Source organism: Pseudonocardia sp. 2-7, assembly GCF_056341085.1.
In genome coordinates this window covers 3924454-3982124 of the sequence record NZ_CP094507.1, presented here as the reverse complement: position 1 = coordinate 3982124, position 57671 = coordinate 3924454, and the positions used below count along the sequence as shown (strand labels likewise).

Here is a 57671-nt window from a genome sequence, read left to right as displayed (position 1 = left end):
GCCCAGTCGTCGAGGGTGCGGCCGCCCCGGACTTCGAGCTCCCCGACCAGAACCGACAGCCGGTCTCGCTGGCGTCGGTCCTCGGGTCGGGGCGCTCGGCGCTGATGGTCTTCTACCCGTTCGCGTTCTCCGGGATCTGCGGCGGGGAGCTGGCGGCGGTCCAGGCGTCGCTCCCGGAGTTCCAGAACGACGGCACCCAGGTGCTGGCGATCTCCTGCGACCCGACGTTCTCGCTCGGGGCCTGGGCCTCGTCCGCGGGGTTCGGGTTCCCGCTGCTGTCGGACTTCTGGCCGCACGGGGCCGTGGCGTCGGCCTACGGGGTGTTCGACACCGCGAAGGGGATGGCGCTGCGGGGGACATTCCTGGTCCGCCCGGACGGCACCGTCTCGTTCGCCGAAGTGAACGGGCCGGGGGAGCCGCGGGACCAGGACGGGTGGCGTCGGGCCCTGGGGGCCGTGTGAAGATGTCCGTCCCGGGCGCGTAGCTCAGCGGGAGAGCACTCGGTTTACACCCGAGCGGTCGCAGGTTCGAACCCTGTCGCGCCCACGCATCTGACCAGGGAATCCGTCCCCGGCAAGATCACTCACCAGTCCGCGTGACACGTTTCGTGACACGAAGGGCTCGTATCCTCGGCCCATGACACGGGCGAAGGCCGGTCGCCGGAGGCAGCGCGGGACGATCGACAGGCTCCCGAGCGGCGCCCTGCGCGTCCGTGTGTACGGCGGCCAGGACCCGGTGTCGGGGAAGCGGAACACCCTCGTCGAGGTGATCGAGCCCGGTCCGCGCCAGGAGGCCCGCGCCGAGGCCGCGCGGACGCGGCTTCTCAACGCCGTCGACGAGCAGCGCAGCCCCCGGACGAGCGCGACGCTGGACCAGCTGCTCGACCGGTACCTGGAGACCCTCGACGTCGGCGCGACCACACACCGCGCCTACACCCGTTACCTGGAGCTGCACGTCCGCCCGTTTCTCGGTCGGACGACGGCCGGCGCCGTCGGTGCCGAGGCCCTCGACTCGCTCTACGCCGAGCTGCGTCGGTGTCGCGACCACTGCTCGGGGTCGGCGAAGCGCGTCGACCACCGGACGTCCCGCGATCACGAGTGCGACGACCGGTGCCGTCCACACCGCTGCCGGCCGCTGGCGCCGGCCACGATCCGGCACATCCACTTCGTGCTGAACGGGGCGTACTCGCGCGGGGTGCGGTGGCGCTGGGTGTCTGTCAACCCGGTCGAGTTCGTCTCGCCTCCCGCGAAGCCGCCGCCGGACCCGCAGCCGCCGTCCGCGGCGGAGGCCGCGCGGCTGCTGAACGAGGCGTGGCGGGATCTGGACTTGGGGTGCGCTGGTCTGGCTGTTCATGACCACCGGCGCCCGTCGTGGCGAGCTGTGCGCGCTGCGCTGGTCGAACGTCGACCTGGAATCCGGCACGTTGACGATCCGTCGGGCGATCGCTCAGGACGGGCGGGCGTTGCAGGAGAAGGACACCAAGACCCACCAGCAGCGTCGGCTCGCGCTGGACGCGGAGACCGTCGAGGTGCTGCGCGACCACCGGGAGCGGTGTGAAGAGCGGGCCCGGGCGCTCGGGGTCGAGCTGCGGCCGGAGGCGTTCGTGTTCTCCCTGGCGCCGGACGGGTCGGCGAGCCTGGTGCCGGGGTCGGTGACGCAGCGGTACTCGCGGATGGCGGCGCGGCTGGGGTTGAGCACGCACCTGCACAACCTGCGGCGCTACTCGGCGACGGAGCTGATCGCGGCCGGGGTGGACGTGCGGACGGTTGCGGGGCGGCTCGGGCACTCCGGGGGTGGGGTGACGACGCTGCGGGTCTACGCAGCGTGGGTGTCGGAGGCGGACCAGCGGGCGGCAACCGGGCTCGGGTCGCGGATGCCGGAGCGGCCGGCGGGTCCTGGGTCGGAGATGGAGCGGGTTCGGCGGGATCCGCGGTCGGCTCGGGAGCGGCTGGCGGTCGAGCTGTTGGAGCGGATTCAGTCCGGGGTCGTGCCGGAGGGTGGGCACCTGCCGGGGGTCAAGGTGCTGGCAGCCGAGCAGGGGCTCGCGCCGAGCACTGTGCACCGTGCGTTCGAGCTTCTGCGGGAGTGGGGTGTTCTCGTCGGGGCGGCGGGGGAGCGGCCGACGGTCGTCGCGCCGTCGGTCGTTGTGGATCGCCCGGTCGAGACGGCTTTGTTGGAGCCCGCGGAGCGGGAGCCTGCACGTCCGGCGCCCGCGGCCGAGCAGGCCGCGAGCTACTTCACCGTCGTCGTCCGGGGGCCGGGCGGACGTCGGTACCCAGCCCGGGTCGTGACGGGCAGTCTCATCGACCCAGGGACCTTCCGGGCCCATCTGCTCGGTATCGCGCGGATGGAGGACCCGGAGGTCACGGGTGGCGGAGACGCGTGGATCGGGGACTACGAGATCGAGGTCGTTCCACTCGCGTACCCGAACCAGCCTCCAATGGTCTTCCGCTGGTAGACCACCTTGCCCTGAACCTCTGATCGGAACAGCCGCCCGGGGCCCGGATCAAGTCCGCTGGCGCGGTGTCTTCCACGGCTCTGGGGCCCGCGGCCGATACCCTCGGCGGAATTGTCGCCGAGCTGTGGAGAGTCGTCGTCGTGGCCCCTCGTGGGACCTCCCACCGCATCGCGGAGGATCTCCGCCATCGCATTCGCGACGGCGCCTTGGTGCCCGGCTCGCTCCTGCCCTCCGAGGCGCAGCTCTGCGAGCAGTACGACGTAGCTCGCGGGACAGCGCGCGCCGCCCTCGCGGTTCTCGTGGATGAAGGCGTGGTCGAGGTCGTCCCGGGCGTTGGCCGCCGGGTCGCCGGAGGCGACGGAGCGGACCGGACCACGGCTTACGGCCGCATCGCCGCAGACCTCGCCGAGCAGATCCGCGCCGGAACGCTGGCGCCTGACGCGCCGCTGCCGAGCGAGGCGACGGTGATGGAGCAGTACGGCGTCTCCCGGAACACGGCGCGGCGGGCGTTCAAGGTGCTCGCGGACTCCGGGGTCGTCGTCGTGCGCCACGGAGTCGGTGCCTTCGTGCGATCGGCCGAGTCCTGAGTCGTAGCGCTACGGTCGCTCTATGACGAGCCCGGAGGGCGTCTCGCCGGACGTCTGGCATGTGCACGGCGAGCGCGTGATCTACGACAACGAGTGGGTCACTGTCGGCTTAGCTGACATCTCCCAGCCATCGGGCGAGCGCTTCGAGCACCACACTGTCACGCTTCCCGCGGCTGCTATGACGGTCGTTCTGGACGACGACAGCTGCAATGTGCTGCTGTCCTGGCGTCACCGTTTCGTGCCGGACCTGTGGAGTTGGGAACTTCCCGGCGGTTTGCTCGACGATGGCGAGTCGCCCGCCGAGACGGCGGCCCGGGAGGTCGAGGAGGAGACTGGTTACCGGCCTCGGACGGTCGAACACTTGGTGACGTTCGAGCCAATGGCAGGGACCGTGCGCAGTGCACACCACGTCTTCCTTGCGCGCGGCGCCGCGCGGGTCGCCGACCCGACGGAGCTCAACGAGGGCACGTTCCGGTGGGTACCGCTCGCTGACGTCCCGGACCTGATCGCGACTGGGAAGGTCGGAAACTCGGGGGCTCTGGTCGGCCTGCTGCATATTCTTGCGATCTCGAGGATGCCGCCGTCGCTGCCGGCAGGTTGAGTCTTCGATCGGACGTTGCTGATGACGGCTTGTTCATCTCGCCGTGAACAGGGGGAACGCGGCGGTAACGACGGCAACGATCGCGCTGACCTCGGCCGCCTAGTGAAGAGCACCTTCTCGGGCGACTACGCGTCTTCTGTAGATTCTGGGGGTCAGGGATCAGAGAGTGAGCCTTTGCCAACCTGATCACGCGCTGGCGATCATGAGGGTCTGAACTGCGGCGATGAGCCTGTCGGCGGTGTTCGGGCTGGACCGGATCTTGCGCAGGACTCGCCAGTTCTTCAGCTCGGCGTTGACCCGCTCGCCCGGTCCGCGACGGTGGGCGTGGGCGGTGTTCACGTCCTTCTGGTGTCGCGACAGCTTCCGGAATCGGCCGGTGTCGGGGTCCTTACGTCGACGCCGCTGCGGCACGGCGACCGTAGGACCGGCGCCTTGGTAGGCGGTGTCGGCCGCGGCGGGGATCTCATGCTCGGCCAGGGCGTCGATGATCCCGTGCTCGCGGGCTGCGCCCATGTCGTGCCGCGCGCCCGGCATCGGCGGGGAGATCCACACCAGGCGGCCGACCGGGTCCGCGATGACCTGCACGTTCAGTCCGTGGGCTTTGTGCTTTCCAGAGTAGAACGCCCGGTCGTAGCCCGATGCCATCCCGACCCGGTCGATGCGCAACAGGGTGCCGTCGAGGGGTCAAGTCCGCTGGCGTGGTGTGTGACGGCTGCCTCGTGATCTTCTGTTCTGTCAGGCGCTGAGCGCCGGGATCGTGTGGGTGGGGGTCACCTCCTCGGTGCCGGTCGGGGTGTCGGGGACGGGTGTGACGCGGGCGCGGGCCAGGACGTCGAGGCCGAGGTAGCGGCGTCCTTCGGCCCATTCGTCGTGCTGTTCGGCCAGAACGGCGCCGACCAGGCGGATCAGGGAGTCGCGGTCGGGGAAGATCCCGATGACGTCGGTGCGGCGACGGATCTCGCGGTTGAGTCGCTCGCTGGGGTTGTTCGACCAGATCTGGCGCCAGACCTCCTTCGGGAAGCTGGTGAAGGCCAGGACGTCGGCACGCGCGGTGTCGAGGTGCTCGGAGACCTTCGGCAGCTTCTCGCAGAGTGCGTCGAGGACCCGGTCGAACTGTGCGTGGACGCTCGCGGCGTCGGGCTGGTCGTAGACCGAGTGCAGCAGCGCCCGCACCCACGGCCAGGAGGACTTCGGGGTCGCGGCCATCAGGTTCGCCGCGTAGTGGGTCCTGCAGCGTTGCCAGGCCGCGCCGGGCAACGTCGCCCCGATCGCGGCGACAAGGCCCTGGTGGGCGTCGCTGGTGACGAGCTTGACCCCGGACATACCGCGGGCGGTCAGGTCGCGGAAGAACCCCAGCCAGCCGGCGCCGTCCTCGGCGGAGGTGACCTGCAGGCCGAGGATCTCCCGGTGCCCGTCACCGTTGACCCCGGTGGCGAGCAGGGCGTGGAGGTTGACCACCCGCCCGTCCTCGCGCACCTTCACGACCAGGGCGTCAGCGGCGACGAAGGTGTAGGGGCCCTGGTCGAGCGGGCGGGTCCGGAACTGCTCGACCTGGTCGTCGAGGTCGGCGGCCATGATCGAGACCTGGGACTTCGACAGCCGGGTGATGCCCAGGGACTCGACGAGCTTCTCCATGCGCCGGGTCGAGACCCCGAGCAGGTAGCAGGTCGCGACCACCGTCGTGAGCGCTCGCTCGGCGCGGCGGCGGCGTTCCAGTAACCAGTCGGGGAAGTAGGAGCCGTTGCGCAGCTTCGGGATTGCCACGTCGATGGTGCCGGCGCGGGTGTCGAAGTCGCGGTGGCGGTAGCCGTTGCGGGTGTTCGTCCGCTGCTCGGAGCGCTGGCCCCAGGCGGCTCCGCACACCGAGTCGGCATCGGCGGACATGAGGGTGTTGATGAACGTGGTCACCATCTGGCGCAGCAGGTCGGGACTCGCCTGGGACAGCTGCTCGTGCAGGAACTCGGTGGGGTCGATACTGGAGGGCGCGGTCATCGCGTGATCCATCTCCTGTTGGCTGTGAGAGGCGTTCAGAAGATCACGCGGTGGCCGCCCTACACGATGCCTCGCCCGTCACCGAGCCGGTCGCACACCACCTTGGTGGACGCCACTCGTCGAGGATCACGAACGCCTTCCGTTTCGCGACCTCGATGGCTTGTTCCAGGGTGGGGGCCTTCGCGGCGAGCAGCTCGATCCCCTCCTGGATGTAGCGGTAGACCGTGGAGGTGCCGACCCCGAACCCGCAGGCCAACTCGGCGTAGGTGTCGTTCTTGCGCAGGTGCGCGACCACCAGCAGCGCCTGGCGGCCGGCGGCGAGCTTGCGCCACCGGGTTCCACGGGCGGCGCGGTGTCCGCGCAGGAGATCGGCGAGCAGGTTGAGCGCGCGGCTGGACACGGTCATCCCAGACGGGTAGGACAACACCTTGAAGCTCCTGGTGGGACGTGTTGATCTAGTCAATCGCCCGTCTACCAGGAGCTTCACCCATTCGAGGCCACGACACGCCGCAGTCCGCTGACCAGCACGTCCACCGAGGTTGGCAAAGGCTCAATGTGGGCCAGATCCATCGAGTTGGCCTTGCGTGCTGACGAGCAGCGGGTGCCTCCCTCGCAGGGTCAACGCAGGGTGCGGCGCAGTTTGACCCGGTAGCTGTACTGGGACGGCAGGAAGTGGCTCGTGGCGAGCTCGACGGGGATGTGCTCGGTGGTGCGGTAGAGCCGGTCGATCCGCAGGAGTGGATCACCGGGTGTGCAGCCCAGGTGCCCGGCGGTGCCCGCGGTGGCCGCTGCGGCGGTGATGGACTGCTCGGCCTCGGCGATCGGCAGCCGCAGGTGCTTGTCGAGCAGCCCGATCGCGGTGGCGTTGCTGGTTGACGCGGGATCGCACAGCTCGGGCACGCCGTCCAGCCGGACGCCGACCTCCGGCGTCAGGTGCACCGCAGTCACGCAGAGCGGCGCACCGCGGTGCCGGCGCAGGACCTCGAAGGTGAACACGGCGTCGCCGTCGATTTCGAGCCGTGCAGCGACGTCGATGTCGATGCGCCGGTGCAGCGGCTGCAGTATCTCCCGGGTGGTGCCCGCTGCCATGCCCATCAGGTCCTCGATGGACCCGAACTGCTGGAGGTACGCCCCGTCCCGCCGCGCGGCGAACGTGCCCCGGCCCCGGACCCTGGTGACCATGCCTTCGGCGACAAGATCGTGGAACGCGCGGCGCACGGTCTGCCGGCTGACCCCGTACTGCCGCGCGAGCACCGCCTCGGTGGGCAGCGCCGTCCCGTCGGGATAGCGCCCGTCGAAGATCGCTGTGCGCAGGTCGCGGGCCAGCACCCGGTACGCAACGCCGGTGGTTGCCATGACCCGGTGATCGTGCCATCTCCAGTGGCCCGGGATGCCCGCGGTATCGGCCGGGGTTGACGGTTGTGGGCTGCGCGCTGGACCATGTGCGAACTTTGGCCGTACAAATAGGCGCGTCGACCGAGGGAGCGCAGCGTGGCGCAGATCCAGACGGGCGCGACGGCGAGCCGTGCGCCTGACCGCGTCGCGTCGTACCGCACGTCGGAAATCGACGAGGCCCGGGGGGCGGTGGGCCTGGAGTTCTTCACCCACCGGCTCTCCCCCCTGGGCCCGGCGCGCGACTTCACGATGTCGCTGCGCTCGGCGGAGTGCGGGACGCTGACCGTCGGAGTGCTCGAGTACGCGGGAGCCGACGTCAGCCTGGACTTCGGTGAGCTCGCCGACAGCTACCACTTCAGTATCCCGGTGCGCGGATGGGTCGACGCGGCCTGCGGCACCTGCTCCGTCAGGTCGACGCCGGAGCAGGGCGCGATCTATACTCCGACCGGCAGGACTGTGATCCACCGGTGGCGCGCGGGCTGCGCCCAGTACGGGGTGAAGTTCGACCGTCGGGTGCTGGAGGGCGAGCTGGAGGCCATGCTCGGACGGCCGGTGCGCTCGCCGATCTGGTTCCGCCCGGCGCTGTCGATGACCTCGGCGGCCGGTCGGAGCTGGATGCGGCTGGTACGCACGCTCGTCGACGAACTCGACGCCGGGCCAGGTTTGCTCCTCGAGCCCGCCGTCGCCGCGCAGTTCAGCCGGGCGGTCAGCACCGGCCTGCTCATGCTAGCGGAGCACGAACACTCCGACGAGGTGCACCGCCCGCGCCCGCCGGCCCGGCCGCGGACCATCCGGCGTGCGGTGGAGGCGATCCACGCCGCGCCGGGCGATCCGCACACGCTGGCAGGACTCGCCGAGCTCGCGGGCGTGAGCGTGCGGAGCCTGCAGGACGGGTTCGCCGTGCACGTCGGGCTGCCGCCGATGGCGTACCTCCGCGACGTGCGATTGGTCAACGCGCACCGGGACCTCGTCGACGGCCACGGTCCGGTGGCCAACGTCGCCCACCGCTGGGGCTTCCTGCACCTGGGCCGCTTCGCCGCCGACTACCGGCGCAAGTACGGGCAGACCCCCTCACAGACGCTCGCCCTCGGCGCAGTCTGAGAGGGCATTTTGATTCTCGGGTTACCAGTCGCCGGTGCGAGCGAGTCGCCGGGACATGGTCATGATCATCGATAGATGGACCATCGCCTCGTGATGTTCGGGCAGGGTCTCGTAGTCGCGTACGCAGCGGCGACGTTTGCTGATCCAGGCGAAGGTCCGCTCGACGACCCACCGGCGGGGCAGGACCTGGAACCCGGCCAGGTCGTCGGTGCGTTTGACGACTTCGACACCGAAGGCGAGCACGGCGTGGGCCCAGCGCACCAGGCGACCGGCGTAGCCGCCGTCGGCCCAGATGTGGCCGACCGTGGAGAAGCGGGTCCGCAACGCGGTGAGCAGCCGGTGCGCGCCGTCGCGGTCCTGGATACCGGCGACAGTGATCACGACCGCTAGCAGCAGCCCGCCGGTGTCCACGGCGATGTGGCGTTTGCGGCCGTTGACCTTCTTACCGGCGTCGTAACCGCGCGAGCGAGTGGGTACGGTGTCGGCGCCACGAACCGAGGCGGAGTCGATGATCGCCGCAGTCGGCGCCGGATCACGGCCCTCGTAGACGCGGACCAGATCGCGCAGCGCGTCGTGAATCTGGGCCCACGACCCGGCCCGGACCCAGCGCCGGAACAGCCCGTACACGGTCTGGTGCGGCGGGAAGTCGTGCGGCAGTGCCGCCCAGGCAATACCCCCGGTGACCAGGTAGAAGATCGCGTCGAGGACCAGCCGGCGCGGGTGCTTCTCGGGTCGCCCGCCCCGGCCTGCGGTGTTGCCCGCCGGGGGCAACAGGGCTCGATCAACGCCCACTGCGCATCGGTCATCGACGAGGTTGGGTAGAACACGCAGGCCGACGACCGGACTGCCTCGTTCGAGTGGGCAGGGCATGACACACACGAACAGGTCGGCGAGGATGACACGCGGGCTCCTGGTGGACGGCTTGGTGTAGGAACCGCCCGACTACCAGGAGCCCGCTACATGATCGCCGCGGACGCGCCGCCGCTACTCCAAACCGTGATCACCACGGCCACCACTCCGAGTTGCAAAATGCGTTCTGAGATTGCTGCGCGACGCGGACAACGGCCGCGTCGAGCGGATCGACCACCGCCGTGAGCCCTCCTAGCTTCGTTCGTGATGCGGGTCATACGGACTTGCACCGGACCGTGGAGGTCGACCGACATGCCCATCGACAGCCGCGCCCTCCGCACCGCGCTCGGGCACTTCGCGACCGGCGTCACGGTCGTCACCTACGGAGTCGACGGCGATCGCTACGGGGTGACGGTCAACGCCTTCACCGCCGTGTCCCTGGATCCGCCGCTGATCCTGGTCTCACTCGACCGGCGCAGCCGGGCGAGCGAGGCGCTGCCCGGGCGACCGTTCGTGGTGAACGTCCTGGCGGCGACCCAGTGCGACCTGGCGCTCAACTTCGCCGGCAAGCCAGACGGGGAGCTGATCGTCCCCTGGGACGCCGATGCCGACCCGGCCGCCCCGCGGCTGACGGGCTCCTCGGCCTGGTTCGCGTGCACCCCGTGGCAGGCGCACGACGGCGGCGATCACGTCCTCCTCCTGGGTGAGGTCGAGGATCTCGACCTGCCCGGCGAGGAACCCCTGCTGTTCTACGGCGGTCGTTTCCGGGCCGTCGGTGGCTTCCCCGATGCCGTTCTCGAACCCACCTTCGTGCCGGACCCGGGCTGGTTCGGCGAGACCCACCAATTGACGTTCTCCCGCGACTTCGCGGACCGGTCGCGCACGCACCGGCCCTGCACCTGAGGAAGAAAGGCGACCGACATGTCCGCAGAGACGATGACGCCCCACCCGGCGGGTGGGACGACGACGCGCCCCCTCACCGGCAGCGAGTACCTGGAGTCCATTCGCGACGGCCGGGAGGTGTGGATCTACGGCGAGCGGGTGAAGGACGTGACCACGCACCCGGGCTTCCGCAACAGCGCCCGGATGGTGGCCCGGTTCTACGACGCCCTGCACGACCCGGAGAAGAACGAGGGCCTGATCGCGCCCACCGACACCGGCAGCGGCGGGTTCACCCACCCGTTCTTCAAGGCGCCGTACACCGTCGAGGACCTGAAGGCCTCCGCCGACGCCATCGCCGGGATGGCCAGGGAGAACTGGGGGTGGATGGGCCGCAGCCCCGACTACAAGGCGAGCTTCCTGTCCACGCTGGGGTCGAACACCGAGTTCTACGCACCGTTCGAGGACAACGCGCGCAAGTGGTACGCGACCGCGCAGGAGCAGTGCCTCTACTTCAACCACGCGATCGTCAACCCGCCGATCGACCGGAACAAGGCTGCCGACGAGGTCAAGGACGTCTACGTCCACGTCACCAAGGAGACCGACGCCGGCATCTACGTCAGCGGCGCCAAGGTAGTTGCCACCGGATCGGCGTTCACGCACTACAACTTCATCGGCAGCTATCAGCCGGTGCGCACCAAAAACATGAGCGCGATCTTCATCGTGCCGATGAACGCCCCCGGTCTGAAGCTGTACTGCCGCCCGTCCTACGAGTTCACCGCGGCCGCCGTCGGGAGCCCGTTCGACTACCCGCTCACCAGCCGGTTGGACGAGAACGACGCGATCATCATGTTCGACGACGTGTTCGTCCCGTGGGAGAACGTCTTCTGCTACGAAGTGGAGAAGGCGAACAACTTCTTCGCAGGCTCCGGGTTCGTGTTCCGGGCGATGCTGCATGGCTGCGTGCGGCTCGCGGTGAAGTTCGACTTCCTGTGCGGGCTGCTGCTCAAGGGCCTGGAGATGACCGGCGCCGGGGACTTCCGCGGCGTACAGACCCGGGTCGGTGAGCTGCTGAACTACCGCAACCTGTTCTGGGCCTGCGTGGACTCTATGGTGCACAACCCGACACCGTGGTCGGACGGGACGATGCTGCCCAACATCGACTCGGCGGGGGCCTATCGGCAGATGTCGACGATCGCCTACCCGCGGGCGAAGGAGATCTTCGAGCAGGACCTCGGGAGCGCGCTGATCTACCAGAACTCCAACGCCGTGGACTGGCTGAACCCCGAGATGCGGCCCTTCCTGGACAAGTACGTCCGCGGCTCGAACGGGCGCACCGGCGAGGACCGGATCAAGGTCATGAAGCTGATCTGGGACGCGATGGGCACCGAGTTCGGCGGGCGCCACGAGCTCTACGAGCGCAACTACTCGGGCAACCACGAGAACGTCCGGCTCGAGACGCTGTGGGGCCAGACCGCAAGTGGGCAGGTCGACGGCTACAAGGCGATGGTCGACCGCTGCATGTCCGAGTACGACCTCAGCGGCTGGACCGTGCCCGACCTGATCAATCCCGATGACGTGTCGTACTTCCGCGGTCGGGGGGTCTGAGCCCATGTTGTTCCTCGCGCAGATGGAGGTCTCGGTCCCGCACGACGTCGACCCCGCAGACCTGGCGAAGGTCAAGGACGCCGAACGCGAACGGGCACAGGAGATCCAGCGCTCCGGTCGCTGGCCACATCTCTGGCGGGTCGCCGGACGCTACGCGAACGTCAGCGTCTTCGACGTCGAGTCGGTCGACGAGGTGCACGAGCTGATCTCGTCGCTGCCGATGTTCGCGTTCATGGACATCACCATCACCCCGCTGGCCACGCACCCGTCGTCGCTGGCCTGATCCGGACCCGAAGGACGAACCATGACCACCACCAGCCAGGAACGCGTCGCGACGGTCGTCGCGGCGCTCATGGATGCCATCCGCGCGACGATCGTGGATCAGCGCGTCACCTACGACGAGTATAACGCGGCCAAGCAGTACGCCATCGACCTCGGCGAGGCCGGTGAGTGGCCGCTGTTCGCCGACGTTTTCTTCGAGGCCACCGTGGAGCAGGTGGAGGCGGCGACCAGCGACGCCAGTGACGGCGCGATCGAGGGCCCGTACTTCATCCCCGGAGCCACGCAGCTCGAAAAGCCGTACGTGATGCCGATGCGGGAAGACGAGCCGGGCGAGACCCTGCTGTTCTCCGGCACGGTCGCCTCCGCTGACGGCACCCCGCTGGCCGGCGCACAGATCGACATGTGGCACAGCGACCACTACGGGACCTACTCCGACATCCCGTACCCGGACGACCGCGAGCTCCCCCCGTCGGGCAACCTGCGCGGGCGGTTCACAGTCGACGAGAACGGCCACTTCGAGGTCCGCACGATCATTCCGGTGCCCTACGAGATCCCGAAGACGGGCCCGACCGGGGCAATGCTCGCGGCTGCGGGCTGGCACGCCTACCGGCCGGCGCACCTGCACGCCATCGTCACCGCACCGGGCCACAAGTCCTTGACCTGCCAGCTCTACCTGTCCGAGGACCCCTACCTCGACTCCGATGTCGCCGGCGCGGTCAAGCCCGGGCTGGTGCTGACGCTGGAGAAGCACAGCGACCCCGGTGACCTGGCGGCCCGGAACCTCGACGGCCCGTATTTCTCGGCATCGCACGCGTTCCGGCTCGCGAAGTCCTGAAAGGATCGTCCGTGAAGATCGCTTCGATTGAAGCCGTCCCGTTCAGCATCCCACTCCGCAACCCCACCGGGTTCGCACACGCCAGCATCTCCGCCGCCGACCACGTCCTGGTGCGGGTGCGCACCGATGACGGCCTGGTCGGGCAGGCGGAGGCGCCGGCCCGCCCGTTCACCTACGGGGAGTCGCAGCAGTCGATCGTCACTGCGATCGACGAATGGTTCTCCCCGGCGATGGTCGGGCTCGACCCGCTGGCCCGGGAAGTCGCGCGGGACCGGATGAGCTGGCTGGTGCACAACCACACAGCCCGCGGTGCCGTGGACATGGCCGTATGGGACGTGATCGGGCAAGCACTCGGGCAGCCGGTGCACCGGCTCCTCGGAGGTTACGCCGACGCGATGTCGGTGGTGCACATCCTGTTTGCCAGCTCGCCGGAGGGGATGGTCGACGAGGCGAACGAGATGCGGGAGCGCTACGGGTTCGGCACGTTCAAGATCAAGACCGGGAAGGACCCGAAGGTCGACGCCGCCGCCGTCCGAACCCTGCGGGCGGCGCTCGGCGACGACGTCGAGCTCTACATCGACTCCAACAAGGGCTGGAGCGCCGATCAGGCGATCGCGCTGCTACCGGTGATGGAGGAGGCAGGTATCTCGATGCTCGAGGAACCAACCCCGGCACTGGAGCCGCTCGGGCGGCGCCGGCTGGCCGCGCGCACCTCGATCCCGATCCTCGGCGACGAGAGCGTGACGCGGATGGGCGACATCGCCACCCAGATCCTCGACGACCACTCCCAGATGATCAGCATCAAGACCGCGCGGACCGGATTCTCGGAGTCGGAGCGCATCGTGGGGATGTGCGAGGGGCTCGGCGTGGGCCTGGCTATGGGCAGCCAGATGGACGGCATGGTCGGCACGCTGGGCACGTTGGCCTTCGGCGCGGCGTTCAAGAGCACGTCCGAGCGCGCCGGGGAGCTGGACTACTTCCTGCAGCTCACCGATGACATCCTCGCCGAACCGCTGGTCATCGCCGACGGCAAGATGGCCGTACTCGACCGGCCCGGCGTCGGGATCGAGATCGACGAGGACAAGCTCGCGCACTACCGGGTGGACAAATGAGCACCGCGCGACTGCACCACGACCTGCACGGACCTGAGGACGCGCCGGCCCTCGTGTTCGGCCCCTCGCTGGGCACCGACCTCGGGCTGTTCGACGCGCAGGTGGCGGCACTGTCCGGCGAGTACCGGGTGATCCGGTTCGACCTGCGCGGCCACGGCGGCTCGGAGGTACCGCCCGGCCCGTACACGATCGGCGCCCTGGCTGAGGACGTCATCGCCCTGCTCGACTCGCTCGCGGTGCACCGCTTCAGCTACTGCGGGGTCTCGATCGGCGGGGCGATCGGGCAGTGGCTGGGGATCCACCACGGCGACAGGATGGACGGCCTGATCATCTGCGCGTCCGCGGCCCGCTTTGCCGACCCCGAGGGGTGGCCGGTGCGCGCGGCGAAGGTGCGTGCGGAGGGCACCGAGTTCCTCGTGCCGTCGCGGACCGGCGCGTGGTTCACAGCCGAGTTCGCCGAACGGGAGCCGGCCGAGGCGCAGCGGCTGCTTGCGATGCTGCGTAGCACTCCGGCCGAGGGCTACGCCGGGTGCTGCGAGGCGATCGGCGCCTACGACGTGCGGGACCGCCTGCGCGACATCGCGGTGCCCACGCTCGTGATCGCAGGGGAGGAGGACCCGGCCACCCCGCCGGACATGTGCCGCGAGATCGCCGACGGCATCCCGGGGGCGCGGTTTCGGATCGTGCCAGGGGCGTCGCATCTGCTCAACGCGGAGAAGCCGGAGATTGCAAACCCCGCGATCGCCGAACACCTCGCCGCGGCCCGGTCCGGCACCCGGTCGGGCTGAACGATGCTCCGCACGATCCCGGCCTTGCTCGCACGGGCCGCCGATGCGTACGGCGACCGACCGTGGCTGATCACCGATGACGGGACGCGCTCGTTCGTCGCGGCCGCCGAGATGGTCGGCGCGGTCGGCCGTCGGCTGCGGAACCTGGGTGTCGGCCGCGGCGACATCGTGGCGCTCACGCCCCGTAACGAGCCGGATCACCTGCTCGCGATCCTGGGGGTCACCGCGATCGGCGGGATCGCCGTGCCGCTCAACCCCCGCAGCGCCGAGACCGAACTGCACGGCCTGCTCGGGCAGCTCGCCGCGGGTGGACGGCTGCGGGCGGTCGTCACCGACGCCGGCCTGCGCGACTCCGTGTCGCGTGCACTCGGCGAGCAGGGGCCACCACCGTGGCTGGTTCACGTGGACGAGCTGGTCGCGGGCCCGTACCCCCCGGAGGCGCCCGCGGTGCCAGTGGGCGAAGACGACGTCGCCCTCATGATCCCGACGTCGGGCACGACAGGCCGGTCCAAGCTCGTGATGCAGACCCACCGCGCGCACGTGATGTCCGGAGAGGGCTTCCCGGCGTGGATGGAGCTCGGCGACGACGAGCGGCTCATGACGGCGCTGCCGCTGTTTCACACCAACGCGCTCGCCTACTCCACGATGGGCTCGCTGGCCTGCGGCGCCGGGCTGATCCTGCTCCCACGGTTCTCCGCCTCCGGGTTCCTCGACGCGGCCCGTCGGCACGGTGCGACCTCGTTCAACGCCGTCGGCGCCATGCTGGAAATGCTCGACGAGCAGCCCGAGAACGCGGGAGACGCGGAAACCCCGCTGCGCACCGCCTACACCGCGCCCTCGCCGCCGGCGGAGCGGCATCGCGCGTTCGAGCGGCGTTTCGGGCTCCGGCTGGTGTGCGGCTACGGCATGTCCGAGAGCGTGTACGGGCTGATCTGGCTGCCCGGGACGCGGCCGTTCGGGACGCTCGGCGGGCTGCGCCAGCACCCGGACCTCGGGGTCGTCAACCAGGCTCGCGTGGTCGACGACGATGGCGACGACGTGCCGCCGGGGACGCCCGGGGAGCTGCTGCTGCGCAACCCCACCGTGACGCCGGGCTACTACGACATGCCGGCGGAGACCGCCGCCGCGCTCCGCGACGGCTGGCTGCACACCGGGGACCTCGTCACCGCGGGTACCGACGGCACCTACACCTTCGTCGCCCGCAAGAAGGACGTGATCCGCCGCCGCGGCGAGAACCTCGCCCCGGCCGAGGTGGAGGACGCGGTGCGCGCGCACCCGGACGTCGCCGAGTGCGTCGTCGTCGGAGTGCCCGCGGGGCTGGCCGAGGAAGAGGTCAAGGCCTACGTCGTGCTCGGCCCCGGCGCGACGGCCAGCGCCGAAGCCTTGCGCGACACCGTCGCCACCCGCCTCGCCTCGTTCAAGGTGCCGCGGTTCTGGCACTTCCTCGAGGAATTGCCTCGGACCCCGACGGGACGGGTGGTGATCCGTGAACTCCCCGGCCCGGGCGGTCCCGGTGAACTGGACCTCGCCCCACTCCGCCGATCAGGAGCCAGCACATGACCTCGTACCGCACCAGCATCGGCACATCCGACCGGGATCGCATCCGGTTGCTCGGGCACGACCTCACCGAGGACCTGATGGGGTCCGTGGCCTTCAGCGACCTTGCGTTCTGGCTGGTCACCCTGCGCCGCCCGACCCCCGGTGAGGGACGGCTGTTCAACGCGGTGCTGGTGGCACTGGCCGACCACGGCTTCACTCCGACGGTGCTGGCGGCCCGGCTGACCCTGCACAGCGCACCGGAGTCCGTGCAGGGGGCGATGGCCGCGGGCCTGCTCGGCGGCGGGTCGCGGTTCCTCGGTGTCACCGAGGACGTGGCTGCGTTCCTCGGCGGCGGCCTCGCCGCCGCCGGGCCCGGCGCCGACCTCGACGCCGTCGCCCGCACCTTGGTCGGTGACCGGGCAGCAGCCGGCCTGCCCGTCCCCGGGCTCGGGCACCCGGTGCACAAGGAGAACGACCCGCGTACCCCGGTGCTGCACCGGATCGCGGAGGAGGAAGGGGTGAGCGGGTCGCACCTGGCGCTGCTCGCCGCGATCGAGCGGCTGCATCCCCAGATCCTGGGCAAGCAGCTGCCGACCAACGGGGCCGGTGTCTGCGGTGCCGCGCTCGCGGATCTCGGCATCCCGGCGAACCTGGTCCGCGGCGTCGCCCTCGTCGCCCGGTCGGCCGGTCTGCTGGGTCACATCGCGGAGGAGATGCGCGATCCCCTCGGCCGCCGTCTCTACGACGCGGTGGACCGCGACGCCGAGTACATCGAGCCCACCGCACGACTTCAGGAGGACGCATGACGACCACGGCATCCACGCCCACCGGGACGAGCGTGCGGGTCCCGTTCACCGGTGAGGAGTACCTCGAGAGCCTGCGGGACGGGCGCGAGGTCTACATCTACGGCCGGCGCGTCGACGACGTCACGACGCACCCGGCGTTCCGCAACACGGCCCAGTCGATCGCCCAGATGTACGACGCGCTGCACGCCGACGCCGCACCCGGCGGACCGGGGGTGATCACCGGGCCCACCGATACTGGCAACGGCGGCTTCACCCACAAGTTCTTCACTGTGCCGCACTCCGCGGACGACCTGGTCGCAGGCCGCGACGCGATCGCGGCCTGGCAGCGCCTGTCCTACGGGTGGATGGGACGGAGCCCGGACTACAAGGCCTCGTTCCTCGGCTGCCTCGGCGGCAATACCGAGTTCTTCGACCCCTACCAGGAGAATGCCCGGCGCTGGTACCGCGACAGCCAGGAGCGGGTGCTGTTCCTCAACCACGCCCTGGCCAACCCGCCGGTGGACCGCCACCTCGGGCCGGACGCGCTGCGGGACGTGTTCGTGCACGTCGAGGAGGAGAACGACAACGGCCTCGTGGTGTCCGGCGCGAAGTGCGTGGCCACCGGGTCGGCGCTGACGCACTACAACTTCATCGGCCACTACGGGATGCCGTTGAACAAGAAGGAGTTCGCGGTCATCTTCATGCTCCCGATGGATGCTCCCGGGGTGAAGCTGGTGTCCCGGGCTTCCTACGAGTACCAGGCCACGGTGGCCGGCAGCCCCTTCGACTACCCGCTCTCCAGTCGTTTCGACGAGAACGACGGGATCATGATCCTCGACCGGGTACAGATCCCATGGGAGAACGTCTTCGCCTACGGGGACGCCGACAAGGTCAACGGCTTCACACCGCGCTCTGGCTGGCTCCCGCGGTTGACCTTCCACGGGCTGACCCGGTTGTGCGTCAAGCTCGACTTCATCGCGGGCTGCGTGCTCAAGGCCGTCGAGATCGCCGGCACGAACCAGTACCGCGGCGTGCAGGCCCACGTCGGCGAGATCCTCGCCTGGCGCAACGTCTTCTGGGGCCTGACCGAGGCGATGGCGCGGAACCCGATCCCGTGGGTCGGTGACGCAGTGCTGCCCAACAATGACCAGGGCGCCGCGTACCGGGTGCTCGCGCCGGTGGCCTACCCGCGGATCAAGGACATCATCGAGAACCACGTGGCCAGCGGGCTCATCTACGTGAACTCGCACGCCGAGGACTGGAAGAGCGACCAGGTCCGCCCCCTTCTCGACCGCTTCCTGCGCGGGTCGAACGGGGTGGAGGCGCTCGACCGCGTGAAGCTGATGAAGCTGCTGTGGGACGCAATGGGCACCGAGTTCGGTGGACGGCACGAGCTCTACGAGCGCAACTACGCCGGCAACCAGGATGACACCCGCATCCACCTTTTGCGCGGCGCGGAGGCACAGGGCACCACCGACGAGCTCATGAGCTTCGTCGACACGTGCCTGGGGGAGTACGACCTCGACGGATGGACCGGCGACCACCTGTTCAATCCCGGGCCGTTGAGCACGATCACCCCACATTGACACGATCGGCGCGGGGACCGGACATCCCGCGGAGCCCTACCGGAGGAGCGCTGTGGCGTTGCTGCCGACGGGCTCCGCGGGCTCGGTGTCCCTGACCAACTGGCCGCGGAGCGCGATGTCGGCGAGCTGATCGGCGATGTCGTCGGAGTTCAGGAGGCCGTCTGGTTTCAGCCACACCCAGGAGTAGTTGAAGATGCGGCCGCGACCGCGAACTACGCCTCGATGGGCGCGCACAGCCTGGACTACGAGTTCCCCTACGGCGCGCACATCCCCGCGTTCTACGCCCTGCTCGCGCAGCGCTACCACTGGTCATGCAGTCCGATGTGGACGGGGAACCATGCTCGACGGGCACGATCGCGGGCCCGCCGTCCTACGTCGCCGACCTGCTGCACCGCTACCACGAGGCAGGCTTCCACCACCTCACGCTCACCTACGGCGGCAGCCCGCGGAAGCGGATCGCGGTGATCGAGGAGATCTTCGCGGGGACTGTAAGAACATCGGTGTAACTCCGATCAAGGAGTGTGGACCCGATGACAGACCTGGCAGACGAGCCGGTGGTTGACCTCGACGCGGTAACCGACGGCCCGGCCGAGGGTGCAGGCCCAGCCGGGCTGGACCCTGTCGATGAGCAGCTGATCGCCCAGCTCGCCGGCCGGGCACGGGCGAACGGGCTGGAGCTGACCGGGGAGAATGGTCTGCTCGCGCAGCTGACCAAGCGGGTCCTGGAATCCGCTCTGGAAGGTGAGATCACCGATCACCTCGGCTACGAGTCCCACGACCCGGCCGGCCGTGACGGCGGGAACTCTCGCAACGGTCACCGGTCGAAGACCGTGCTGACCGAGGCCGGGCCGGTCGAGCTCGATGTGCCCCGGGACCGGGACGGCTCGTTCACCCCGAAGATCGTCGCCAAGCGGCAGCGCCGCATGTCCGGGGTCGACGAGCTCGTGCTGTCGCTGTCGGCGAAGGGCCTGACCACCGGGGAGGTCCAGGCTCACCTGGCCGAGGTCTACGGCGCCCAGGTGTCCCGGCAGACGATCTCGACGATCACCGACAAGGTCATCGAGGCGATGGTCGAGTGGCAGAACCGGCCACTCGACCCGGCCCGGTCTACCCGGTGATCTTCATCGACGCGATCCACGTCAAGATCCGCGACGGGAAGGTCGCGAACCGGCCCATCCATGTCGCGCTCGCGGTGACCTGTGAGGGCCGCCGGGAGATCCTCGGGCTCTGGGCCGGGGACCCCAGCAGCGGCGGCGAGGGCGCGAAGTACTGGCTGCACGTACTCACCGAGATCCGTAACCGCGGCGTCGGTGACGTGCTCATGGTTGTCTGTGACGGCCTGGCGGGGCTGCCGGATGCGATCGGCGCGGTCTGGCCCGCCACTATCACCCAGACCTGCGTGGTGCACCTGCTGCGCAACAGCTTCCGCTACGCCGGCCGCCAGCACTACGACGCGATCGCCAAGGCCCTGCGACCGGTCTACACCGCACCCACCGAGGCTGCGGCGACCGAGCGGTTCCTGGAGTTCTGCGAGGCCTGGGGTGAGCGGTATCCGGCGATCGTGCGGCTCTGGGAGAACGCCTGGGCCGAGTTCGTGCCGTTCCTGGGGTTCGACGTCGAGATCCGCAAGATCATCTGCACGACGAACGCGATCGAGAGCGTGAACGCCCGGATCCGGCGGGCGGTCAAGGCCCGCGGGCACTTCCCGAACGAGGCCGCCGCGCTCAAGTGCGTCTACATGGCGATCATGAGTCTCGACCCCACCGGCACCGGGCAGCACCGGTGGTCGATCCGCTGGAAGCCCGCCCTGAACGCCTTCGACATCGCCTTCGACGGACGCCTGTCCGCCGGACGCACGTAACCCGACCAACCTCAGTTACACCGGAAACTTGACAGTCCCCTCCCCGGCGGCGCATCGATGCCCTGGCGCTCGATGTGCGCGTCGATGGTGTCCTTGATGGACTCGCTGACCTGGTCGGCGTGGTCGAGCGCGTCCGCCAGGCCATGGCGGAAACGCAGGGTGCCGCCTGCGTGGTCGGCGAGCGGACCGTAGAGCCGCATCCCCTCGGTGGCGAACCGGCGCAGGTCGATGTCGCGGCCGCCGTCGCGGCCGGTGACGTAGTGGTTCGCCTGGGCGCGGACAGCCTCGCGGCGCGGGTGCTCGGTGACCGGCATCCGGTAGTAACCCATCTCGTCGGGCCAGTCGGTGACGTCCCGGCCCCGATGGAAGCGCGCCACCCGCGGCGCGCTGCCGGCCGCCAGGTGCTCAGGGAGAGCCGGTCGCGGTTGACAGCCGCGGGTACCGAGCGTAACTTTTGCTCAGTCGAACTGACAAAAGAAGCACAAAACGTCAGAACGTCTGACAACACGCCGAAGTAGGGGAGAAGCTCGGATGGCCAAGATCTTGTTCGTGATGACCGGTGCGACGTACTGGACGCTCAACGACGGAACCAGGCACCCGACCGGCTACTGGGCCGAGGAGTTCGTGGCTCCCTACTCGGCGTTCAGGGATGCCGGACACGAGATCGTTGTCGCCACTCCGGGTGCGATCGCGCCGACCGTCGACGCGGTCAGTCTGACTCCGGACATGGCCGGTGGTGAGGACGCCGCGAAGGAGCAGGCCGCGGTGATCGACGGAGCTGAGGAGCTCCGGAGGACGATCGACCTGGGGGAGGTGCAGCTCTCAGACTACGCCGCCGTGTACTACCCTGGTGGACACGGCCCGCTGGAGGACCTGGCCTTCGACAGGGACTCAGGAAAGCTGCTGATCGACGCGCTGGGATCCGGCAAGCCGCTCGGTATCGTCTGCCACGCACCGGCGGCCCTGCGCGCGACCGTCGCCGACGACGGGACGACACCGTTCGCGGGCTACCGCGTGTCCGCGTTCTCCAACGAGGAGGAGCGGCAGGTCGGTTTGGCGGAGAAGGCGCCGTGGCTGGTCCAGGACGAGGTTGTGAGCCTCGGTGCGAAGTACGACGAAGGCGAGCCGTGGGCTCCGCACATCGTCGTCGACCGTAACCTGTACACGGGCCAGAACCCTGCTTCGTCCGCCCCGTTGGCAGAGGAGCTCCTCAAGGCGCTGCCCTGATGACGGTGCTCCGCTGAGGTGTCGACCCACCGATGCACCGACAGGAGAGGGCTGGACCGGGCTGACATGACGAGCGCACCCCGCCTCGACCACGTCCTGGACGCCACCTACGCGTGTCTCACGCGGCATGGTGTGCGGCGCACGACGATGGATGACATCGCCCGAGAAGCGGGGATGTCGCGGTCAGCGGTCTACCAATATGTCCGCAACAAGGACGACGCCGTGCGGCGGCTCGCCGCGCGCCTGCACCTGCAGGCGACGGAGCGAGCCTCCGCCGCGGCGGAGTCCGACGCACCATGGCAGGAGCGAGTGCGGTCAGTGCTGCAGGTCAAGCTCGACCTGGTGCTCGAGCTGGCAGGCGACTCTCCGCACACCGCCGAACTGCTGGATGCGAAAGCACGGCTCTACGGCGACATCTGCATCAATTTCACCGGCCGCGTCGGTGAGCTCCTGACGAGTCTGTTCGCTGAGGCGAGTCCTTCCGGAACGGCGCCCGAGGACGCCGCCGCGATCTGCACTGCGCTGGTGACCGGCCTGGAGTCGACCCCGGACAGCGTCCGACTGCTGCCGACCGCTGTCGATCTACTCACGGCTGGACTGACCACCTCCGATGAGCCGGCCTGAGGCTCGCGTCGCCGCTCGTCGGCACGACCGGTGGGGGTGGCGCAGACGGTCGGCGCACTGACCGTCGGTCAGTGGTGTCCACCAAAGTGGTGTGCGACCCGGTCCTGTTGAGGGCTGTGGTGTCGACGTGTAGGGCGGCCACCGCGTGATCTTCTGGAGACCTTCCACACCGAGCAACGAGTTGTACGCCGAGCGGCGATCCTGCCCGGCCAGCTCCGTCCACGCTGCACCAGCCGGAGTCATGGTGAACGTGGATTCGCTGTGCGCGTAGGCCGAGGCCGGCCCTGAGGGCAGGATGTGGCGCTCCACCCAGCCGAGTCGCATCAGTTCCTTGAGCACGTCGACCGTGTTGTGCACGTACTTGGTGGGGTCCGCGCGCACCGCCGACCATCGCTGCTCGTCGAACGATCCGTCGGTGTCGCTATCGCGGGCGAGTTCCGCGCCGCGGGCGACCAAGGACCGCCGCAGCTGCTCGAACGTCGCGCCGGCGGCGACCCCGCCGGCCGCGACATCGATGTAGGACAGATCCTGAAGCCGGGGGATCCCGGCGCCACCGACACTCATGCCGCCTCCTCGAGGGGGCCGCCGACCGCCGGCCGCCGATAGGGATGCCGGCGCGCCGGAGCGGGCGGCCGCTGCCGCGGCCGAGCAACCCGCCACGCCTGGCACTGGCTCCGCTGGTACACGGTCAAGATCGCGCCGTCGCGCACCAGAAGACAGACACCGGGCAGCGACGCCGGGTACAGGAACAGCAGGCCCGCCGCGGGCTTGACAGGCGTCCACCACCGCGGGGTGGCGCGGACGCGGGCGGTCGACGCGGCGGACTGCAGCTGGCGAAACGCCTCCGCGGTGCTGACCGCGGCAACGCGCTGCTGGAAACTGAACCGCCCCGGCGTGTCGGGAGACTTGATCTTCTGAGGAGATGGAGTCATGACACGTCGTTCCCAGCCGCCGTATCCGCCGGAGTTGCGTGAGCGGGCGGTGCGCATGGTCGCCGAGGTCGAGTCGGACTACGACTCGCCGTGGGCGGCGATGAACGCCGTCGCCACCAAGCTCGGGGTCGGCACCGGGGAGACGGTGCGCAAGTGGGTCCGTCAAGCCGAGATCGACGGTGGTGTCCGGCCGGGCACCACCACTGAGGAGTCCGAGGAGGTCAAGCGGCTGCGCCGGGAGGTCGCGGAGCTCAAGCGGGCCAACGAGATCCTCAAGGCTGCTTCGGCTTTCTTCGCGGCCGAGATCGACCGGCCACACAAGCGTTGGTGAGGTTCATCGACCAGCACGCCGCCCGCTCCACGGTGGGACGGCGGTGGGGTGTCGCGTCGATCTGCGCCCAGCTCGCCGAGCTGGGCGTGGCGATCGCCCCGTCGACCTACTACGCCGCCCGCGCCGCGGCGTTGAGGGCCCCGAGCAGACAGCAGGTGCGTGACGAGGAACTGACCGCTCAGATCAGCAGGGTGTATGCCGAGAACTATGGCGTCTACGGCGCTCGGAAGGTCTGGATCCAGCTGGGCCGCGAGGGCATCGACGTCGCCCGATGCACGGTCGAGCGGCTGATGCGCGCGGCGGGGCTGGCCGGGGTCCGCCGCGGACGCCGGGTCCGCACCACGATCGACGGTGGTGGGCCGCGGGCCGGTGACCTGGTCGAGCGCCGGTTCGACCGGCCGGCCCCGGACCAGCTCTGGGTTACTGACTTCACCTACGTGCCGACGTGGTCGGGGATGGTCTACGTCGCCTTCGTCATCGATGCCTGTTCGCGGCGGATCCTGGGCTGGCGCGCGGCCACGTCGATGCGTACCGAGCTGGTGCTCGATGCCCTCGAACACGCGGTATGGACTCGCGCCCGACAGGGCCATAAGGACCTGTCCGGGCTGGTCGCACACTCGGATGCGGGGTCGCAATATCGGTCCATCGCCTACACCGAACGACTCGCCGCGGCCGGCGCGGCGCCCTCGGTCGGGTCGGTGGGCGACGCGTATGACAACGCGTTGGCGGAGTCGACGATCGGGCTGTTCAAGACCGAGCTGATCAAGCCGAGAGGTCCGTGGCGCACGGTCGAGCAGGTCGAGATCGCCACCCTCGAGTACGTCGACTGGTTCAACCACCGACGGCTGCACTCCGCTGCCGCGGACCTGCCCCCGGCCGAGCTGGAGGCCGCGCACTACCGTCAACACATCGGCCAGCCCGAGTCAGAGCACTCAACCCGATAGCTCTCCGGACACGCCGGGGCGGTTCACTCGACGGCGTGACGGGTAGGGAACATCTCGATCTCCTCGAGTAGGGGCTGTCGCTGACCCCAGAAGAGTCCCAAGCCCGCCCGTCCACTTCTAGACGTATATCCATCTGATCGCTCTCATGGGGCATGAGAGCACGGGTCCTGACCCCGTTCCGTGGACACGTTGATCCCCGCACGGTCGGGGAAAGCGAGATGATGTCTGACCATGGCCCGCAAGAACTACTCCGACGAGTTCCGTCGGCAGGCCGTCGAGTTGTACGAGTCCACGCCCGGGGCGACGGTGAAGGGCATCGCCGCTGACCTGGGGATTGAGCGCACGACGCTGCGCTTGTGGCTCGACCGGCACGGCAGCGGCACCCGCACCACCGCGGACGGCACCACGACCCGAGACCCGCGATCGGGCCGTGACCGGACACCGAACCGCGCGGCGGCCCCGGGCCGCGATGAGACACCCGAGCAGCGCCTGGCCCGTCTCGAGGCCGAGAACAAGGCGTTGCGGGCGGAGAAGACCAAGCTCGAGACCGAGCGGGAGATCCTCCGCCAGGCGGCCAAGTATTTCGCCGGGGAGACGCGCTGGTGACCCGCTTCCAGTTCGTCGCCGACCACCGTGAGACCACCTCCAGGCCCCGTGCGGGCTGGACGGTGAAGCGGCTGTGCGCCCTGCTCGATGTGCGGCGCTCCTCGTTCTACGCCTGGCTCGCGGCTGCGCCCGCGCGGGCGCAACGCGAAGCGGCCGACATCGCCCTGGCCGAGCGGATCCGTGTCGTGCACGAGGGCGACCGCACCTGCGGACGGCCACGGATCACCGCTGAGCTCAACGACGGGGTCGCACCCGAGCAGCGGGTGAACCACAAGCGCGTCGCCCGCGTCATGCGCGAGTACGGCATCACCGGCTACCGCCGACGCCGCCGGGTGCGCACCACCATCCCCGAGCCCGCCCAGAGCCCGGTGCCCGACCTGCTCGGACGTGACTTCACCGCCGCCGCCCCGAACACCGTCTACGTCGGTGACATCACCTACCTGCCGCTGGCCGACGGGCGCAATCTCTACCTGGCCACCGTGATCGACTGCTACTCCCGGCGGCTGGCCGGGTGGGCCTTGGCCGACCACATGCGCACCGAGCTCGTCGCCGACGCTCTGCGCGCAGCGTCCGCGGACCGCGCAAGCCTTGCCGGGGCGATCTTCCACTCCGACCACGGCTCGACCTACACCAGCCGCGCCTACGCCGAGCTCTGTGACCGGCTCGGCGTCCGCCAGTCCATGGGCGCGGTCGGGTCCAGCGCCGACAACGCCCTGGCCGAGTCGTTCAACGCCACCCTGAAAAGGGAAGTGTTGCAGGACAACCCGTTCTGGCCCGACGAAATGACCTGCCGCCGAGAACTGTTCCGATGGATGACCCGCTACAACACCCGACGGCGACACTCCTACTGCCGCTACCAGACCCCGAACAACTACGAGGCGAGCTACGCAACTACCGTCCCAGCAGCCGCGTAATCCACCCCGTGTCCACTATCCGGGGTCAAGGCCCGCGGACCGGGTCGGGATGTTCACCTCACCGGTGCTCCTACCCGGCTGGCTGCTCGGGACCCTCACGGTCGCCGGTGTCGTCGCCGCCGTGGAGCGAGCACTCACCTGGCGGCACCACCGCGTCGTCGACGCCGAGACCCTCTGGACCTCGCTCTAACCCGGCCCCTCCATCCACAACCCCATCGGCCTCGGACCGGAGCCGCACCGACGTCCGACTCGTCGACGTTCACCGTCGACCTGATGTTCGTGCGTGCTTCTGCTCGATCCATGCCGGCCATGGTCCGGATGTCACTCGGGAGGGGTCCCGACCGGTCGAGGTGCAGGCGCGTCGACCCGGCCGAGCTCCGACGGCCCGGGGCACGGAAGCCGGTGGCGGACACCGCCCGGGCGCGTGTCCCGTCGCGGTGTTTAGCCGTGCCTACGACGGGTCACCCCGGCGGGTGGACCTGACGAGGCCAGAGCTGATCGGAACGCCGGACGAGTCGGAGCGCAGCGCCGACGGCGCGTCCCCCACCCGGCACGCCGCCACGGTCGACGACGCCGACGTCGTCGACCAGTTCCGGCGTCTCGCACCGGCACTCCTGGACTGCGCGACGGTCGCCGAGGTGCTGGACCGGGTGCTCGACGCCGTGACACGCGTCGTGCCCGTGGCGGCGATGGCGAGCGTGACGATGCGCGACGACGAAGGCCACTACTACACACCGGCGTCCACCGGCGGGCCGGCCGAGGAGATCGACGTCGTGCAGTACCGCAGTGGTCGCGGTCCCTGCGTCGACGCCGCCCGGGAGGACGGCCCCGCGTCCGCGGTGTCGGACGACCTGCGGCGCGAGGAGCGGTGGCCCGAGCTGGCCGGGACCGCAGTGGGTCACGGGTTCCTCTCGGTGGCCGCGGTCGAGCTGCTCCCCGACGCCCGGCCGCCCCGGCTGCCGGGGGCGCTCAACGTGTACGCCTCCGAGCCGCAGGCCTTCGGCCGCGCCGACCTCGACCACCTGACCATCCTGGCCGGCTACGCCTCGCTCGCGCTGGCGACCACCGACGCGATCTCGGCTGCGGAGCTCAAGCAGGCACATCTGCAGACGGCGATCGAGACCCGTGATGTCATCGGCCAGGCCAAGGGCATCCTGATGGCCCGCCGCGGGCTGGACGCCGACCAGGCCTTCGACCTGCTGCGCCGGACCTCGCAGGACATCAACGTGAAGCTGGCCCGCCTGGCCCGCACCGTCGCCGAGCGTCCCCAGGACATCGACTCCCTCTAGCGGCCCCGGGCGGGCGTTTGGGCACCCGTGCAGCGGGCAGACGCGTCGCATCCCGAGCATCGACCCCGGGGCGGTGCGAGGGCCAGGCCGGGGCGGTTGAGTTCCGACAGCCGCCCCGGCTGAAAAGCGAGTACTCCTGCGCCGGCATCCCGGGGCGGTCCGATCCGGGCCCGGTCGGCTGATCCGGTGAGACCGTTGCCGAGCCGAGATGACTCCTGGTCACACCCACCGCGCATGGTCCGGCGACGCTCTGCGCAGCCCTCGACAGGTGGACATCGAGGGCTATATCGGACATCTTTGCGCCACTGTGCCGTCGCCGTCCGCTCTGCCTCCGACGACCCGAGGCGAACACCACCATCGGGCGGACCGGTCGACGACCGGAGGAGGAGCGCGACGTGCAGGAGCTCGCGCGCAGGTTCGGCCTGCGCACCCACCCGTAGATCTTCTTCTGGTCTGCAGGTCTGATCATCGCCTTCCTCGTGGTGCTGCTGCTCGCGCCGGGCCCCATCGGCGCGGCGTTCGACGCGGGTCGTGGGTGGATCACGACGAACTTCGGCTGGTACTTCGTCATGGGGGTGACGACCTGGCTCGTGTTCCTGATCTGGGTGGCCCTGAGTCGCTACGGCACCCTGCGCCTGGGCGGTGACGACGCACGTCCCGCCTACTCGAACGTGTCCTGGTTCACGATGCTGTTCGCCGGAGGGATCGGGACCATCCTGATGTTCTGGGGGGTCGCGGAGCCGATCTCGCACTTCACGACGCCCCCGGTCGACGGTGTCGAGCCCTACAGCGCCCAGGCCGCGCAGGATGCGATGTCCTTCGCGCTGTACCACCTGAGCCTGCACACCTGGGCCATCTTCACGCTGCCGGGGCTGGCCTTCGGCTACTTCATCTACCGCTACGACCTGCCGATGCGAGTCTCGTCGGTGTTCTATCCGTTCCTCAAGGAGCGGATCCACGGCCCGATCGGGCGGGCGATCGACATCTTCGCGGTGCTCGGCACGGTGTTCGGCGTCGCGGTGTCGCTGGGCCTCGGCACCTCGCAGATCAGTGCCGGGCTGAGTGCGCTGCTGGGGGTGCCGGACTCCGTCGGTGTGCGGGTGGCGGTCATCACCGTCCTCACCCTCGTGGCGACGGGGTCGATCGCGGTCGGGCTGGACAAGGGCATCCGTCGGCTGTCGAACCTCAACATCGGACTCGCGGTGGGTCTGATGTTGTTCGTACTCATGGCCGGTGAGACCGTCTTCCTCCTCCGACAGATGATCGAGACGACCGGGCTCTACCTGTCGAGCCTGCCGAGGCTGTCCTTCTGGAACGACTCCCTGGCCCCCTACACCGACGAGGACGGCTGGGGCTGGCAGGCCGGGTGGACCGTCTTCTACTGGGCGTGGACAGTGACCTGGGCCCCGTTCATGGGGGTCTTCCTCGCCCGCATCTCGAAGGGGCGCACCATCCGCCAGTTCGTCGGCGGGGTGCTCGTGGCCCCGGCGACCTTCACGGTCGTCTGGTTCGTGATCTTCGGCTGGTCGGCGATGGCGATCGACGGCATCGGCGGGACCGGGGGGCCGATCTCGGCCGCCGTCGCCGACAGCGTGCCGCTCGCGATGTTCGCCTTCTTCGAGAACTTCCCGGCGGCGACACTCGTCTCCGGTATCGCGGTCGTCGTGGTCGCGTTGTTCTTCGCGACGTCCGCGGACTCGGCCGCCCTCGTCGTCGACATGCTCTGCACCGGTGACGACCGGCCCAGCCCGATCCGGCAGCGGGTGTTCTGGGGGCTCACCATCGGTGCACTGGCCGCCTCGCTCATCGTCCTGGGCGGTGATGCCGCGCTGGATGCGCTGGAGCAGGTGATCACCGTGGTGGGGCTGCCGATCTTCACCATGGTCTTCGCGATGGTCTTCGCCCTCGTCGCCGGGCTCCGTTCCGAGGTCCCGCCCCGGATGGTGACGGTGCGGGGGCATCTCTCCGAGCAGCCGGTGGACGGGACCGGGACGGATGGCACGGCCGCCACGCGTGACGTCGCCGGACGGCCTGCGTCATCGACCGACTGACGTGCGACATCCGGCCGGCCCCGGACTCCGTGTCCGGTCGGACGTCGTCCGGGACTCACCAGGGCCCCGGACGACGCGGCGGTAGACCAGGTGGTCACGGACCCACGGATCGGAGCGAGCGAACGACCCCCGACAGGGCCGGTGCTCAGTCGCGCGGGTCGCGCTCGGCCCGCTCGCGACGGAGCCGGTCGAGTTCGTCGTTCGCCAGCGCGCTCCAGAACCGCAGGGCCGCGTGCTCCATCTCCAGGCCCAGCTCGATCGTGATCATGCGCGGCTCGGCCCACTCCTCGCGACCGTGCCGGGCGACCATGTCCTCGTAGTCGGCGATCCGGCTCTCGTGCTGGCGTATCTGCTCGCGGGCTAGTTTCTCGACGTCGTCGGGGGATCCCGCCTCGTTGAAGAACAGCTTGAGCTCGGCGATGTCGCGCATCTGGAAGTGCTCGGCGGTGGGCGCCGCCAGCCACTCACGCAGGGCCGCCCGGCCCTCGTCGGTCAGGGAGTAGGTCTTGCGCCGCCGTCCGTGCTCCTCGGTGTCGAGGGCGAGCAGGCCTGCGTCGGCGAGCCGGTCCGGCTCGGAGTACAGCTGCGCGTGCGGGAAGTGCCAGAAGTAGCCGACGGAGCGGCTGACCGCCCGCTTCAGGTCGTACGGCGTCGAGGGCCCGCGCAACGCGATCATGCCCAGGACCAGATACGACGTCGTGGACAGTCGCATCCGCGCTCCTCTCGTGCCGGCCGGTGCTCCGCGGACTCTAGACGAGGCGAATCGTCGATCCGCGGATGCGGCTCGACCCTCGCACGTGCGTCCCGCCACCGATGACCGACCCTCCTCCCCGGCGGATGCCGCCGGACGGGGTCGTTCCCGAGGCCGGTGGAATCCGGGGCTTCCCCTCTGACAGTCTGAACCGTATGGTCTGAAACAGACTAATGACGAGGGGGTCGGATGGACCTGGTGACGACGCTGCGATGGGCGGTCGAGCGCAACCCCGACCGGCCGGCGGTACGAGGAACCGGCAGGTGGCTCTCCTACCGGGAGTGGGACGCGCGGACCGACCGGCTGGCCGGGGCCCTGCGGAGCCTCGGCGTGGAGCGGGGGGCCCGGGTGGGCCTGGTGATGCACGGCGGCGAGCAGCTCGCGAGCCTGCACCTGGCCGTGCAGAAGCTCGGCGCGGTCTCGGTGCCGCTCTCGACCCGGTTCGGGGTCGAGGAGCTCGGCTACTGCCTGGGCGACGCCGACGTCCGCCTGGTGGTCGCCGACGCCGCGCACGCCGAGCGGGTCGCCGCCGCCGGCCTCGGGGACCTGCTGCGGGACGTGGCAGCCGTCGACGAGCTCGCCGAGCGGCTCGACAGCCCCGTCTGCGTCGCCCCGGACGAATCGGACCTCAGCGTCATGCTCTACACGTCGGGGACCACCGGGAAGCCGAAGGGTGTCCCGCGTACCCACCGGGCCGAGCACCTGGCAGCGGTCGCGCACGTGATGCAGACCCGGCAGCGGCAGGGGGTCGCGACCCTCGGGGTGATGCCGCTGTTCCACACGATGGGCCTGCGCACGCTGCTGGCCTCCGTCGTGGTCGGGGGCACGTGGGTGGGCCAGCCCGCCTTCGACGCCGACGAGTCGATGCAGCTGATCCTCGAGGAGAACGTCGGTTCCCTGTACCTGGTGCCGACGATCTACTGGTCGCTGCTGCGCACCGGACGGCTCGGTGACGCCCGTGCGCTCGACAACCTCGCCTACGCCGGTGCCGCCATGACCCCGTCGCTCGCCGAGAAGCTGGTCGACCAGGTCGCGCCCACCTCGTTCGTCAACCACTTCGGCTCGACCGAGATCTACACGTTCACCATCGGGCCCGACGTCGCCGCCAAGCCCGGCTGCGCCGGCCGGGCGGGGCTGTTCTCCCGGGTCCGGCTGATCGCGCCCGACGCGGGCGCCCCCGTCGACGAGGAGGTCCCGCGCGGGACGCAGGGGCAGGTGATCGTCTCGATGGCCTCGCCCGAGGCCTTCGGTGGCTACCGGAACCGGCCGGACGCGAACGCCAAGGCCATCCGGGACGGGTGGTACCACACCGGTGACCTCGCCGTCGCCGACTCCGACGGCGACCTCTGGGTCTCCGGCCGCACCGACGACATGATCAACTCCGGTGGCGAGAACATCTACCCGGACGAGATCGAGTCGGTCCTGACCCGCTGTCCCGCCATCGACGACGTCTGCGTGGTCGGACTGCCCGACGAGCGATGGGGACACGCGGTGACCGCGTTCGTGGTCCCCGCCCGCGGGACCGACCCGCTGGCCGCGGCCGAGCAGGCCCTGGCCTGGGCCCGGGAGCAACTGCCGTCGCTGAAGCGGCCGAAGCGGGTGATCGCCGTCGACTCGATCCCGCGGTCCGGGGTCGGCAAGACGCTGCGCCGCACGCTCGTCGCGGGCGAGTACGACCTGAGGGGAGAAGCACGTGTCTGATGTGTCCGATGTGTCTGTGGCCGCCCGCACCTGGGTCCCCAGCCGGGACGAGGACGCCGCGCTGGTCACCGGCCGGGGCGCGTTCCTCGACGACCTGGACCCGCTGCCCGGCACGCTGGTCGCCACCGTCGTGCGCTCCACCCGTCCGCACGCCCGGTTGCGTTCGGTCGACCTGAGCCGGGCCCGTGCCCATCCGGGGGTGGCGGCGGTGATCGGCCCCGACGAGGTGCGCGCCGCGCTGCGGCCCTTCCCCCTGTCGACCGGCGCGGTGATGCCCTACCTGCCCACCGGTGTGGACAAGGTGCGCTTCGTCGGCGAGCCGATCGCCGTCGTCGTCGCCTCGGACCGCTACGTCGCCGAGGACGCCGCCGAGCTCGTCGCCGTCGAGTACGACGACCTGGGTGCGGTCACCGCGGCCCGCGCCGCGCTGGAGCCGGACGCGCCGCTGCTGCACGAGGGCGCCGGGTCCAACGTCGCCACCGACCGGACCTTCTCCTTCGGTCCCGTCGAGGAGCGGTTCCGCGACGCCGCGCACGTGGTGACCGGCCGCTACGACTTCCCGCGCTACTCCTCGGTGCCGATGGAGTGCTACTCGGTCATCGCGCAGTGGAACGAGGGCGACGCCGGCCCCTCGGTCGAGGCCTGGGCGAACTTCCACGGACCGTTCTCGATGGTCCCGGTCATGGCCGGCGCGCTCGGGATCCCGACGTCGCGGGTGCGGCTGCACGTCCCCGCCGACATCGGCGGCAGCTTCGGGATCAAGGCCGGCATCTACCCCTACGTGGTGCTGATGGCGCTGGCCTCGAAGCACTCCGGCACGCCGGTGCGGTGGGCCGAGGACCGCGTCGAGCACCTGATGGCGAGCTCCACCGGTGCGGACCGGGCGATGACCTTCTCCGCCGCGGTCGACGCCGACGGCACCGTGACGGCCCTGCGCACCGACCTGATCGACAACGTCGGCGCCTACCTGCGCCCGCCGGAGCCCTCCACGCTCTACCGCTGCTATGGCAACATCACCGGGCCCTACCGCATCGACGCCGTCGAGATCCGGGCCCGCGCCGTGGTCACGAACACCATGCCGACCGGGCTGAACCGGGGCTTCGGCGGCCAGCAGCTCTACTTCGGGCTGGAACGGCTGATGGACGCGGTCGCCGCGGCGACCGGGCGCGACGTCGTCGAGGTGCGGCGGCGCAACCTGGTGTCGACGTTCCCGCACGAGACGGCGACCGGGGGCGTCTACGACTCCGGCGACTACGCCGCGGCGCTGGATCTGGCCGTGAAGAACGCCGACCTCGCCGAGCTGGAGCGCCGGCGCGAGGCGGCCCGGGCCGAGGGCGCCTTCTACGGCATCGGCACCGCACTGGTCGTCGACCCGTCCGGCACCAACATCGGCTACGTCGGCCTGGCCACCCCCGCCGAGGACCGCAAGCCGGGCCGGGACAAGTCCGGCTCCACCGAGCACGTCCGGATGTCGGTGGACCTGCAGGGGATCGTCACCGTGCTGCTCGGGTCGGTCCCGCAGGGTCAGGGCCACGCCACCGTGGCGCGGAAGGTCGCGGCGCAGCGGCTCGGGCTGCCGATCGCGCAGGTACGGGCGGTCGTCGACATGGACACCGCGACGACCCCGTGGACGGTCACGTCCGGGTCGTACTCGTCGCGGTTCGCGCCGCTCGTCACGAGCGCGGTCGTCGCCGCCGCGGACACCATCGCCGCCACGGTGAAGGCGGCCGGGGCCACGCTGCTGGAGGGAGCCGACCCGGGCGAGCTCACCCTGCTCGACGGGAAGGTCGTCCACCCGGACGGTCGTTCGGTCGCCTTCCGGCACGCCGCCGGCGTCGTGCACTGGGACCCGGCGTCGCTGCCCGACGGCGTCCCCGCCCGGCTCTACGCCGAGGCCGAGTTCTCCCCGCGGGAGACCCGCGCGGCCACGGCGGACGACCGGATCAACTCCTCGCTCTGCTACGGCTTCGTCGCCGAGATCGTCGCGGTGCGGATCGACCCGGACACCCTGGAGATCGAGGTCGACCGGGTGTCCTCGGTGCACGACGCCGGGACCGTCCTCGACCAGACCCTGCTCGACGGCCAGGTCTACGGCGCGCTCGTGCACGGCCTCGGCGGTGCCGCCTACGAGGAGTTCACCCACGCCGACTCCGGGCAGCCGACGGCGGCGACGTTCCTCGACTACCTGTGCCCGACCAGCGCCGAGGCCGGGTTCGACCTGCGAACCGACCACGTGGTGACCCCGTCACCGCTGACCCCGCTCGGCGCCAAGGGCTGCGGCGAGGGGTCGTCCATGAGCTTCCCGGTGGCCTACGCCAACGCCGTCGCCGACGCGCTGGCCCCCCACGGGATCGAGATCACCCGCCTGCCGCTGCACGGCGAGGTACTGCACCGACTGCTCACCGAGAAGGAGAACTCCTGACATGGCACTCACCGGCGGCGACGTCGTCCTGGAGCGCGCACACGACGGGCGGGTCGCGTACCTGACCCTGTCCCACGGCAAGTACACGGTCGTCACGATGGAGATGCGCCGGCTGGTCGCCGAGCGCTTCGCCGAGATCGACCGGGACCCGCAGGTCCGCGTCGTGGTGGTCCGCTCCGACGGCCAGCACTTCACCTCCGGCGGCGACATCGCCGGGTTCATGGAGGTCGACCCGATCGACCTCACCGACCTCGGCCAGGACGTCACCGCCCCGGCCCGCAGCACGAAGCCGGTCATCGCCGCGATCGACGGCTACTGCTTCGGCGTCGGGCTGGAGATGGCGCTGTCCTGCGACATCCGGCTCGGCACCGGCCGTACCCAGCTCGCGCTGCCCGAGATGAACCTCGGCATGATCCCCGGCTCCGGCGGCACCCAGCGCCTGGCCCGGCTGATCGGCCTGTCCCGGGCGAAGTTCCACATCATGACCGCGACCCGGATCCAGGCCCAGCAGGCGCTCGACTGGGGCATCCTGGCCGGCCTGTACGACGACCGCGACGCGCTCTACGCCGAGGTCGACGCGCTGGCGCTGAAGATGGCCGGGTTCTCCCCGGCCGCGCTGCGCACCGCCAAGGAGGTCCTCGACCGCGGCGTCGACGGCCCGCTCTACACCGGCATCGAGCTGGAGCGGAAGGCCTACTCGATGCTGCGGGCGACCGAGGACTTCGCCGAGGGCGTGAAGGCCTTCGGGGAGAAGCGCACCCCGAACTTCACGGGCCGCTGATGAAGGCCGCACCGTTCGCCTACGTCCGCCCCGGCCGGCTCGACGACGTGCTCGGCGAGCTCGCCGGCGGCGACGGCAAGGTGCTGGCCGGCGGCCAGTCCCTGGTGCCGGTCCTCGCGATGCGCCTGGGCCGCCCCGGCACCCTGGTCGACATCACCGCCGTGCCCGAGCTGACGGCAGCGGGACCGGAGCAGGACGGGTACCGGATCGGCGCGGCGGTGCGGCAGCGCGCGGTCGAGCACGACCGGTCCGCCCGCGCGGTCCCGCTGATCGGGATGGCCATGCCCTTCGTCGGGCACCGGGAGCTGCGCAGCCGGGGCACCGTCTGCGGCAGCCTCGCCCACGCCGACCCGGCCGCCGAGCTGCCCGCCGTCGCCTGCTGCGCGCAGGCGACGGTCGAGCTGGCCGGCCCGGCCGGGCGGCGGAGCATGCCCGCCGAGGAGTTCGTGACCGGCGCGATGACCACCGCGGCCGGGCCGGAGGACGTCGTCGTCGCGGTGACGTTCCCGCACGCCCGGCCGGGGGAGGGCTTCGGGTTCGCCGAGATCGCCCGCCGGCACGGCGACTTCGCGCTCGCCGGGGTGGTCACCCGGGTGCGGGTCGGCGACGACGGCGCGGTGACCGAGGCCCGGCTGACCGGGTTCGGGATCTCCGACCGCGCCGTGACCCGCGACGTGACACCGCTGCTCACCGAGCACGAGGACGACCTGCGCCCGGCCACCGCCGCACTGGCCGACGAGGTCGTCGACACCGGCGGGGACACCCACGGATCCACCGGCTACCGGCGCCGGTTGTTCGGGGTGCTCGCCGCCCGCGAGCTGTCCCGTGCGCTGCACCGCGCCCGGGACCGGAAGGAGCGTTCATGACCACGGTGGAGCCGAGGCGAACAGGTACTGCGGAGCCGCGGGACCGCGTCGCCGCCGACGAGACCGTCGGGATCACGATGACGGTGAACGGCACCGAGACGACCGTCACCGTGCCGCCCCGCGCCCACCTCGGTGACGTGCTGCGCGAGCAGCTCGGCCTCACCGGCACCCACCTGGGCTGCGAGCACGGCGTCTGCGGCATGTGCACCGTGCTCGTCGACGGCGAGGCCGCCCGCGCCTGCCTGCTGTTCGCGGTGCAGTGCGAGGGCGCCGAGATCGTGACCGTGGAGGGCCTGGGCACCCCCGAGGACCAGCACCCGCTGCAGCAGGCGTTCTCCGCCCACCACGCGCTGCAGTGCGGGTTCTGCACCCCCGGGATGCTCATGAGCAGCTACGACCTGCTCAGCAACACCCCGGAGGTGGAGAGCGAGGAGCTGCCCGAGCAGATGTCCGGCGTGCTCTGCCGGTGTACCGGCTACCGCGGGATCCTCGCGGCCGTCGAGGACGTGCGGCAGAGTCACCCGGACGGCGTCCCCGGGCCCCGGGCGTGCGGCGCGCGGACCCTGGTCGGGCGGGGGACCGGTGGCGGCAGCGGCGCCGGAGCCCCCGCCGAGGAGGTGCCGGCGGCGGCGCTCGCGCAGGAGGTGCGGCTGCCCTCCGGGCCGCCGTCCGCGGTCGTCGAGGTCACCAGCGCGCTCCGGCAGCCGGTCGAGCGGGTCTGGGCGGTGCTCGACGACTTCGACCTGCTCGCCCGCTGCCTGCCCGGCGCCCGGCTGACCGAGGTGCTCGACGGCGACCGCTACCGCGGCCGGGCCGTCGTCGCGCTCGGCCCGGTGAAGCTGTCCTTCGACGGTCTGGCCCAGGTCGTCGAGCGGGACCCGGCCGCGCACCGGCTGCGGTTCCACGCCCAGGGCGCCGACGCCGGCGGCAGCGCCACCCAGGCCGACGTCGTGCTGGCCGCCGAGGCCGGACCGGACGGCGGCACGGTCCTGACCGCGCACGCCGACGTCCACCTCACCGGCCGCGTCGCCCAGTTCGGCCGGGCGCTGGCCGGTGACGTCTCGCGGCGGCTGTTCGAGCAGTTCGCGACGAGCGTCGACGAGGCCGCCGAGACCGGGTCGGTCACCGAGCCCGGCCGCGGTGCGCAGCTCCGCCTGGTGCTGGGGACCGTCCGGGACACCGTCGGCGCGCTCGTCCGCCGGGGCCTCACCCGCGTCCGCACACTGCGGCGCCGGTAGCCGCCCGCTCCCTGCTCGGTGAGTGATCGCAAGGAGGCGACACCATGACCGCATCGACCGACGAGCCCGCCGAGGGCCCGGCCGCCGCACCGCCCACCCCGCCGGCCGAGCCGCGGCCGACCCGCCGCATCGAACCCGGCCCGGGGATCCGGTCCGGGCTGCGCGGCCTGCCCCGGCGGCTGAACCCCGCAACGGTCGGCGCCGGGGTGGTCGCGGCCGTGTTCGGCTGCACCGGGCCGGCGCTGATCGTGATCGACGGTGCCGCCGCGAACGGCCTGGACAGCCGGGTGATCGCGTCGTGGATCTTCGGGATCTACGTGTTCGGCGGCCTGATCTCGCTGTTCCTCGCCCTGCGCTACCGGATGCCGGTCGTCGGCGCCTTCTCCATCCCGGGGGCCGTCCTGGTGGTGGGGGCGCTGGGGACGTTCCCGTTCTCCGCCGTCGTCGGCGCGTTCCTCGTCGCGGGACTGCTCGTGCTCGTGCTCGGGCTGTCCGGCCTGATCGGCACCGTGTCCCGGTGGCTGCCGCAGCAGATCGTGATGGCGATGATCGCCGGGGCGCTGATCCGCTTCGGCACCGGCGTGGTGACCGCGGCCGAGTCCGCGCCGTGGATCGTCGCGGCCGCGGTCGCCGGGTTCCTGCTGCTGTCCCGGTTCGTACCGGCGGTGCCCGGCGCGCTCGGTGCGCTGGTCGCCGGGCTGGCCGCGGCCGCGGCCACGGGCGGCTTCACCACGCAGGCCACCGCCGTCGAGGGCTGGACGGCACCGGTGCTCGTGGCGCCGACGTTCGACCTCGCCGCGATCCTGGCCGTCGGGATCCCGCTGGCGGTCCTGGTGATCGCCGCGGAGAACGCCCAGGCCTACGGCGTGCTGCTCAGTCAGGGCTACCGGCCCCCGATCAACGCGATGACGGTCGCGAGCGGCGTGGGCGGGCTGCTGGCCCCGCTGACCGGCGGCCACAACGCCAACGTCGCGGGCCCCATGACCGCGATCTGCTCGGGTCCGCAGGCCGGGCCGGACCCCGACGCCCGCTACGCCGCGAGCGTGGTCAACGGCGTGCTGTTCATCGCGTTCGGCGCCCTCGCCGGGATCGCGGTCACCGCGGTCACGGCGCTGCCGACCGAGCTGGTGGCGGTGGTCGCGGGGCTCGCCATGATCGGGGTGCTGGTGTCGTCGTTCCGCGGCGCGTTCGGCGACGGCCGGTTCCGGACCGGTGCGCTGACGGCCCTGGTGGTCGCGATGAGCGGGGTCGCGCCGCTGGGGATCTCCAGCCCGTTCTGGGCGCTCGTCGCGGGGGTCGCGATCTCCGCGGTGGTCGAGCCGGGTGACTTCCGGGTGCGGGCCGCGACCGGGTGAGCCCCGGGACGCGGTCCGGTCAGGCGGTGACGGCCGGAGTGGGCCAGGTGAAGCGGTCGTCCTCGGCGTAGTCCTCGCACCGCGCCCGCAGCGCCGCGGTGACCTGGTCGGGGGCGTCCGCCCCGACCAGGAGCCGGAACGGGCCGTCGGGCGCGTGGACGTGCCGGCGCAGGGCGTCGACCGCCTCCGCGACGGGCGCCCCGAGCGGCCCCTCGGCCCGCCACGGCACCTCGGCCGTCCCGAACAGCTCGCGCCGCAGGTCGTCGTAGACGGCGGACGGGGTCGCGAAGTGCATCCCCGAGCCGGCCCAGTCCGTGTCGAACCCGCCGAGCTGGGCCACGGTGACGCGGACGCCGAACCGGGCCACCTCACCGGCGAGCGCCTGGGAGAAGCCCTCCAGCCCCCACTTGCCCGCGTTGTACAGACCCAGGGTCGGCATGGCACCGACCGCGCCGGTCGTGGAGATCTGGACGATGTGCCCCGCCCCCTGGGCGCGCAGGTGGGGGAGCACCGCCTGGGCGACCCACAGCGGTCCCAGCAGGTTCGTGTCCACGATGTCGCGCGCCTCCGCCTCCCCGGCCTCCTCGACCGCTCCGACGAGGCCGTAGCCGGCGTTGTTGACGACGACGTCGAGACGCCCGAACCGCGCGACACCGGCCGAGACCGCGGCCCGGACCGCGTCCCGGTCGCGGACGTCCGCCGTCGCGACGTGCAACGCCGACGGGAACTCCGTACGCAGGTCGGCGAGCGCGTCGGCCTGCCGGACGGTCGCCACCACCTGCTCGCCGGCGTCCAGCGCGGCCCGGGTCAGTGCCCGGCCCAGCCCCCGGCCGGCGCCGGTCACGAACCAGACGGGTTCTGGGGTGGCCGTCATAGGAACTCCTCGTCGTCGTGAACGTGCCGGAGAAACGATACGGAACGTTCCGTATCATATGCCATGCTGTTCCGGCGGGGTGGCCCCGCTCGGCCGCACCGGGATGTTCACGCCCGTTCGTGCCTACTCGACCGGACTCGGGCGATGTCGTGTTCGCGAACGTCCGCGGCATTGCGTCGGCTGTGGTTGTCCCTCGACCGGAGACTCGAACGGACCACGATCGGACGGTCTGAGTCGCGCCGAGCCGGTATCGACCCAGCTCCCGGGCGACCGTTTCGCTCGGAACGGTGACATGCGGGCACTGCCCGCAAACGCTGCGTGTCGGGCCACTAGGGTCGTTCGGGTCGATGGGACGATGAATCGGCGGCACGACGAGCGGAACGGCGGCCACATGATCCTGGATCTCCTCCCAGCCCTCGGGCCGCGCTGATGGCCCGCCTGCACGTTCTGGGTGACTGGCACGGGCCCGGGGAGGAGAAGTCCGCCCGCCACCTCGCCGATGCCCTCCCACCGCGGTGGGACGTGATCGCCGGACGGCAGGTCCCGGACTCGATGGGCACGGTCGACCTGGACCTGGTCGTCGTCGGTGACCACGCGGTGTTCGTCTGCGAGGAGAAGGCGTGGGGCCGGGAAGTCCTGGTGGGCGAAGTCGCGTGGTACGTCGACGGCGACCGTCGGCACAACCCCGCCAACCAGGTCGCGCATGCGTCGCGGGTGCTGGCCGGGCGTCTGCGGACGAAGGTCCCCGGATGGGCGGCGGCCCTGACCCGGCTCCCGCGGGGCACCCGCCCCGTCTCCGGGCATGTCGTCCTGTCGCACGACGCCCTCGCACTGCGTGGCGCCGAGGAGCTCGGCCCGGGCGTGGTACTCCGGCTGGCCGATGCCGCGGCGCGGCTCGTCGACCACGACGCCGCGTTCTCCGCCGCGCTCGCCCCGCTGCGTACGGCCCTGATGGACTACCTGCTCGGGCTGCAGCAGCGCGGCGACGACCGGCCGCCGCGCAAGATCATGCAGTATCGCGTGCTCGGGCGGTCGATGACCCAGGGCAACGCCCGCATCTTCCCCACCCGCAACCCGGCGGGGGAGAACGTCTACCTCCACTGCGTGCCGGTCACCGGGAGCGATCCCGCCGCGGCGCACCGGCTCGCCACCCGCGAGCACGACGCGCTCCAGGCGCTGGCTGCCCGTGAGCGGACCTGGCGGGTCCAGGGCTGGTTCGAGTGGGAGGGCTACGTCGTCACCCCCGTCGTGGTCGCGATGGACGGCACCAGCCTCGGCAAGCTCGCCCACGAGGCGCAGGGTCCGGTCGACGACGAGGTGGGCCGGGCCGTCGTGCAGGACGCGTTCGCCGCACTCGCCGACGTGCACGCCCAGGGCATCACCCACCGGGCCCTGCAACTGCGCAGCATCGAGGTGACTCCGCCGCCGCAGAACCGGGTCAGGTTCCGCGACCTGAGCCGCGCCCACCTGCCGTCCGCCCAGACCATCGCGCCGGTACTCGCCGACGACCATCCGTCCTCGGCGTTCCAGCCGCCGGGGACGGCCCCGGAGTTCTTCCAGCCGGGTGACGATGTCTACGCCCTCGCCCTGTGCCTCGTGCAGTGGCTGCACGGTGACGCCGGTGACCAGCCCGACCACGACCGTGCCCGCTCCCGGGCCACGGGGCACACGGTGTTCGGGGACCTGCTGCGCCGGTGCCTCGACCTGGACATCACCGTCCGGCCCACCGCCGCGGAAGCGGCCGCTCTGACCAGTCCCGCCCCGCCGCCGGCTCCGGAGCCGGAGCCGGCCGTGGCAGTGGTATCGCCCTCGCCGGTCGAGGACGAGCGCATGGAACCGGACGGGCTGCTCGCGGGCCGCTACCGCCTGCTGCACCGTCTCGGCGAGGGCGCCTGGGCCGTCACCTGGCTGGCCTGGGACGAGCGGCTGGAGGTGCAGCGCACGCTCAAACACCTGCATCCGCACCGGTCGCAGTTCGAGCACGTGCGGGCCGAGTACATGAACGCCGACGCCCTGGCCAGCCGCTACTGCGCCCGCGTCTACGACGTGCTGGCCAGGCCCGCCCCGGGCGTGCTTGTCCAGGAGTACGTCCCCGGTCAGAGTCTGCACGACGCCGCGCAGAACGACCGCATCACCGACGAGGAGCAGGTGCGGCGGATCGCCGTCGACGTCCTGAGGGGGCTCGCCGACGCCCACGAGCAGCTGCTCTACCACCGCGACGTCAGCCCGAACAACATCATCGTGCGGGAGGACGGCAGCGCCGCACTGATCGACTTCGGGTTGTCGATGCGAGTGACCGATGCCAAGTCCGCCGTCGGATCCCCGCCCTACACCGCGCCCGAGGTGATCACCCGGCGGCACTGGACGCCCGCCGCGGACATCTACAGCGCCGCGGTGTCGGTGTTGGACGCGGTGCTCGGCCGCTATCCGTACGCGGGGCTGTCGCTCGACGAGCGCCGCACCATGGTGCCGCCGTCACAGGCTCAGCGTCACCGCTACGGCGGTGCGCTGCTCGACACGCTGTTCCGGGCGGCGGCGTTCGACGAGAAGGACCGGCCGCAGAACGCCCGTGCCTTCGCCGACGAGGTCGACCGCGCACGGGACACCTCGCCCCCGCCCAGCGGAACCACACGCCTGGTCAACCCGACTGTCGGCGCATTGCGCGGCCTCTACCGGCGCAGCGAGATCGGCAACGCCGGCAACCGCGGGATGGATGACGAGTTCGCCCACGACACCTACGTCGACACCCGCCTCGACGACGAACTCCTCCCCGCCGTGCTGGACGGGGATCTCGACGTCGTCGTGCTCAGCGGCAACCCTGGCGACGGCAAGACGGCGTTCCTGGTCCAGGTCGGCCGCGCGCTCGACGAGCGCGGCGCGCAGACCCTCGCGACCGACGCTGCCGGGTGGCGTAAGCGGCTCGGCGGGCGCACCTTCGCTGCCGTCTACGACGCGTCGGAGTCGCATGGCGACCTCACCGCCGACGATCTGATGCGGTCCGCTCTCGATCCCGGCGACGGGGACGACCCGACCAGGCGCACCGTGCTACTCGCCGCCAACGACGGCCGCGTCGCCCAGTTCTTCGGCGAGCACGCCGACCGCTACCCCGAGGTGGTCACCGCGCTGGACCGGCAACGCGCGGACCGGCCGTCACCCGGCGCCCGCGTCGTGCTCGTCGACCTCAAGCGCCGCGCCCTCGCACTTCCCGCCGACTCGGAGCGGACCGGACTCGGCCTCGGCATCCTCGACGTGCTGACCGACCCGCCCCGGTGGAGCCTCTGCACCGGCTGCAGAGCGCACGACGTGTGCCCCATGCGGCGCAACGCCGCGCTCCTGCGGACCGACGGCGCCCGCACCGCCCTGTCGGAGCTCCTGCTCACCAGCCACCTGCGCCGACGGCGGCGCGCGACCGTGCGCGACGTGCGCTCGGCGCTCGGCTGGGTCATCACCGGCGACCTGTCCTGCGACGCCGTGCACCGTGAGTACGACCGCGGGCAGGACCCCGCCTCCGGTCCGGGGCGGCTCGCCCCGGACCTCGCGTTCACTCCGGACACCGGCGACTACCTGGTCGACGAGTGGTCTGAACTCGACCCGGCCGGCCTCGCCGCACCCGGTGTCGGCCGCGCAGCCCGTGCCGACCGGAGACTGTTGCCGGACCTGTCGGCGGTCGAGAAGGACGTCATGGGGGCGTTGAAGCGGTCGCTGTTCTTCGGTGCCTGGGAGGCGCCGCCCTCGGCGCGCCGGGAGGTCCGCGGCTACCGCTACCTCGACGAGTACCTCGCCGCTCTCGGCACCCCGAACCCGGCCCTGCCCCGGATGCTCCTCGGTGTCTCGCGGATCCTGGCGTACCCCGGCTACGACGGTGCGCAGCTCGCGCTGCGCGACCGCGCCTATGACGACCCGTCGGTGCGTGCGATCGTCGTGGTCAAGGAGCTGGAGGCGGGTGAGTTCCGGCTCGAACCGGCGGCGTCGCCGTCGCCGTATGTCGAGTCGTTCACCGACCAGCTCGTGCTGCGGCACCCCGGGTCCAACGCCCGGCTGCGCGTGACGGTCGACGTTGCAGAGGTGCTGCTGCGCGCCGCGGACGGGGAGATCGTCGGTGACACCGCGTCGGCCGCCCTGCGGCAGGAGATCGAGGGCTTCGGGAACCGGCTGCGGTTGCAGCCGGCACGGTCGGTCCGGGTGGTGGACGGCTCCGGCCGCGCCGTCCGCGCGACCGTGATCGACGGCGGGCGGATCGCCCTGGAGGACGGCTCGTGACGATCACCCTGCCCAAACCGCTGCGCACCTACCAGTACCGGCCGCTCACGGTGTTCTCGCTGCTCGACACCGACACCGACCGGGTGCTGCCGCAGCTGTTCGAGATGTGTGTGAAGGGCGGCCGGTCGAGCCGGTCGCGGACCGACTCGAAGGATTTCGTCGGCTACCGGGACACCCTGCTGCGCGAGGGCGCGATCGTCGGCTACTCCGATCAGTGGCAGTCCTTGGTAGACGGGTGGCTACGTACCTGCGTCGTCGACATGGGCGCCTTCGGACGTGGACATCGAGGGGAACAGATGCTGGCGGTCGCGCCGCTGACCCTCGCCGCTTACCGCGCCGGGCTACCGAGAGACCGGACCCGGCATGGAGGGATGGATGACTTCGCCTACCAAGCCTTGATCGAGGAGCTCGTTCGGGGTGGGTCGGAGAACCCGGCGGCCGAACTTCGTGAGCTGGTCGTTCGCACTGTCGGCCGCGGATTGTCGATCGGCCCGCAGCCCCGGTGGGAGCCGCAGCTCTCCGACCCGTCACAGCTCGACATCGGCGCGCTGTTGGAGTTCCGCTTTCTCGAGGGCTTCGACATGGCCGACGCTCGAGCGATCGAGAGCCGCGCGGGCGACAGCCCGATGCCTTCGGTCGCAGCTCAAGTCGGTGCGGACCTCCTGGGTCACCTTCGTGCCTACGGGAATGTCGTTCCGACCCAGTCGCTGATGGCGGGTTTCGCAGCGCTGCTCGCTACCGGCGTCTACACCTTCACGCTGCGTGCCAACGCAGCCGGAAGAATGCTCCTCGCTAGCGGTGGCGAGCTGCCGCCGGACATGCAGCGTGCTGACGGGGCCAGTGCCGCCTGCCCGTCCGATCTGGAGATCTACTGCGACCTCACCGGTGACCTCGGGTCGATCTCCGACCGACTCGCGCGTCGTTGTGTCGAACGCGATCTGGACCGGACCCGCCTGGCATTCCGGGACCGCATGACCTTCGTCGTCATTGAGCAGGCATTGAACCGGATCCCGGCTGAGAAGGCGCGTTTCGATGGTCTCGACCGGCCCGGTCAGCTCGGGCTGCTGGCGTCGCTTCGCGGTCATCGGCGCGTGGAGTCGTATTGCGAAGCACGTATCGACGACCTGGTCGCGGAGGCTGAGGGCAGCGATACCGTGACAGAGACTGAAATCGATTTTCTTCGCGAAGTGCAGGGCCGAGAGCACGCAGAACTCGACAAACTCCTTGATGTCATGCAGTTCGTCAGCCAGAGCAAGGCGTTGACGAACTCCGTAGGTTGGCTTCGCAGCGTCGGAGGCCTGACCAAGCCCTACGGCTTGCTCGACGGCGTGTCCACGAACCGCCGCTCCTGGCGCTACGCCCCCAGCGACGAGCAGCTGACAGCCCTCCTGATGGCCCTGTTCCTGACTCCGGACGGCACCTCCTACCGGCGTGCCATGCCGCTGCAGGACGTCCTCGCCGGACTACGCGACCGCTACGGGCTGCTCATCGACCGGCCACCGGCCTTCCTCGACGGCGCCGAGGCCCGGGCCGCGGCGACCGCGAACGTCGAGGCGTTCAAGCGCCGCCTGCAGCTGCTGGGCTGCTTCGACAGCCTGTCCGACGACTTCTCCGTGCAGACCGTCCGCCACCCCCTCGGAGACGCCTGATGACCACGGCACCCACCGCAGCAACCGCCCGCACCGGGCTGCCCGAACTGATCATCGAGACCCTCGCCGCGCAGATCGTCGACGCGATCGAGGGTCACGGAGCCGGGCACTGCGTGCGGATCGACAGCATCCGTCAGGCGGACGCCGAGGCACTGGTCCGTACGGTCCGCAGCAAGCTCGCCGCCCCCGCTGACGCCGACGTACACGTCCTGGCCGGGGAGGACCGGCCGGCCGACGGGGACCTCGCCGTCCCCGCGGAACGTGCGGTGGAACTGCGCAACCGCAAGGAACGCCCTCTGATCCTGATGGTCCCCATCGGGAGCGGCAGCAGCGCCAGCTCGCTGGACAACAGCTTCGCCCGGATCGACGTCGCCGGTCTGCTCACCGAGACCGGCGAGAACCTCGTCGCCGACATCGGGGACCCCGAGGTGCAGGACGCTGTCCGCCGCGTCGGACGGGAGCTGGGCCGCGACCGGCCGGTCGAGGCATGGGCCCGCTACGTCGCGACCGTCCTCGACGACCCCCGGTGGGAGACCGCGGGGGGAGCGCTGTGGATGGTCGGTCTGGTCCCCGACCTCGGTGGGGAGTCTCTCGTCGAGCGGCTCTCGCGCAACGCTCGCTGTGTCAAGGCCATCTCTCGGCCGCTGCGTGCCGTCGCATCGGTTCCCGACCGGCTCAGCGGCGCCGGCGTTCCGGAGGGCGCGGTCCGCGATCGCATCACCGCCTTCCTCACCGCGCCGGACGTCGATCTCTCCGACGCGGTGTCCTGGGCCGGGGACCTGGGTGACCCGGACCGCGCGGATGCCCTGACGTTTGAGCACTGGCCGCACGGCCAGGCCCTGTACGTGCCTGTGACGTCGCTACAGGTCACCCCGTTCCTCAAGGAGGACGGCGCGCTGCGGGCCGGGACCCGGCTGCTGCAGGACAGCCCCGGCGAGCTGCCCTACCTGGAGCTGGGGGAGGACAGCCCCGCGTCGGTCACTCTCGCCTGGAAGACCGATCCGGCAACGACCACCGCGATCGACCGCTGGCTGCTGGAGGCGCTGCCGCCGGAGGATCTGCGCGACGAGGACACCGAGCCGTTCGCCAAGCAGACCGTCAAGGGCGACAAGCGCCGTGGCACCGTCCGCGTCGACCTGGCCGAGGAGGACCTCGCCGCCGCCGCGCTGCTGGTCGTGCGGCTGACCGCGCTCGACGAGACCGGGCAGCCCGTCGCGCTCGCCGGGGGCGTGGACGCGGTCGAGGAGAGCCAGCAGTTCGCCGTCCGCTGGGAGGCCGAGGCGGCCACCCCGAGCGCCGGCCGGCGCGCGTCGGCACCGTCGATGGCCCAGGCTCGGCTCGACGCCGCGCTCGACGGCCAGGACGATCTGGCCACCGACGCCCCCGCCTGGGACGGCGGCACCTTCTCCGTCCGGCTCGGCGGGCGGCGGACCGTCCGGCTGTCCCTCAGCCCGGCGCTGACGGCGTTGCAGCGACGCATCCTGGACGAGCGCGGCCTGTCCACCGCGTGGGAGGCACAGGGGCGGCTCGGTGAGACCCTCGACATCGGCACCGTGGAGCCGATCCGCGAGGAGCTGCCGCAGACGTTGTCCGAGCGGCGGCGCAAGCTGTTCGACCGTCTCTCCGCGCGCCACCCGCAGGACGTCGTCGAGGCTCTCGAGTGGGACGAGGACCTGCGCGTCGAGGTCGACGTGTACTGCCAGACCTACAAGCGGGCACTCGATGCCGCGCCGGACGCGCGGACCCGGCGGGCGCTGCTGACCATGGACACGCTCATGCTCAGCGTCGCCACGGCCGGGCACGCGCCCATCGCATCCGTCGTCGTCCTTCCGCTGCACCCGATGCGACTGGCCTGGGCCGCCGAGCATGCGGCGACCCTCGGGCGCTGGTCGCGCGAGCTCGCCGATCTCGGGAAGTCGAAGGTCGCTCGCCGGCAGGCCGTCGACGCCCGGCTCGTCTCCCGGATCGTGCCCGCCAACCTGCCCTTCGCGGTGTTCGGGGCCGACGGTTCGCCGTTCGTCTACGTCCGGGAGGCGACCCTGGGCACGGGGCTCTATCTGGACCCCGGCGAGCCCGAGCCGGGCGCAGCAATCCAGGCCGTATTCGACGTGCTCGGGCTCGACCGTCGTGACGTCACCCCGGAGGTCCCGGCCTCCGTGCTGGCCGAACGGGTCGAGGCGTACCGGACGGTCAACCCCGGCCAGAGCGCGATGCGCCTGCTCGCCTACAACCCGGGATCGGGGGACCTGCTGGCCAGGGCCCTGTCCAGCGCGGTTCTCGAGACGGGTGGCGACGAGGAACTGTCCGTCGCACCGGCCCGGGTCGAGGTCACCGCGTACAGCTCGCGGCGTTCCCTCACCGATCCGCTCCCCGCGCTGACCGACCTGCAGCGCCGCGTCGCCGCCCGCCAGGTCCGGGGGACCACCTCGTACTTGACCCCGCCGCTGGGCGTCAGCGTCCGTCCGTCTGACCTGCTGGCCTCCGACGACGCCGCCGCCCACCTCGCGGTCGTCTCCGACCTTGCCGACGTCCGGGCCGACGCCGCGGCCGAGGCCACCGACGTCGCGGTCAGGGACCCCGCCGCGTCGTTCCGCAACCTGCTCACCCCGGCCTCGAACCAGCGGGCCGCGGTCGACGGCGACGTCGTCTGGCGCACTGCGCCCGCGCTGCGCGCCCGCACCCGCGAGGGGGCCGCCGACAGCGTCGACGCGCACCGCTCCTACCAGGCAGCTCTGGCCACGGAGCTCGGCTACTCCGCGAGCTCGGTCGCCCTGGCCGCGCGGCTCGGGCCCCGGCAGCAGGACGCGCTGCGTGCCGCCCACGAACGGGCCGACTGGGTCCTCACCCTCGACCGCAACCTCGGGGTCGACCTGTTCACCGGGCCCGCCGGGAGGGCCGACCCCGCGCGGCCCTACATCCTCGACTACGCACCCGACTTCCTGGAGGGGCTCGGCCCGCGGCTGACCGTCACGACCACCCACCGCGGTGAGGTCGAGCGGCTGCTCGCGGACGCCATGCTCGAACTGGACCTCGCGACCGTCGACCAGTCCGTCCGCGACATCCTCAACCACCTGCAGGTCGTGTCCGGCCGGCTGGCGATGCGCCTGATCGGCCGCTCCAACCTGGCGACCGAGGCAGTCAGCCTCGCCGCCCTGATGGCCCACCTGCGCCGACGAGGAGAGCTCGACGGCACCGTGGTCGTACCGGTCGACGCGCACATGGACGTCTTCGGCGAGTCCGGTGCCGAGGCGGGCTCGCGGCGCTGTGACCTGGTCCTGGTCCGCTCCACCGCGCGCACCCTGCGCCTGGAATGCATCGAGGTGAAGTCGCGCAAGGCCGCGGCCCTGCCGACCGCACTCGTCGACGACATCGTCGAACAGCTCGACTCGACGGTGTCGATGCTGCAGAACACGTTCTTCCGCTCCGACCCACCGCGCATCGACGCCGAGCTGCAGCGCGCCCGCCTCAGCGGCATCCTCCGCCATCACGCCGACCGGGCGCTCGCAATGGGCCTGCTCGACTCCGCTCGCCGTTCGGACATCGAGCGGCTGTTCGAGAAGGTCGAGGACGGCACGCTGGTCCCGGAGATCGGACGCCGCGGCTACGTCGTGAGCCTGTCGGGGCCCGAGGGCTTCCCCGCGACCCACCGCGGCGTTCGGATCGACGTCCTGACCGCGGCCGATCTCGGTGAAGTCGGCTTCTCGGCGCGCGTGAGCAGCGGGGAACCGGAGCTCCCGCCGGTCCGGTCGCCGCGGCCGTCGCCGCACCCACGCACCGCGCCCCGCGCGACCGAGCACGGGGAGTCGGCCCCGCCGGGTCCACCGCCTGCCGCTGCGGCGTCGCCCCTGACGCGGCCCCGACCGGCGCCGTACGCGGATCGGCAGCAGCCGGGCCGGCCCCCGGCCGGTCCGGTGCGCCCGCCCGCGCCGCCCTCCGTGCCGTCGTTGTCCCCGCAGCCGGCCACGCCGGGGAACCCGAGCGGCTCGGCCGCGCCGCCGGACCCGGGTACGCCCGCACCACCGGGCGGAGCGGTCGAGGCGACCGCGCCGCTCCGGCCGGTCACCCCGTCCGGTGCCGGCTCGGACCCCGTGCCGGCGGCCGGCACACCCCGGCCCGCCTCGTTCCCGGAGTCCGTCGACGTGCACCTCGGCGACGACGCGCATGCGGGTCAGGCGCGTTGGCGCATCAGCACCGCCGGTAGCCCGCATCTGTTCGTCCTCGGCATCCCCGGGCAGGGCAAGTCCGTCACGACCCGGCGCATCCTCAACTCCTTCGCCGCACAGGGGCTGCCGTCGCTCGTCCTGGACTTCCACGGCGACATGGCTGCCGAGCCTCCCGGGACGTCGGCGGTGCTCGACGCGACCGACGGGCTCCCCTTCTCGCCCTTCGAGCTCCGCGGCGACGACCACACCCGCTTCCAGCAGGCGGCCTGGGAGCTGTCCGAGGTCATCGGCTACGTCTGCGGGCTGGGGGAGATCCAGCGCAACGCGGTGTACGAAGGATTGCGCGAGGTCTACAAGGCACGCGGGTTCGGTTCCCCGGGCGGCCCGGACCGTCTGCCGACCATGGACGAGCTCGCCGACGCGGTCGCGGCGGTCGAGAGCGCCGGTCGTGGCCGCAACGTCGTCGCCCGGATGCGGCCGTTGAGCGATTTCGGTCTGTTCACCGACGACGCCGACCGGCCGTTCTCCGGCCTGCTGCAGCGTGGTGTGGTCCTGGACGTGCACGGCCTGATGGAGCAGGTCCAAATCGCTGCCGGCGCGTTCGTGCTGCGCAAGGTGTACCGCGAGATGTTCCAGTGGGGACAGTCGCCACAGCTGCGGCTTGCGGTGGTGCTCGACGAGGCCCATCGACTGGCGAAGGACGTCACCCTCCCGAAGATCATGAAGGAGGGGAGGAAGTACGGCGTCGCCGTCGTCGTCGCGAGCCAGGGGGTCGCCGACTTCCACAAGGACGTCCTCGCGAACGCGGGCAGCAAGGTCGCCTTCCGCTGCAACTTCCCCGAGAGCCGGACCGTCGCGGGGTTCATGCGGGGACGCGCGGGCCAGGATCTCGCCGTTGCCCTGGAGAACCTGTCCGTAGGGCAGGCCTACGTGTCGACGCCGGACCGCGCCGAAGCTCGGAAGGTCTTCATGGCGAGAGACTGACCGAGCCCCGGCCTGCCGGGGCCGTGCTCCCGGGCGCGGCCGTCTCGTCGCGCACGGCCCCGCTAAAGGCTGTACGGAACGTTCCGTTCTGATCAGTATCCTGTCCGTGTGGACAACGACGGCCCTGACCGCCCGCCGGTCCCGATCAGCCGTTCCGAACGTGCGCGCACCGCCGCGCTCGAAGCGGCACTGGCGCTGACCTCGGAGCTGTCGTACCCGCAGGTCACGATGGAGGCGATCGCGGCGCGCGCCGGCGTCGGCAAGGCGACGCTCTACCGGCGATGGCCCCACCGGGGGGCCCTGCTGGTCGATGCCGTGGCCCACCGCAACGCGATGGCTGCGGTCGGCGGGGGCGGGATCGCGGACACCGGCGACCTGCTCGCCGACCTCACGGTGGTGATGCGCTCCGTCGTCGATGAGCTCGAACAGCCCGAATGGGACGCGTTGCTGCGGGCACTGTGTGTTGAGGCGCTCGTCGACACCGCGGTCGGTGCACGGGTGTGGGAGGAGGTCGTCGCCCCACAGGTCAGCCTGTTCGCCTCCCGGTTCGCGTCGGCGAGGGCGGCCGGTGACATCAAGGGTTCCGTGGGCGACCTCGAGGCGTTCGAGCTGGTCGTCGCGCCGGTGTTCCACCGGTGGCAGCTGCGGACGGGGGAGCTCGACCACGCCTACGCCGACGCGGTCGTGCGGCGCGCCTGCCACGCGCTCGCCGCCTGAGCGCCGGTCGTACCCGTCGAGCCGCTTCGGGCACGGTGCGGTGAGCCGCACCCATCGCAGATCTCCGTCCGCCTCGCCGGCCGTCGCCCGGATCCTCGGCGGTTCGCCCCGGGTGGTGGCCCGGGTCGTGGTGGCGGGCCCGCCCGCCGGGGCCGAGAACGGTGCACTCCGAACGGGCTCCGCGACACGGCCGAACGAGAGTCGTCCCCGTCACAGTGACCGCGTTCCGTAACCGGTGCGCGTCCGACTCGTTGAATCGACACGGCTACCAAAGGGGGCGTCGTGTCAACACCGAGATGGGACCCGGACTCGGGTCGCTGGGTGCTCGGGGACGAGTCGTCTCCGGTGCCCCGACGTGGGCGACGCCGATCGGCCGAGGTGATGGACCGGACAGGCGGCACCGACGAGCCCCCGGCCAGGGGTCTCTCGCCCGAGGACCTCGTTGCGGGGATCGTCTTCGCGCCCGCCCGGGAGCCCGGGGTCCGGTCGGCCGCGGGTCGTGCGCGTCGCCCGGACTCCCCCGACGACGGGGCGCCCCGCTCGCAGGCGATCACTGAAAGTGACGATTACGGTCGGCCGGGAGCGGGCCGGATCGACCGCGGACCGCGACCCGGGCGTCGTCGCGCACCGGAGGGTCCCGGAACGGACACCGTCCCGCCCGATCTGCACGCCGGGGGCGGCTACGCGACCGGGACGCCCCCGGACGACCTATGGGTGGGGGGTCGTCCGCCGACCGTGGCGGCGCTGCCCGGGCACGAGCACACCGGCCGTCCCCGCCGGGGCGGACGACGTCGCGCGCCCGACGGCGACGTCGTCGCACCGCCGCCGTCCGCCGGCGCCCGGTACGACATGGGCGGGGCCGGTGTCGCCGGTCGCGGCGACACCCCTGCCCCCCGGGCGGGCCACCACGGCGTGCCGTCCGCCGAGGCCCGGCCGATGGACCCCTACGACCTCGGTTACGACCCGCGCGAGCTCGATCTCGGCCCCGCTCCGGACGACGGCGGATCCGAGTACCCCGCCGCACCTGTGCCCGACGAATCCTTCGACGAGCCCCCGACTCGCGGACGTCGCCGCGCCGTCACCGGGGACACCCGTCGTCGACGGTGGCCGTGGGTGGCCGTCGTCGCTGCGGCCGCCGCGGTCGCGGTGCCGATCGGGTTCGCCGTGTTCGGCGGCACCGAGGACGAGACCCCGGCCGCGTGGCGGGAGGGAACGGTCGCGTTCGGAGCCTCGACCGGCGGCGGCCAGCCCGGCGTCGTCGCGGCCACCGACGCCGCCGTTGCCCCCTCGGCGCCCGCGGCGGCCCAGGTCACCTACCAGGTGACCGGGGCCGGCTCGGACGTGACGATCACCTTCGGCCGGGGTACCTCGGTGGCCCAGGTCTCCGGTGCGGACCTGCCGTGGGAGCGCACCGCCCCGGCTGCCGATGAGCCCGCCGACTACTCGGTCACCGCCGCCGGCGGGTCCGGCGAGCTGTCCTGCCGGATCCTCGTCGACGGCGCCGTGGTCTCCGAGCAGTCGGCCGACGGCGACTACTCGGCGGTCTCCTGCAACGGCGGTCGCTGACGGCAGGCCCCGCGCGCCCGGACGTGTGGGCCGGTTCCCTCGGGAGCCGGCCACACGGTTCGGGGGGACCTCAGTGCGGCGTGTCCCGGAACCGCTTCCGCGACGCCTCGAGCTCCGCCTCGGCCGCCGCCCGGTTCGCCCAGTCGGCGCCCTCGACGCTCTTGCCCGGCTCCAGGTCCTTGTAGATCTCGAAGAAGTGCTGGATCTCCCGCCGGTGGAACTCGGGCACGTGGTGGATGTCGCGCAGGTTCTCCAGGCGGGGGTCGTGGGCCGGGACGCAGAGCAGCTTGTCGTCGCCGCCCGCCTCGTCGGTCATCCGGAACATGCCGATGGTGCGCACGAGCACGAGGACGCCGGGGAACAGCGGCTCGCCGGTGGTGACGAGCAGTGCGTCGAGGGGGTCGCCGTCCTCCCCGAGGGTGTTCTCGATGAACCCGTAGTCGCCCGGGTACTGGGTGGCGGTGAACAGGGTGCGGTCGAGCCGGATCCGCCCGGACTCGTGGTCCACCTCGTACTTGTTGCGGCTGCCCTTCGGCACCTCGACCAGCATGTCGAACTCCACGGGTTCCTCCGATGCGTTGGGCGTCAGGTGAAGGAGATACACGCTCGCCCGCCGGGGCGCACCCCTGCGGAGGGACGGGGACCCCGCCGTGTTCAGACCCCGGGGCCGTCTCCGGCGACCTCGGACCACCCGGCCCAGCCGGAGAAGTCGAGGACCCCGGCCCGGGTGAGGTGCGCGGCGAAGGCGAACAGCGCGGGCGTCGCGGACGGGTGCACGTCGAGCGCCTCGCGCAGCTGCGCGCCGACGCACGGCAGGTCGGTGAACACCGTCAGCCCCCACACCGTGCAGACCGCACCGTCGGGGGACCGGGTCAGCGGCCCGAGCGCTCGCACCCCGGCGAGCAGGTCGGCGAGACGCGCGTGGTGCGCCGGTTCGGTCGCGTCGGCGGCCACCGCACCGCCGGCGGCCCACGCCAGGCCCTCGACGCGGTCGTCGGCGCGGTCGTCGACCCACGCCGCCCGCAGCGGCGCCGCGAACCGGGCGACGGACCCGGCGAGCGGGACCCGGCCGGTGACGTGGTCGTCGACGAGGGCGCGGTAGTGGGTGTCGGCGTCCATCGGGGCGAGGCTAGTTCGTGCGGTCCGTCTCCTCCCTCCGGTGGAGGCGCGAATCGTCCCCTGGACCGATTCGCCGGGCCGCGCCGACGGGCAGGCTCGCAGGTGTCTGTCCCCGAGCCACCGGCGAAAGGCCCCACGATGACCACCGAGAGCCCGGCCCTGGCCCGCCTGCGCGACGCCGTCGGCCGCACCGTCGCGGCCGGCACCGCCCGTGCCACCCTGCTGATGGACATGTCCGGGACCCGCGCCGTGGGCGAGGCGCTCCCGCGGCGCCGGCGCCCGCTCCCGGCTCTGGCGCGGGCCGTCCTGCGCCGGGTGCCGCGGCAGGTCGTCACCAGCGGAGTCCTCGACCTCACCCGGCGCCGCGCGATGGTGGGCCACGACCACATCGCGTTCGTGCAGATCGAGGACCGGGTCTGGAGCGGGCGGCCCGGCCGCAGGCTCGACCGGCTGGGCCTCACCGATCCCGGCCGGATCGTCACCCCGCTGGCGGCCTTCGACCGGCTCGCCGACGTCACCGAGGCCCACGACCACGGCGTCGTCGCCGACCGCGGCGAGCGGTGGCGACGCCTGACCGTCACCACCGGCGACGGCGAGCCGGGCGAGGTGTGGCTCGACGGCGCCCACGTGCGCCGGATCCGGCTGCCGGAGCAGCGCCAGGACTCGACGACGGTGACGCTCGACGCGTTCGGCACCGACGTCGACGACCGGGACTGGACCCGGCTGCCCGGCTGAGAGCCCGGGTCAGCCGGCGGCCGCGGTCATCCGCTCGTTGTCCCGGCGCACCGTGCGGGCGGCGAGGAACAGCCCCGCCGACGCGATCGCCATCGACAGCGGCACGATCACGGCGAGGGCCTGCCGCAGCCCGTTCGCCGCCGCGTCGGCCGGGCTCGCGCCCGCGGCGAGGGCGTCCGCGGCGAACGCGTCCGACAGGGCACCGGCGATCACCGGCCCGACCGCGCCGCCCAGCAGGTAGAACGCGGCGAAGAACACCGCCGTCGCCGTCGACCGCAGCCGCGGCCCGACGACGTCGGCGACGGCCGGGTAGGCCGAGGTGTAGTAGAGGTACTGCAGCAGCCAGCCGGCGCCGAACAGCACGACGAACGTGCCCGTCGCCTCCGGCCCCACGGACAGCGCGAACCAGGTCAGCGGGACCGACACCAGGGTCGCCACCGCGCCGACCAGCACCCGCGCACCCGTCGAGCGGCGGGCGGCCCGGTCCGACACCCAGCCGCCGACGAGCAGCCCGACCAGCCCCGTCACGCCGACGACGACGCCGGTCAGCACCGCTGCCCCGGTCAGGGACGCACCGAAGTAGCGCTGGAACAGCGGCACGGTGAACGTGTTGACCGAGTAGGCGGCGAGGTTCGCGCCGATCCCGGCGACGATCAGGAACCACATCGTCGGGACGGCCAGGATCCGCCGGAACGGCCGGTCGACCGGTGCCGGTGTCGCCTCGACCGTGGTCGTCGACGCCGGTTCGGACGCCCCGCGGCGGGGCTCGCGCACCAGGAAGAACCCGGCCGCGATGAGCAGCCCGGGGATCGCGGCCAGCACGAACGGGGCCCGCCACGTCCCGAACGCCTCGGCGATCGCACCGACCGAGAAGTAGGCGAGCACGAGCCCGACCGGCAGCCCGAGCTGGAACAGCCCGAACGCCCGCGCCCGCTTCCCCGCCGGGTAGAGGTCGGCGATCGTGGAGTTCGCGGCGGGCGCGTAGCTGGCCTCGCCGATACCGACGCCGACCCGCATCAGCAGCAGCGAGACGTAGTTCCAGGCCGCGCCGCTCGCGGCCGTCAGCAGGCTCCACGCGACGATGCCCCACCCCATGATCCGGGCCCGCGAGCGGTGGTCGGCGAGGCGCCCGAGGGGGAGCCCGCACAGGGCGTAGACGACGGTGAACGCGGCGGCCAGGACGCCGATCTGCAGGTCGGAGAGCCCGAACTCGAGCTTGACGGGCTCGGCGACGATCGCCGGGACGGCCCGGTCGTAGAAGTTGAACGTGTTGGCGGCGAACAGCAGCGCCAGCACCCGGCCGGCGTTGGGGGCCTTTTCGCCCTGCCCGGTGGGCAGGAAACGTTCCCGTTCGGTCGTCATGTGACCCCCGGTCCTCGGCGTGGACGCGTCGTTGCGGCCACGCCGGTCAGACTGCCCGACGGGGACGAATCCGTCACCGTCCGCGGCTCACGCCCTGGTCGGAGTCACCACAAGCGACCGGGTCCGGGCCGCGGTGTGGTCGGCCGGGCGCAGCCCGACGGCGCGCCGGGAGCGCGCCGAGGCCACGGCGAGCACCGTCGCGGCGGCGACCAGGGTCACCGGCACGGCGACCACTCCGGCCGGGAGGACCCGGTGCAGCGAGCCCGTCGCGGCGACGGCGAGCACGAAGACCGCGATGCGGGCTCCGGCGCCGGGGTTCCAGCTGCGCCCGGCCGGGTCGACCATGCCCGACACCCAGTTGGTGACGACCCCGGTGAAGTAGTTGGTGGGAGTGCCGGCCGGACCGATCCGGCGCAGCGCCGCCCCCTGCAGCCCCATCGCCAGCGTCGCCGTCCCGATCATCGGCTCCACGGGGAAGGCGTGTCCCGGCCCGCCGAGCAGCCACGCGAGGCCGAACGCGGACAGGACCGCGAGCTCCAGGCCGAGCGTGACACCGACGGCGCCCCGGGCCGGAAGCCTCCGCTCGGCCAGACCCGCCGTCACGGTGCCGGCGACCAGGCCCAGCACGTAGCCGCCCAGTGCCCAGGCCGCGGGGGCGAGCGCCGCGACCGCCCCCAGCCCCCGGCCGAGCGCGACGAAGCTGCCGGTCATGGCGCTGACGACCACGTCGTGGAACGCCGTGAACGAGGCCCCGTCCAGGGCGCCCGCCGCCGCGGCCAGCAGCAGCGGTACCGCCGCGAAGATCCGGGTCGTCCGCTTGTCATGATCTGTGGTGAGCACGGCGGCAGCATTCGGCCGTTCGGCCTAAGGGGACGCTAAGCGGCGGGCAATGATCAGCTCGCCGCCCGGCCGAGTCCCCGCCCACCCGGCCTGCGCGGTGTGCCGAGGACTCGGATGGTTCGATCACCCCATGCTGCGTGCCGAGCGGACGAGCGTATGGCGCCGCGACTACGAGTTCACACTGGACGGCGCGCCGGTCAGCACCTTCAGCTCGCACTGGTGGCGCTCCGGCGGGCAGATCCAGGTCGAGGGCCGCGAGTACCGGATCGGATCGACCGTCTGGGGCAGGACCTACACGATGACCGACTCCGCGGGGACCGTCGTCGCCACGGCGGAGCGGGCTGGTCGCAAGCACTGGACCGTCACCGCCGACGGCCGGTCCTACCGCTTCCGCCGGGCCTCGGTGTGGAGCTCCGAGCAGCACCTCGTCGAGGGCGACCGGACCGCCGGGACGATCCGGAGGTCGAGCTGGTGGCGCGGCGGGGCCGAAGCGACCTTGCCGGGTCTGAGCCTGCCGGCGCAGCTGTTCGTCGTCGCGGTCGTGCTCTCGGTGTGGGAGCAGCAGAACGCGGCCGCCGCGTCGAGTGGGGGAGGCTGAACCGGAGGGCGAGTGTCCGGACGGATCTGTCCCCGGCCGGCGATGCCGGCACGTTGCCCGCTCCGGGTCAGGACGCCACGACGCTCGCCGCCCGGAACGTCTCGCCCGGCATCGCGCGGCGCAGCTTCCAGGTGATCGCGATCGGCTTGCTGCCCTGGTGGGAGACGTACCGGCAGGCGCCGAGGCACAGGAACGGCGCGCCCGGGCCGATGTCGTCGCCGGGGGAGTCCCGGACGAACAGCACCACGTGGCTGCCCTGCTCGGCGTGGGTCAGGTAGCGCCGGCCCGTCCCCGTCTCCGGGGAGGCCGCGTTCTGCGACTCCCAGTGGAACAGGTCGGGCTGCAGCGCGAAGTCCCGGTACATCGTGGTGGGGGAGAAGTCCCGCTCGGTCTTGTGCAGGTTGACCAGCAGCGCGTCGACCCGCGGGACGTCGGCCCAGACCACGCCGGTCGCATGCCCGGATGCCTTGCGGTCGAAGGAGGCCCAGTCCAGGGCGGCCAGGATCTCCTCGCG

General features: G+C 71.6%; 49 protein-coding genes, 1 tRNA gene and 2 pseudogenes (2 of these 52 only partly in view). 37 read left to right on the top strand and 15 right to left on the bottom strand.

All coding sequences use genetic code 11. From position 1 onward, the window contains the following. The 5 genes from MTO91_RS19105 to MTO91_RS19085 form a co-directional block, all read left to right on the top strand. Positions 1-461: the 3' portion of a peroxiredoxin gene (locus MTO91_RS19105; protein ID WP_357439586.1), read on the top strand. Its footprint begins 52 nt before the window's first position; the window shows 461 of its 513 coding nt (coding positions 53-513); its start codon lies off the left edge, out of view; the stop codon is at positions 459-461. Positions 462-474: 13 nt separating this feature from the next. Continuing rightward, positions 475-546, top strand: a tRNA-Val gene (locus MTO91_RS19100). A gap of 805 nt (positions 547-1351) precedes the next feature. After that, the gene (locus MTO91_RS19095) at positions 1352-2458 is read left to right on the top strand and encodes a site-specific integrase (protein ID WP_476652147.1); all 1107 of its coding nucleotides are present in this window, start codon (positions 1352-1354) and stop codon (positions 2456-2458) included. A 65-nt stretch (positions 2459-2523) separates the two neighbouring features. Beyond that, positions 2524-3045: a GntR family transcriptional regulator gene (locus MTO91_RS19090; protein ID WP_357439285.1), complete on the top strand. Its 522-nt coding sequence runs from the start codon at positions 2524-2526 to the stop codon at positions 3043-3045. Between the two features lie 22 nt (positions 3046-3067). Then, entirely contained in the window at positions 3068-3646 is a 579-nt protein-coding gene (locus MTO91_RS19085) for an NUDIX hydrolase (RefSeq protein WP_405415977.1), read from the top strand. Between the two features lie 186 nt (positions 3647-3832). Here MTO91_RS19085 and MTO91_RS19080 read toward each other — a convergent pair whose 3' ends face one another. The 4 genes and pseudogenes from MTO91_RS19080 to MTO91_RS19065 all read right to left on the bottom strand — a co-directional run bounded on the left by MTO91_RS19080 (position 3833) and on the right by MTO91_RS19065 (position 6994). Next, entirely contained in the window at positions 3833-4315 is a 483-nt protein-coding gene (locus MTO91_RS19080; RefSeq protein ID WP_476654924.1) for a transposase family protein, read from the bottom strand. A gap of 66 nt (positions 4316-4381) precedes the next feature. Further along, the gene (locus tag MTO91_RS19075; RefSeq protein WP_476652146.1) at positions 4382-5638 is read right to left on the bottom strand and encodes an IS256 family transposase; all 1257 of its coding nucleotides are present in this window, start codon (positions 5636-5638) and stop codon (positions 4382-4384) included. A gap of 118 nt (positions 5639-5756) precedes the next feature. Next, positions 5757-6065 (bottom strand): annotated as a pseudogene (locus tag MTO91_RS19070) (helix-turn-helix domain-containing protein); the annotation flags it as partial. A gap of 191 nt (positions 6066-6256) precedes the next feature. Continuing rightward, on the bottom strand, positions 6257-6994 hold the full coding sequence (locus MTO91_RS19065; protein WP_379674575.1) for a GntR family transcriptional regulator: 738 nt from the start codon (positions 6992-6994) through the stop codon (positions 6257-6259). A gap of 135 nt (positions 6995-7129) precedes the next feature. On the opposite strand from MTO91_RS19065, the gene MTO91_RS19060 reads away from it, so the two are divergent. After that, positions 7130-8134 (top strand): AraC family transcriptional regulator, encoded by a 1005-nt coding sequence (locus MTO91_RS19060; RefSeq protein WP_357440970.1) that lies wholly within the window; start codon positions 7130-7132, stop codon positions 8132-8134. A 21-nt stretch (positions 8135-8155) separates the two neighbouring features. On the opposite strand, the gene MTO91_RS19055 is transcribed toward MTO91_RS19060, so the two are convergent. Then, positions 8156-8940, bottom strand: a protein-coding gene (locus MTO91_RS19055) for an IS5 family transposase (RefSeq protein ID WP_379674576.1) whose coding sequence is annotated in 2 segments (ribosomal slippage) — positions 8156-8859 and positions 8859-8940 — 786 coding nt in all. Because the reading frame shifts where the segments join, the coding sequence is not laid out codon by codon here. A 355-nt stretch (positions 8941-9295) separates the two neighbouring features. On the opposite strand from MTO91_RS19055, the gene MTO91_RS19050 reads away from it, so the two are divergent. The 11 genes and pseudogenes from MTO91_RS19050 to MTO91_RS19000 all read left to right on the top strand — a co-directional run bounded on the left by MTO91_RS19050 (position 9296) and on the right by MTO91_RS19000 (position 20258). Beyond that, the gene (locus MTO91_RS19050; protein ID WP_357440967.1) at positions 9296-9886 is read left to right on the top strand and encodes a flavin reductase family protein; all 591 of its coding nucleotides are present in this window, start codon (positions 9296-9298) and stop codon (positions 9884-9886) included. A gap of 18 nt (positions 9887-9904) precedes the next feature. Then, positions 9905-11470 carry a 4-hydroxyphenylacetate 3-hydroxylase N-terminal domain-containing protein gene (locus MTO91_RS19045; protein ID WP_357440964.1) on the top strand — a complete coding sequence of 522 codons (1566 nt, stop codon included), beginning with the start codon at positions 9905-9907 and terminating at the stop codon, positions 11468-11470. 4 nt (positions 11471-11474) lie between these two features. Further along, a complete protein-coding gene (catC, locus tag MTO91_RS19040; RefSeq protein ID WP_357440963.1) occupies positions 11475-11753 on the top strand; it encodes a muconolactone Delta-isomerase in 279 nt (92 codons plus the stop codon). 21 nt (positions 11754-11774) lie between these two features. Beyond that, positions 11775-12587, top strand: coding sequence for a dioxygenase family protein (locus MTO91_RS19035; RefSeq protein WP_379674577.1), 813 nt, complete (start codon positions 11775-11777; stop codon positions 12585-12587). An 11-nt stretch (positions 12588-12598) separates the two neighbouring features. Next, complete coding sequence (locus tag MTO91_RS19030) at positions 12599-13699, top strand: mandelate racemase/muconate lactonizing enzyme family protein (RefSeq protein WP_357440957.1); 1101 nt, start codon at positions 12599-12601, stop codon at positions 13697-13699. Continuing rightward, on the top strand, positions 13696-14487 hold the full coding sequence (gene pcaD, locus MTO91_RS19025; protein WP_405415987.1) for a 3-oxoadipate enol-lactonase: 792 nt from the start codon (positions 13696-13698) through the stop codon (positions 14485-14487). Before MTO91_RS19030 ends, pcaD begins: the two co-directional genes overlap by 4 nt. 24 nt (positions 14488-14511) lie before the next feature. Beyond that, a complete protein-coding gene (locus tag MTO91_RS19020) occupies positions 14512-16047 on the top strand; it encodes an AMP-binding protein (RefSeq protein WP_476652143.1) in 1536 nt (511 codons plus the stop codon). Continuing rightward, positions 16044-16832, top strand: coding sequence for a citryl-CoA lyase (locus MTO91_RS19015; protein ID WP_357440948.1), 789 nt, complete (start codon positions 16044-16046; stop codon positions 16830-16832). Before MTO91_RS19020 ends, MTO91_RS19015 begins: the two co-directional genes overlap by 4 nt. Further along, the gene (locus MTO91_RS19010; RefSeq protein ID WP_357440946.1) at positions 16829-18397 is read left to right on the top strand and encodes a 4-hydroxyphenylacetate 3-hydroxylase N-terminal domain-containing protein; all 1569 of its coding nucleotides are present in this window, start codon (positions 16829-16831) and stop codon (positions 18395-18397) included. The genes MTO91_RS19015 and MTO91_RS19010 overlap by 4 nt, the downstream gene beginning before the upstream one ends. A gap of 323 nt (positions 18398-18720) precedes the next feature. Continuing rightward, entirely contained in the window at positions 18721-18903 is a 183-nt protein-coding gene (locus MTO91_RS19005) for a hypothetical protein (protein WP_476652142.1), read from the top strand. Positions 18904-18927: 24 nt separating this feature from the next. Next, positions 18928-20258: pseudogene (locus MTO91_RS19000) on the top strand (IS256 family transposase). An 11-nt stretch (positions 20259-20269) separates the two neighbouring features. Here the strand turns inward: MTO91_RS19000 and MTO91_RS18995 are convergent. Continuing rightward, positions 20270-20635, bottom strand: a complete 366-nt coding sequence (locus MTO91_RS18995; RefSeq protein ID WP_405415999.1) for a hypothetical protein — start codon at positions 20633-20635, stop codon at positions 20270-20272. Positions 20636-20789: 154 nt separating this feature from the next. Between MTO91_RS18995 and MTO91_RS18990 the strand changes: the two genes are divergently transcribed. Together MTO91_RS18990 and MTO91_RS18985 are read left to right on the top strand one after the other, a co-directional pair. Further along, positions 20790-21485, top strand: coding sequence for a type 1 glutamine amidotransferase domain-containing protein (locus tag MTO91_RS18990; protein ID WP_010243516.1), 696 nt, complete (start codon positions 20790-20792; stop codon positions 21483-21485). 66 nt (positions 21486-21551) lie between these two features. Further along, positions 21552-22109, top strand: coding sequence for a TetR/AcrR family transcriptional regulator (locus MTO91_RS18985; RefSeq protein ID WP_405416001.1), 558 nt, complete (start codon positions 21552-21554; stop codon positions 22107-22109). Here the strand turns inward: MTO91_RS18985 and MTO91_RS18980 are convergent. Together MTO91_RS18980 and MTO91_RS18975 are read right to left on the bottom strand one after the other, a co-directional pair. Then, complete coding sequence (locus MTO91_RS18980) at positions 22068-22673, bottom strand: hypothetical protein (RefSeq protein WP_405416004.1); 606 nt, start codon at positions 22671-22673, stop codon at positions 22068-22070. The two genes, MTO91_RS18985 and MTO91_RS18980, sit on opposite strands and share 42 nt — an antisense overlap. Further along, complete coding sequence (locus MTO91_RS18975) at positions 22670-23041, bottom strand: hypothetical protein (RefSeq protein WP_476652140.1); 372 nt, start codon at positions 23039-23041, stop codon at positions 22670-22672. Before MTO91_RS18975 ends, MTO91_RS18980 begins: the two co-directional genes overlap by 4 nt. Between MTO91_RS18975 and MTO91_RS18970 the strand changes: the two genes are divergently transcribed. From MTO91_RS18970 to MTO91_RS18950, 5 genes are all read left to right on the top strand, one after another. Next, a protein-coding gene (locus MTO91_RS18970) for an IS3 family transposase (RefSeq protein ID WP_232021061.1) occupies positions 23040-24316 on the top strand; the annotation gives its coding sequence in 2 pieces (ribosomal slippage) (positions 23040-23328 and positions 23328-24316; 1278 coding nt in all). The genes MTO91_RS18975 and MTO91_RS18970 overlap by 2 nt on opposite strands. Positions 24317-24547: 231 nt before the next feature. Next, a protein-coding gene (locus MTO91_RS18965) for an IS3 family transposase (RefSeq protein ID WP_281010833.1) occupies positions 24548-25836 on the top strand; the annotation gives its coding sequence in 2 pieces (ribosomal slippage) (positions 24548-24902 and positions 24902-25836; 1290 coding nt in all). 49 nt (positions 25837-25885) lie between these two features. Then, the gene (locus MTO91_RS18960; protein WP_405416009.1) at positions 25886-26026 is read left to right on the top strand and encodes a hypothetical protein; all 141 of its coding nucleotides are present in this window, start codon (positions 25886-25888) and stop codon (positions 26024-26026) included. 283 nt (positions 26027-26309) lie between these two features. Continuing rightward, entirely contained in the window at positions 26310-27125 is an 816-nt protein-coding gene (locus MTO91_RS18955) for a GAF and ANTAR domain-containing protein (RefSeq protein WP_476652138.1), read from the top strand. 440 nt (positions 27126-27565) lie between these two features. Next, positions 27566-29176, top strand: a complete 1611-nt coding sequence (locus tag MTO91_RS18950; protein ID WP_476654922.1) for a BCCT family transporter — start codon at positions 27566-27568, stop codon at positions 29174-29176. Between the two features lie 145 nt (positions 29177-29321). Here MTO91_RS18950 and MTO91_RS18945 read toward each other — a convergent pair whose 3' ends face one another. Beyond that, a complete protein-coding gene (locus tag MTO91_RS18945) occupies positions 29322-29888 on the bottom strand; it encodes a PadR family transcriptional regulator (RefSeq protein WP_073577276.1) in 567 nt (188 codons plus the stop codon). Positions 29889-30116: 228 nt separating this feature from the next. Between MTO91_RS18945 and MTO91_RS18940 the strand changes: the two genes are divergently transcribed. Genes MTO91_RS18940 through MTO91_RS18915 form a run of 6 tightly spaced genes read left to right on the top strand, consistent with a single transcriptional unit; the run spans position 30117 to position 38290 of the window. Beyond that, positions 30117-31628, top strand: a complete 1512-nt coding sequence (locus MTO91_RS18940; protein ID WP_179762221.1) for a class I adenylate-forming enzyme family protein — start codon at positions 30117-30119, stop codon at positions 31626-31628. 16 nt (positions 31629-31644) lie between these two features. Next, complete coding sequence (locus MTO91_RS18935) at positions 31645-34050, top strand: xanthine dehydrogenase family protein molybdopterin-binding subunit (protein ID WP_253067790.1); 2406 nt, start codon at positions 31645-31647, stop codon at positions 34048-34050. Position 34051: 1 nt separating this feature from the next. Continuing rightward, positions 34052-34831: an enoyl-CoA hydratase/isomerase family protein gene (locus MTO91_RS18930; RefSeq protein WP_179762222.1), complete on the top strand. Its 780-nt coding sequence runs from the start codon at positions 34052-34054 to the stop codon at positions 34829-34831. Further along, on the top strand, positions 34831-35697 hold the full coding sequence (locus MTO91_RS18925) for an FAD binding domain-containing protein (RefSeq protein WP_093353927.1): 867 nt from the start codon (positions 34831-34833) through the stop codon (positions 35695-35697). Before MTO91_RS18930 ends, MTO91_RS18925 begins: the two co-directional genes overlap by 1 nt. Then, positions 35694-36935 carry a 2Fe-2S iron-sulfur cluster-binding protein gene (locus tag MTO91_RS18920; protein ID WP_476652136.1) on the top strand — a complete coding sequence of 414 codons (1242 nt, stop codon included), beginning with the start codon at positions 35694-35696 and terminating at the stop codon, positions 36933-36935. The genes MTO91_RS18925 and MTO91_RS18920 overlap by 4 nt, the downstream gene beginning before the upstream one ends. 44 nt (positions 36936-36979) lie before the next feature. Continuing rightward, positions 36980-38290 carry a benzoate/H(+) symporter BenE family transporter gene (locus MTO91_RS18915; RefSeq protein ID WP_476652135.1) on the top strand — a complete coding sequence of 437 codons (1311 nt, stop codon included), beginning with the start codon at positions 36980-36982 and terminating at the stop codon, positions 38288-38290. A 19-nt stretch (positions 38291-38309) separates the two neighbouring features. Here the strand turns inward: MTO91_RS18915 and MTO91_RS18910 are convergent, their stop codons facing one another. Beyond that, a complete protein-coding gene (locus MTO91_RS18910) occupies positions 38310-39164 on the bottom strand; it encodes an SDR family NAD(P)-dependent oxidoreductase (RefSeq protein WP_379673907.1) in 855 nt (284 codons plus the stop codon). A 429-nt stretch (positions 39165-39593) separates the two neighbouring features. Between MTO91_RS18910 and MTO91_RS18905 the strand changes: the two genes are divergently transcribed. From MTO91_RS18905 to MTO91_RS18885, 5 genes are all read left to right on the top strand, one after another. Beyond that, positions 39594-43424 (top strand): protein kinase domain-containing protein, encoded by a 3831-nt coding sequence (locus tag MTO91_RS18905; protein ID WP_405416027.1) that lies wholly within the window; start codon positions 39594-39596, stop codon positions 43422-43424. Beyond that, positions 43421-45073 carry a methylation-associated defense system protein MAD7 gene (mads7, locus tag MTO91_RS18900; RefSeq protein WP_405416029.1) on the top strand — a complete coding sequence of 551 codons (1653 nt, stop codon included), beginning with the start codon at positions 43421-43423 and terminating at the stop codon, positions 45071-45073. The genes MTO91_RS18905 and mads7 overlap by 4 nt, the downstream gene beginning before the upstream one ends. After that, entirely contained in the window at positions 45073-50220 is a 5148-nt protein-coding gene (locus MTO91_RS18895) for a helicase HerA domain-containing protein (RefSeq protein WP_379673904.1), read from the top strand. Before mads7 ends, MTO91_RS18895 begins: the two co-directional genes overlap by 1 nt. 108 nt (positions 50221-50328) lie before the next feature. Next, positions 50329-50937, top strand: a complete 609-nt coding sequence (locus tag MTO91_RS18890; protein WP_379673903.1) for a TetR/AcrR family transcriptional regulator — start codon at positions 50329-50331, stop codon at positions 50935-50937. Positions 50938-51651: 714 nt separating this feature from the next. Next, on the top strand, positions 51652-52503 hold the full coding sequence (locus MTO91_RS18885) for an MmpS family transport accessory protein (RefSeq protein ID WP_379673902.1): 852 nt from the start codon (positions 51652-51654) through the stop codon (positions 52501-52503). A 70-nt stretch (positions 52504-52573) separates the two neighbouring features. On the opposite strand, the gene MTO91_RS18880 is transcribed toward MTO91_RS18885, so the two are convergent. Beyond that, positions 52574-53065, bottom strand: coding sequence for an inorganic diphosphatase (locus MTO91_RS18880; protein WP_379673901.1), 492 nt, complete (start codon positions 53063-53065; stop codon positions 52574-52576). Between the two features lie 92 nt (positions 53066-53157). Continuing rightward, positions 53158-53622: a DUF3632 domain-containing protein gene (locus MTO91_RS18875; protein WP_405416033.1), complete on the bottom strand. Its 465-nt coding sequence runs from the start codon at positions 53620-53622 to the stop codon at positions 53158-53160. Between the two features lie 138 nt (positions 53623-53760). On the opposite strand from MTO91_RS18875, the gene MTO91_RS18870 reads away from it, so the two are divergent. Next, positions 53761-54357: a hypothetical protein gene (locus MTO91_RS18870; RefSeq protein ID WP_476652132.1), complete on the top strand. Its 597-nt coding sequence runs from the start codon at positions 53761-53763 to the stop codon at positions 54355-54357. Positions 54358-54366: 9 nt separating this feature from the next. Here MTO91_RS18870 and MTO91_RS18865 read toward each other — a convergent pair whose 3' ends face one another. Together MTO91_RS18865 and MTO91_RS18860 are read right to left on the bottom strand one after the other, a co-directional pair. Beyond that, positions 54367-55719: a spinster family MFS transporter gene (locus MTO91_RS18865; protein WP_476652131.1), complete on the bottom strand. Its 1353-nt coding sequence runs from the start codon at positions 55717-55719 to the stop codon at positions 54367-54369. An 87-nt stretch (positions 55720-55806) separates the two neighbouring features. Further along, on the bottom strand, positions 55807-56559 hold the full coding sequence (locus MTO91_RS18860; RefSeq protein WP_476652130.1) for a DUF1275 family protein: 753 nt from the start codon (positions 56557-56559) through the stop codon (positions 55807-55809). Positions 56560-56689: 130 nt separating this feature from the next. On the opposite strand from MTO91_RS18860, the gene MTO91_RS18855 reads away from it, so the two are divergent. Then, the gene (locus MTO91_RS18855; RefSeq protein ID WP_357547258.1) at positions 56690-57157 is read left to right on the top strand and encodes a hypothetical protein; all 468 of its coding nucleotides are present in this window, start codon (positions 56690-56692) and stop codon (positions 57155-57157) included. A 67-nt stretch (positions 57158-57224) separates the two neighbouring features. Here the strand turns inward: MTO91_RS18855 and MTO91_RS18850 are convergent, their stop codons facing one another. Continuing rightward, positions 57225-57671: the 3' portion of a DEAD/DEAH box helicase gene (locus MTO91_RS18850; protein WP_476652128.1), read on the bottom strand. 2625 nt of this gene lie beyond the right edge of the window; only the last 447 of its 3072 coding nucleotides appear in the window; its start codon lies off the right edge, out of view — the gene reads right to left on this strand; it ends in the stop codon at positions 57225-57227.

Coding starts and splice junctions, on each gene's coding strand:
- MTO91_RS19095 (WP_476652147.1), top strand. CDS start 1,352: ATGACCACCGGCGCCCGTCGTGGCGAGCTGTGCGCGCTGCGCTGGTCG.
- MTO91_RS19085 (WP_405415977.1), top strand. CDS start 3,068: ATGACGAGCCCGGAGGGCGTCTCGCCGGACGTCTGGCATGTGCACGGC.
- MTO91_RS19075 (WP_476652146.1), bottom strand. CDS start 5,638: ATGACCGCGCCCTCCAGTATCGACCCCACCGAGTTCCTGCACGAGCAG.
- MTO91_RS19065 (WP_379674575.1), bottom strand. CDS start 6,994: ATGGCAACCACCGGCGTTGCGTACCGGGTGCTGGCCCGCGACCTGCGC.
- MTO91_RS19050 (WP_357440967.1), top strand. CDS start 9,296: ATGCCCATCGACAGCCGCGCCCTCCGCACCGCGCTCGGGCACTTCGCG.
- MTO91_RS19045 (WP_357440964.1), top strand. CDS start 9,905: ATGTCCGCAGAGACGATGACGCCCCACCCGGCGGGTGGGACGACGACG.
- catC (WP_357440963.1), top strand. CDS start 11,475: ATGTTGTTCCTCGCGCAGATGGAGGTCTCGGTCCCGCACGACGTCGAC.
- MTO91_RS19035 (WP_379674577.1), top strand. CDS start 11,775: ATGACCACCACCAGCCAGGAACGCGTCGCGACGGTCGTCGCGGCGCTC.
- pcaD (WP_405415987.1), top strand. CDS start 13,696: ATGAGCACCGCGCGACTGCACCACGACCTGCACGGACCTGAGGACGCG.
- MTO91_RS19015 (WP_357440948.1), top strand. CDS start 16,044: ATGACCTCGTACCGCACCAGCATCGGCACATCCGACCGGGATCGCATC.
- MTO91_RS19010 (WP_357440946.1), top strand. CDS start 16,829: ATGACGACCACGGCATCCACGCCCACCGGGACGAGCGTGCGGGTCCCG.
- MTO91_RS18990 (WP_010243516.1), top strand. CDS start 20,790: ATGGCCAAGATCTTGTTCGTGATGACCGGTGCGACGTACTGGACGCTC.
- MTO91_RS18985 (WP_405416001.1), top strand. CDS start 21,552: ATGACGAGCGCACCCCGCCTCGACCACGTCCTGGACGCCACCTACGCG.
- MTO91_RS18980 (WP_405416004.1), bottom strand. CDS start 22,673: ATGAGTGTCGGTGGCGCCGGGATCCCCCGGCTTCAGGATCTGTCCTAC.
- MTO91_RS18975 (WP_476652140.1), bottom strand. CDS start 23,041: ATGACTCCATCTCCTCAGAAGATCAAGTCTCCCGACACGCCGGGGCGG.
- MTO91_RS18960 (WP_405416009.1), top strand. CDS start 25,886: ATGTTCACCTCACCGGTGCTCCTACCCGGCTGGCTGCTCGGGACCCTC.
- MTO91_RS18945 (WP_073577276.1), bottom strand. CDS start 29,888: ATGCGACTGTCCACGACGTCGTATCTGGTCCTGGGCATGATCGCGTTG.
- MTO91_RS18940 (WP_179762221.1), top strand. CDS start 30,117: ATGGACCTGGTGACGACGCTGCGATGGGCGGTCGAGCGCAACCCCGAC.
- MTO91_RS18930 (WP_179762222.1), top strand. CDS start 34,052: ATGGCACTCACCGGCGGCGACGTCGTCCTGGAGCGCGCACACGACGGG.
- MTO91_RS18925 (WP_093353927.1), top strand. CDS start 34,831: ATGAAGGCCGCACCGTTCGCCTACGTCCGCCCCGGCCGGCTCGACGAC.
- MTO91_RS18920 (WP_476652136.1), top strand. CDS start 35,694: ATGACCACGGTGGAGCCGAGGCGAACAGGTACTGCGGAGCCGCGGGAC.
- MTO91_RS18915 (WP_476652135.1), top strand. CDS start 36,980: ATGACCGCATCGACCGACGAGCCCGCCGAGGGCCCGGCCGCCGCACCG.
- MTO91_RS18910 (WP_379673907.1), bottom strand. CDS start 39,164: ATGACGGCCACCCCAGAACCCGTCTGGTTCGTGACCGGCGCCGGCCGG.
- MTO91_RS18905 (WP_405416027.1), top strand. CDS start 39,594: ATGGCCCGCCTGCACGTTCTGGGTGACTGGCACGGGCCCGGGGAGGAG.
- MTO91_RS18895 (WP_379673904.1), top strand. CDS start 45,073: ATGACCACGGCACCCACCGCAGCAACCGCCCGCACCGGGCTGCCCGAA.
- MTO91_RS18875 (WP_405416033.1), bottom strand. CDS start 53,622: ATGGACGCCGACACCCACTACCGCGCCCTCGTCGACGACCACGTCACC.
- MTO91_RS18870 (WP_476652132.1), top strand. CDS start 53,761: ATGACCACCGAGAGCCCGGCCCTGGCCCGCCTGCGCGACGCCGTCGGC.
- MTO91_RS18865 (WP_476652131.1), bottom strand. CDS start 55,719: ATGACGACCGAACGGGAACGTTTCCTGCCCACCGGGCAGGGCGAAAAG.
- MTO91_RS18855 (WP_357547258.1), top strand. CDS start 56,690: ATGCTGCGTGCCGAGCGGACGAGCGTATGGCGCCGCGACTACGAGTTC.